Source organism: Gordonia sp. HS-NH1, assembly GCF_001418765.1.
In the GTDB taxonomy this organism is placed as follows: domain Bacteria; phylum Actinomycetota; class Actinomycetes; order Mycobacteriales; family Mycobacteriaceae; genus Gordonia.
The window spans coordinates 1-50,149 of record NZ_LIYC01000036.1; the positions used below are offsets into that span (position 1 = coordinate 1).

The window sequence follows — 50,149 nt, forward strand, 5'->3', positions numbered from 1 at the left end:
ACAGCCCGATATCGTCGCCGGTCGGTTCCTAGAGGGCGGATTTCAGGGGCGTTGTGCGTCAACCCCCGCAGCAACCGATGGAGCCGCGTACGTCGCGGGTGACCGTGTTGCGTGCGGCGAGTTCGTCGTCGGCGGGATAGTCGACGCCGACCAGGCACAGCCCGCGGGCCTCGGCGACGGGCACCTGACTGCTGCGTTCGCGCTCCTCGAGAAGCCCACGGCACCAGGCGATGTCGCGCCGGCCGTCGCCGACACTCGCGACCGCCCCCACCAGCGAACGCACCATCGACCAGCAGAACGCATCGGCGCTGACCTCACCGACGAGCACACCGTCGGCGTCGCGGGCCCAGGCGAACCGTTGCAGATCCCGGATGGTCGTCGCCCCCTCGCGCCGACGACAGAAGGCCGCGAAGTCGTTGAGTCCCAACAACTCCGACGACGCGGCGTTCAGTGCGTCGACATCGAGCGGCCGGCGCCAGGTGGCGGTCGTGCGTGCGACCACCGGCTCGGCACCCCACCGCGCATCGGTCAGCCGGTAGCGATAGTGCCGACGTAACGCCGAGAACCGGGCGTCGAAATCCGTCGGGACAACGCGCACCGCCCTCACCCGGACATCGTCGGGACACATCTTCGCGAGACGCCCGACGAGCGTCGCGGGGTCGCCGGCGATCGATCTCGTCTCCAGCGCCGACCGCGGGACGTCGGCGTGTGCGACCTGCCCCGACGCATGGACACCGGCGTCGGTGCGGCCCGCCACGGTCAACCGCACCGGTACCCGCAGCACCGTCGACAAACGGGTCTCGAGCTCCTCGCAGACGCTGCGCTGACCGATCTGCCGTGCCCACCCGGCGAAGTCGGTTCCGTCGTAGGAGATGTCGAAGCGGAGACGACAGAACCCGCCGGCACCGGGATCCGGGCCGACGGGTTCGGTCTGCGATTCTCGAGTCAGTCGACTACTTCTTGTCACCGTCGACGTCGGCTCCGGCTGCCTCGGCATCGGGAGCGGTAGCCGCGGTCGACTCGTCGTCGACAGCCTCGGCCACGGCCTCGGCATTGGCGACCTCGGCATCGGTGGCGTCGGCCTCGACGGCCTCCACCACGTTCTCCGAGCCGTCGGTGGCCGCTGCGGTGTCGTCGCCGACGACCTCTTCGGTGGCGTCGAGCTTGTCCTCGGCGGCCTTCTTGGAGGCGGCGACGCGGGTCGCGCGGCTTGCCTCGCTCGACGCGGTGGTCTCGCGCACCAGCTCGATCACGGCCATGGGGGCATTGTCGCCCTTGCGCGGCAGCGTCTTGATGATGCGGGTGTAGCCACCGGGACGATCGGCGAAGAACGGGCCGATCTCGTCGAACAGCGTGTGGACGACGTCCTTGTCACGGATGTCCTTCAGCACCTCACGACGGTTGGCCAGCTTGCCGGCCTTGGCGTGGGTGATGATCTTCTCCGCGTACGGACGCAGGCGCTTGGCCTTGGCTTCCGTGGTGGTGATGCGGCCGTGCTCGAAGAGCGAGGTGGCGAGATTCGCCAGCATCGCCTTCTGGTGGCTGGCCGACCCGCCGAGGCGGGCACCCTTGGTGGGCTTGGGCATTGTCTTCTCCTAGGAGGACCCCGCATCACTCGATGCGGAAGTCAGGGTTGGGCAGTGACAGCTACCGCCGCGTCGAAGCGACTACAGCTGCTCGGTCTCCGCGAAATCCTCACCGGAATCGGCGTCGAACGACGCGTCTTCCGACCACGTGCCGGTGGCCGGGTCGTAACCCGCGACCTGCGACGGATCGAAGCTGGCCGGGCTGTCCTTGAGGGACAGACCGAGCGCGTGCAGCTTGACCTTGACCTCGTCGATCGACTTCTGGCCGAAGTTGCGGATGTCGAGCAGATCCGACTCGGTCCGGGCAACCAGCTCGCCGACGGTGTGCACACCCTCGCGCTTGAGGCAGTTGTAGGAACGAACGGTCAGCTCGAGATCCTCGATCGGCAGGCTGAACGACGCGATGTGGTCGGCCTCCGCCGGCGACGGTCCGATCTCGATGCCCTCGGCCTCGACGTTGAGCTCCCGGGCGAGCCCGAACAGCTCCACCAGGGTCTTGCCCGCCGATGCCAGCGCGTCACGCGCACTGATCGAGTTCTTGGTCTCCACGTCGAGCACCAGACGATCGAAGTCGGTGCGCTGCTCGACACGGGTGGCCTCGACCTTGTAGGTCACCTTGAGCACCGGCGAGTAGATCGAGTCGACCGGGATGCGGCCGATCTCGGCACCCGACGCCTTGTTCTGCACGGCCGGCACGTAGCCGCGGCCCCGCTCGACGACGAGCTCGATCTCGAGCTTGCCCTTGTCGTTCAGGGTGGCGATGTGCAGATCGGGGTTGTGCACGGTGACACCGGCCGGGGGCACGATGTCGGCTCCGGTGACGGTGCCCGGACCCTGCTTGCGCACGTACATGGTGACCGGCTCGTCCTCATCCGAGCTGACCACGAGGCCCTTGAGGTTCAGGATGATGTCGGTGACGTCTTCCTTGACCCCGGCCACGGTGGTGAACTCGTGGAGCACACCGTCGATGCGGATGCTGGTGATGGCAGCACCCGGGATCGAGCTGAGCAGGGTACGACGCAGCGAGTTGCCGAGGGTGTAGCCGAAGCCCGGCTCGAGCGGCTCGATGACGAACTTCGAGCGGTTCTCGGCAAGGACGTCCTCGGTGAGGGTGGGTCGCTGTGAGATGAGCATTTCTTGGATATCTCCTTTGGCCGACCGCTATATGACGGCCTCGAGGGTGAACCGAACAGCTGTTGCTGTCGGGCGGTGTGTCTTACTTCGAGTAGAACTCGACGATGAGCTGCTCGGTCAGCGGGACATCGATCTGAGCACGCTCGGGCACGCTGTGCACGAGGATGCGCAGGGTCGACGGCACGACCTGGAGCCAACCCGGGACCGGACGATCGCCGACGAGCTCCTTGGCGATCTGGAACGGGACGGTCTGCAGCGACTTCGGGCGGACGTCGATGATGTCGTACTGGCTGACGCGGTAGCTGGGCACGTCGACCTTCACACCGTTGACGGTGAAGTGGCCGTGGCTGACCAGCTGGCGGGCCTGACGACGGGTCCGCGCGATGCCCGAGCGGTACACGACGTTGTCGAGACGGGTCTCGAGGATCTTCAGCAGTTCGTCACCGGTCTTGCCGTTGCGACGGTTCGCCTCTTCGTAGTAGCGGCGGAACTGCTTCTCCATGACGCCGTAGGTGAAGCGGGCCTTCTGCTTCTCCTGGAGCTGGAGCAGGTATTCGCTCTCCTTGATCCGCGAGCGGCCGTGCTGGCCGGGCGGGTAGGGGCGACGCTCGAATGCAGCGTCTCCACCGATCAGGTCGACGCGAAGACGACGAGACTTCTTGGTTGCGGGGCCGGTATAACGAGCCATGTTTCTCTGTTCCTCCCTTTCCCGCTAGACCCGACGCCGCTTGGGCGGACGGCAACCGTTGTGCGGCTGCGGGGTGACATCGGAAATGGTGCCGACCTCGAGGCCGGCTGCCTGCAGGGAGCGGATCGCGGTCTCACGACCCGAACCCGGTCCCTTGACGAACACGTCGACCTTCTTGACGCCGTGCTCCTGGGCCTTGCGCGCAGCGTTCTCGGCCGCGAGCTGAGCCGCGAACGGGGTGCTCTTGCGCGAGCCCTTGAAACCGACGTGGCCCGACGACGCCCAGCTGATGATGTTTCCGCTGGGGTCGCTGATCGACACGATGGTGTTGTTGAACGTCGACTTGATGTGCGCGTGGCCGTGCGGGACGTTCTTCTTATCGCGACGGCGGGTGCCCTTCTTCGGGCCTGCGCTACGTGACTTCGGAGGCATTACTTCTTCTTCCCGGCGATGGTCTTCTTCGGGCCCTTGCGAGTGCGGGCATTGGTCTTGGTGCGCTGTCCGCGGACAGGCAGGCCACGGCGGTGGCGCAGACCCTGGTAGCAGCCGATCTCGATCTTGCGACGGATGTCGGCCTGCACCTCGCGACGCAGGTCACCTTCGACCTTCACCGAGGCTTCGATGTATTCACGCAGCTTCGAGACGTCTGCGTCGGTGAGATCCTTGGCTCGCAGGTCCGGGCTGAGGCCGGTCCCCTCGAGGATCTCCTTGGAGGTGGTGCGCCCAACTCCGTAGATGTAGGTCAGTGCGATCTCCAGCCGCTTCTCGCGGGGGAGATCCACACCAGCAACACGTGCCATGTGGCGGATTTCCTTTTCGATTTCTCAGAGGTCTGCTCCCAGTCCGTCCCGCGAGCTGGTGCCGAACCGTATGTCCGGCCTCGTGGGCTCCGGCCTCTGATCCGGAGGTAGGCGGTGACGCGTCTGTCGCCGCTGGTGTTGGGAGGTCCTTGGTTATTCAGTTGTCGATCTTCAGTTGTTCTGACTCAAGCGACCCGGAGGGTGCGCGTGATCAGCCCTGACGCTGCTTGTGACGCAGGTTCTCGCAGATCACCATGACCCGACCGTTGCGGCGGATCACCTTGCACTTCTCGCAGATCGGCTTGACGCTCGGCTGAACCTTCACGTCAGTCTCTCCTGCTCGGCTCGCCCGCGCGCACGCCGAAACGGCCGTACACGTGGGTGTCGGTCTCCTCCCGAACGGATGTCCGGGAAGTCTGTCCCCGGCGGCGCCGGGAAAGTCCTACTTGTAGCGGTACACGATTCGCCCACGAGCCAGGTCGTAGGGCGAGAGTTCCACGACGACCCGGTCCTCGGGCAGGATGCGGATGTAGTGCTGCCGCATCTTGCCGCTGATGTGGGCGAGAACCTTGTGTCCGTTTTCCAGCTCAATACGAAACATCGCATTGGGCAGGGGTTCGATCACTCGACCCTCGACCTCGATGGCCCCGTCTTTCTTCGCCATGTCCTCCGCGATTCCTGGCCGCGTCCGCGACATCTGATGATGCTGCGGCGGTTGGCCGGATTGAATCAGTGTTTGTCCGTTAGGGTGTGGGCACCGGTCCGCGAGGACCTGCACCCGGTGTACGCCGGCCCGGACCCACGTGCTGACACGCTGAGGCCCGGCACGCGATGCGCACCGACGGTCCATGTTACGCGAACGAGCAGGCCAGGCCAAATGCGTGCTTCGCGCCACCGAGAGGGGCCGCCCCGGATGGGCACTGTCGACGATTATCTCGACGGCCTCGACCCCGCCGACCGTGACGTGATCGGCCGCATCTACGACGTGGCTCGCGGAACGGTCCCCGACACCGTTCAGGGCGAGGGATACGGGATGCCGGCCCTCACCTATCACGGGAGCCCGCTCCTGTCCGTGATGCGCACCAAGAAGCACATCGGGCTGTACCCGTTCAGCCCGGAGGCGGTGGACGCCGGACGGCCGCACCTCGCCGGGTTCGACGTGGAGAAGGGCACCGTGCGTTTTCAGCCCGGCACCCCGCCGCCCGACGACGCGATCCGCGCGATGATGGCGTTCCGTCGCGATCAGATCGACGGATGAACGGACGTTGCTGGCAGACTGTCCGCCATGCTTGCCTTCCTGGTGCGTACCGTGCTCACCGCGGTGGCCCTGTGGGTCGCGACGCTGATCGTTCCCGGTATCGACTTCGTGGGCGGTTCGACGACCGCCGAGAAGGTCGGAATCGCGCTGGTCGTCGCCGTGGTCTTCGGTGTCCTCAACGCGATCATCAAACCCATCGTGCAGATCATCGCCATCCCCTTCTACATTCTGACGCTCGGGTTGATCCACATCGTCATCAACGCGTTGATGCTCGAACTCACCGCATGGATCACCCGCAACACCACACACTGGGGGCTGGAGGTCGACGACTTCTTCTGGTCGGCGATCTTCGGCGCGATCGTCGTGTCGGTGGTCGGCTGGCTGCTGGCGCTGCTGATGCGGGATCCGGTCGACCGATGAACGGCGCATCTCGCGGCGCGGCACGACGCCCCGCTCTCCGGACGTTGTCGGCTCTCGCGGCCCTCGCCGCCGTGGTCTCGGTGGCTGCGGGGTGTGGCAGCGACACCGGCGGCGAACCACGATCGGTGACCGTCGTCGGGTCGGGACAGGTCAGTGGCGTACCGGACACCCTGCGTGCCGACATCGGTGTCGAGGCGAGCGCGTCCGACGTCACGACGGCGCTGAACGAGACGAGCGCCAAGGTCACCGCGGTCACCGACGCGGTCGTGGCTGCCGGGGTCGAGCGCAAGGACGTCGCCACCCAGCAGGTGTCGGTGAACCCGCAGTACTCGAGTCCCGCCCCCGGCGGCTCGAGCCAGATCAGCGGATACCTCGCCACCAACACGATCCGGGTGACCATCCGCGACATCTCGACGGCGTCGACCGTGCTGAGCGCCGCCGCGACGGCCGGCGGGGACAACACTCGCATCAACAACGTCGCCTTCGCCATCGACGACGACTCGGAGCTCCTCGAGAAGGCACGTGAGGCCGCGTTCACCGATGCGCGGGGCCGCGCCGAGCAGTACGCCGGTCTCGCCGGCGATTCCCTCGGCGATGTCCTCACGATCAAGGAGAGCACGAGCGGCCAGGAACAGCCCGTCGCGCCGGGCACGTTCGAGCGGGACGTGGCGGCGGCACCCGTTCCCGTCGAACCCGGCGAGCAGGAGCTCACCTTCACCGTCACGGTCACGTTCGCGCTCGACTGACACCGCGGCCCGTCCGGCGGTCGTGCCCTGACATCCTGGACCGATGCGTGCCGTTCTCCAGCGAGTCAGCCGAGCAAGTGTGAGCGTCGACGGCGAGATCGTGGGTGAGCTCGACATCCCGTCGGGCACGGCGGGCCTCGTCGCCCTCGTGGGTGTCACGCACGACGACACCGCCGACCACGCGCTCCGGCTCGCCGACAAGATCTGGCGGCTGCGGATCTTCGACGGCGGCGACGGGCCCGAACGAGCCGCCGCCGACCTCGACGCACCGATCCTCGTCATCAGCCAGTTCACGCTCTACGCCAACACCGCCAAGGGCCGTCGACCGTCGTGGAACGCAGCCGCGCCCGGCGCCGTCGCCGAACCGCTGGTCGAGGGGGTCGTCGAGGCATTGCGGGCTCTGGGCGCCACCGTGGCCACCGGACGCTTCGGCGCGCACATGGAGGTCGGTCTCGTCAACGACGGTCCGGTCACCCTCGTGCTCGACGTCTGAGACCGCCGGGACGGACGGTCTCACGACTATCGTCGGAGTCGTGGGACGAATCACCGCACGCCGCCGCGTCACCCGCATCCGTCGCGATGCGGATCCGACGCACCGTGCCGACACCCTGGCCGTCGAGGAACCGCTCGAGATCCGAGTCGGCGGGCGCTCACTCACGGTCACCATGCGCACGCCCGGCGACGACTTCGAACTCGTCGCCGGTTACCTCGTCTCCGAGGGCGTCGTGACCACCGGCGCGGACTTCTCCACGGCGCGCTACTGCGCAGGCACCGACGCCCAGGGCGCCAACACCTACAACGTCGTCGACGCCACGCTCGCCACCCACGTCCCGCCTCCCGGACCCGATCTGGTCCGCGTCAACACCGTCACGAGCGCATGCGGGATCTGCGGCAAGGACTCCATCGCCGCGGTGACCACCGCCTCCGTCCACGACCCCGCCGCGGACACCATGACCGTCGCCGCCGGCACCGTTCTCGACCTCCCCGACCGGTTGCGCGCCGAACAGAACGTCTTCGACAAGACCGGCGGCCTGCACGCCGCCGCGCTCTTCGGCAGCGACGGGCAGCTCCTCGCCGTGCGCGAGGACGTCGGCCGGCACAACGCGGTGGACAAGGTGATCGGCTGGGCTGTCCTCGCCGACCGGTTGCCGCTGTCGAACACGATTCTGCAGGTCTCCGGACGCGCGAGCTTCGAACTCGTCCAGAAGGCCGCGATGGCGGGAATCCCGATGCTCTGCGCGGTGTCGGCGCCCTCGTCACTCGCGGCCGACGCCGCCGACGATCTCGGCATCACCCTCGTCGGCTTCTCCCGCGGCGAGTCGATGGTGATCTACTCGCGACCCGACCGGATCTCCCACCAGACGGGCGCCGCGGTCACCGAAACGGTCGCGGTCCCCCACTGAGGTCGTCGTCGCGGCGCGGCGGCGTCAGCCTTCTCGCGACGCCGCCAATCGGACCAGTTGACCGGTCGTGGCGTCCGGCAGGTATGCCCGCGAGATGGCCACCCCGATACGTGGGAGGTCGGATTCGTCACGGAACGCCAGGTAGACCGGCTCGTACCGGGGGTTGAACTTCTTCTTGAAGGTGTGCAGCGACCGGAACCCGTAGTACGGCTCGAGTGCGGCCCCCAGCGTGTCGAGCAGTTTGTCCAACGGCTCGGCCTCGAAGTCGCCGGTCCGGGCCAGCGGGGCGCCCGACAGCGAGATGAACTGCGCACCTTCGTCTTTGAAAGCGACCGCCGACGATGCGATGAGATATTCGACGACCGGCCCGAACCCGTCGGTGCGGCGCCTCATGATGTCGAGTGTCCAGCCCGCGATGTCGCCGCCCGGAGCGAACACCGGCAACCACGAGAGCACGCCGTGTACGTTGCCCGTCGGGTCCACCGCGAGTGCAACCCTCACCGCGGGATCCATGGCCTCCTCGACACTGCCCAGGGTGAAACCCATCTCGGGTAGGCCCTTGTCCCCCACCCATTCCTCGGAGATGGCGCGCACCTGGGTCTTGACGGCGAACGACTCGTCGGCGAGCGAGACCATGCGCATCGAGATGTCCTGCTTGGCAGCCTTGTTCATCGCCGACCGCACGTGTTGCCACGGCTTGCCCTTGAACTCCAGGCCCGGCAGGTCGACGATCGTGTCCTCCGCGATCTGCACACTGAGCCACCCGCGCTCGGTGACGATCTCCGACGTCGCCGAACCGATCGAGAACCAGCAGGGTGTGGCGCCGGCACCTTCGGCGAGTTCGACGAAGGCGTCGACCGCGTCACGCAGCCGGTCGGGCGCACACACCGGGTCGGCGAGCGCCACCATCGTGCCGACATGCTTGCGGTAGGTCACCACGGACTGATCGTCGAGGTCGCGTGCGTCCCCGGTGAATTGGTAGCTGTTGCCCGGCCACGTCGTCATCCACGACATGGTGCCGCCGCCGTGCACGCGGAGCAGCTCCCCGACGCGGCCGACCGGGTCGTCGACCTCGCCGGAGGTACCGACCTGACGTACGCGCCACGGCACCGCGAAGGCGAACCGGCCGGGGATGAGGATCGCGAGGACCACCACCCACAGGAGCGTGGTCCCGAGCGTCACCGCGCCTTCCGACGACACGTCGGTGAAGACGACGAGGACCACCGCGAGCACGGTCGCGAGGACGTTGAGCGCACCGAGGACGACGGCCACCCACCATGCCCATCGCTTGCCGCGCCGCAGCTGATCGGCGATCAGCACGTTGACGACGAGGCCGATCAGCATCGTGAACAGCGAGTCGTCACCCGAGTCGGTGGGTCCCAGCGGCCCGCTGCCCGGAAACAGGAAGACCAAGAGGTTCGCGCCCGCGATGACCAACAGCGCGGCGCACCCCAGCATGCGGACCTCACGCCGCGTGCGGGGAACCCAGCCGCGCTCGTTGGTGGCGAAGAACTTCTCCCCGACGACCATCATGATGACCGTTGCGAGGACGTATTCGACCGAAGCGAGGGTCCCCTCGAACAGGAACGCGATCGAGACGATCGCCCCCAGCAGGACCCGGACGCGCAGCCGCCACGGCGAACGGACGGTCGCCGAGGCCACGGCCACCGCCGACACGACCAGCGCCCCCACGCCGGTGGCACGCGAGTCCGCCAGTTGTTCCGCCCAGCGCCAGGACGTGACCTCCGACGACAGCAACCACAACAGCAGGACCGTCAGCAGACACGAGACCAGGTGGCCGGCGACACCGACCAGAACGGCCCGCACGGTGCCCAATTGCCACTCGGCCCAACCCATTCCGACGATCACAGCCACCACAGCCAGCAGGTACAGCCAGGGCCCGGGCTCGACGAACGCGGACGTGACGGGCGTCCACCATCGCCCCTCCCGAACAGCGGGCAGCCCGAACGCGACATCCCGATACCAGGATTTGTCCGATGCCCGGCCCCACAGCGAGCCGGTCGTCGCACCGACGATCAGCAGGGCCGTCGCGAGGGCGATGGTGAACGGAAGCCGGCGCACGACGATGAGCCAGGACACGTCAGAATGCATGGTCAACGGTACGACGAGACGGCCGCGCCCACACGGTCATCGCCCATGATCAGTCACTCCGCAGGCGTCGCACACCAGCGTTCGTCATACCGGCGCCAGACGACGGGCTCGTCGTGGATGTGGAGGACACCCGGATCGAACCCCAGACCTCAACTCGACTCCCAGACCTCGATCGAAGTCTGTCGGTCGAGTTGACGTCTGCCGGTCGCGGGACCGATGGCCATCCTGCGCGTAGCGCTCAGACTCAGGCGGGGCGAGTGGTGAGGATCCGCGGGCCGTCGGCGGTGACCGCGACGGTGTGTTCCCAATGCGCGGAGCGCGATCCGTCATCGGTGACGACGGTCCAGTCGTCATCGAGGACGGTGGTCTCGGTGGTGCCGAGCGTCAGCATCGGCTCGATGGCGAGCGTGGACCCGATGACGAGCGTCGGCCCCTTACCCGGCTCACCCTCGTTGGCCAGGAACGGGTCCATGTGCATCTCGCGGCCGATCCCGTGTCCGCCATAGCCGTCCACGATGCCGAATGCCCGGCCGTACGTCTTCTCGGCGGCTCGAGTGCCGAGTTCGATGGCATGGGAGATGTCGGTGAGACGCGCACCGTCGACCATCGCCGCGATACCCGCCTCCATCGACAGGCGCGTCGCCTCGGACAGTTCCTCGTCCGCGACGGAGAGTGCCCCCACACCGAAGGTCCAGGCCGAGTCGCCGTGCCATCCGTCGAGGATCGCACCGCAGTCGATCGACACCAGATCGCCGTCGGCGAGAACGACCTCCGCAGACGGGATCCCGTGGACGACCACCTCGTTCACCGAGCTGCAGATGGAGCCGGGGAAGCCGTGGTAGCCCTTGAACGACGGCACCGCGCCGGCTCCCCGGATCACGGACTCGGCCACCTCGTCGAGATCGAGGGTGCTCACCCCCGGTTTCGCCGCATCGCGTACCGCGACCAGAGCGGCCCCGACGACCGCACCGGCGGCAGCCATGGCGTCGAGCTCGCCCGCGCTGCGGAACGGGACGACACGCTTGCGCTTACGAAACCCCATGCGTTACAGCGATTCCTCGGTTGTCAGGAAACGCGGGTCAGGAGACGCCGGCGCCGAGCGCGCTCAGGACGCGCTGGTGGACGCCCTGGATGTCGCCGACCGCGTCGATGGTCTTGACCTGGTCGCCGTAGTAGGCGAGCAGCGGCGCGGTCTCACGGGTGTAGACGTCCATCCGGTTGCGGATGACCTCTTCGGTGTCGTCGGCGCGACCACGCGCCAGCATGCGCTCCACGACGACGTCGGTGTCGACGACGAACGAGAGCACCGCGTCGAGCGAGGCGTCGAGGTTCGCCAGGATGTCGTTGAGGGCGTCGGCCTGCTCGGTCGAGCGCGGGAAGCCGTCGAGGATGAAGCCCTTCGCCGCGTCCGGCTCACCGACGCGGGCGCGGACCATGTCCACGGTGATCTCGGACGGGACGAGGTTGCCGGCGTCGAGGTACTTCTTGGCTTCCACACCCACGGCGGTGCCCTGGGAGATGTTGGCGCGGAAGAGATCGCCGGTCGAGATGTGGGGAATCCCGAGTGCTTCGCTCAAGAGTTCCGCCTGGGTGCCTTTACCTGCTCCGGGCGGGCCGAGGATGACAAGTCTCACTTCAGGAACCCTTCGTACTTGCGTTGCATCAACTGACTGTTGATCTGTTTCATCGTGTCCAGACCCACGCCGACCATGATCAACACGGCCGTACCACCGAACGGCAGGTTCTGGACGTTGCCGCTGTTGCCGATCTCGAGGAACAGGTTCGGGAGTACCGCGATGATACCGAGGTAGATCGAGCCCGGCAGAGTGATGCGACTGAGCACATACCCGAGATATTCGGCGGTCGGGGCGCCCGGTCGGATGCCCGGGATGAACCCACCGTACTTCTTCATCTCGTCGGCGCGCTCTTCTGGATTGAACGTCACAGCCACGTAGAAGTACGTGAAGAAGATGATCATCAGGAAGTACACGGCGATGTAGACGCCGTTACTGGGGTCGGTCAGATACCTGGTGACGTACTCCTGCCAGGTCGATTGCGTCCCATCGGGATTGCGCGTGAGTTCGACGATCAGCTGGGGCAGGTACAGCAGAGACGAGGCGAAGATCACCGGGATGACGCCGGCCTGGTTGACCTTCAGCGGCAGGTACGTCGACGACCCGCCGTACATCTTCCGGCCGACCATGCGCTTGGCGTACTGCACCGGGATGCGCCGCTGGCCCTGCTCGATGAAGACCACGCCGGCGATGATGATCAGCACGGCGACACACACCAGCGCGAAGACGAGTCCGCCGCGGCTGTTCAGAATGGAGCGACCCTCGGCCGGGATGCGGGCGGCGATACCGGCGAAGATCAGGAGCGACATGCCGTTGCCGATGCCGCGCTCGGTGATGAGCTCACCGAACCACATGACGACACAGGCGCCGGCGGTCATGACGAGCACGATGATCGACAGACCGAAGATGCTCGAGTCGTTGAGCACCTCGCCGCTGGTCGCACAGGACTGCGGAAGGAGCTGGCCGCGATCGGCGAGGGCCACGATGCCGGTCGACTGCAGCAATGCCAGGGCGACGGCGAGATAACGCGTGTACTGCGTCATCTTGGCCTGGCCGGCCTGGCCCTCCTTGCGGAGCTGCTCGAACCGCGGGATGACCACGGTGAGCAGCTGCACGATGATGGCCGCGGTGATGTACGGCATGATGCCGATCGCGAACACCGACAGCTGGAGCAGTGCGCCACCGGAGAACAGGTTGATCAGGGAGTAGACCGAGCTCGACTCACCCGAGGAGACCTCGTCGAGACACGCCCGCACGGCCTGGTAGTCCACGCCCGGGGACGGGACCGTCGCACCCAGCCGATACAGGACGATGATGCCGAGAACGAAGAGGATCTTCTTCCTCAGGTCCGGCGTCCGAATGGCCGCGAAGAGGGGGGAAAGCACTAACTCCTCCTAGGAACGACCACGCGAGGCGTACGTCCCGGGTCGATGCGACCCGGTCCCCGTGTGCTCGGCAATCGACGATGATCTTTCGGGATGCGGCGATCTTGCGGTGTCCGGCGGGACAACGTCTGAGACTCTAACAGTCACACCGAAACGCCCCGGTCGGGCGGCAGCGATGCTGCCGCCCGACCGCGGTGTGTGTCCGTCAGAGTTCGGTGACGCTGCCGCCGGCAGCGGCGATCTTCTCCTTGGCGGAAGCGGTGAACTTGTCGGCGGTGATGTCGACCTTGACCGAAAGGTCGCCGTCGCCGAGAACCTTCACCAGCTTGTTCTTGCGAACGGCGCCGGCCGCGACGAGCTCGTCGACGCCGATGGTGCCGCCCTGCGGGAACAGGCGCGCGATGTCGCCGACGTTGACGACCTGGTACTCGATCCGGTTGCGGTTGGTGAAGCCCTTGAGCTTCGGCAGCCGCATGTGGATCGGCATCTGGCCACCCTCGAACCCGGCGGGCACGTTCTTGCGTGCCTTGGTGCCCTTGGTGCCGCGACCGGCGGTCTTACCCTTGGACCCCTCACCGCGACCCACGCGGGTCTTGTCGGTCTTCGACCCCGGTGCGGGGCGAAGGTGATGGAGTTTGATGGTCATGCTTGAACCTCTTCGACTGTCACGAGGTGACGAACCGCGTTGATGAGGCCGCGGTTGATCGGCGTGTCCTCGCGGGTGACGGTCTGGCGGATGCCCCGGAGTCCGAGGGTCCGCAGGCTGTCACGCTGATTCTTCTTGGTACCGATGGTGCCCTTGACCTGGGTGATCTTCAGCTCTGCCATGATCAGACTCCCTGTCCTGCACGGGCGCGCAGCATACCGGCCGGAGCGACGTCCTCGATCGGCAGACCGCGGCGGGCCGCGACCTCTTCGGGACGCTGCAGCATCTTGAGTGCGGCAACGGTGGCGTGCACGACGTTGATGGCGTTGTCCGAGCCGAGGCTCTTGGCGAGGACGTCGTGGACGCCCGCGCACTCGAGCACGGCACGCACCGCGCCACCGGCGATGACACCGGTACCGGGGCTGGCCGGGCGCAGCATGACGACACCGGCGGCCGCCTCACCCTGGACCGGGTGGGTGACGGTCGCGCCGATCATCGGCACGCGGAAGAAGTTCTTGCGAGCTTCCTCGACGCCCTTCTGGATCGCCGCCGGGACTTCCTTGGCCTTGCCGTAGCCGACACCGACCATGCCCTGGCCGTCGCCGACGACCACGAGAGCGGTGAACGAGAAACGGCGTCCGCCCTTGACCACCTTCGAGACGCGGTTGATGGTCACCACGCGCTCGAGCTGGTTGCGGTCCTGGTCGCGGCCGCCGCGATCGCGACGGTCGCCGCGGCCACCGCCGCGACGGTCGTTGCCGCCGCCCTGGTTGTTCTGGTTGTTGTCGTTACCGGCGGGTCCGTTTCCGCCGTCACGCTGACGTCCGGGCATCAGAGGTTCCCTCCGGTCATGTGGGTGTAGCTGGTGAAGATGGTCATCAGAAGCTCAGGCCTCCCTCGCGGGCGGCATCGGCGAGCGCTGCGATCCGGCCGTGGTAGTCCTTGCCGCCACGGTCGAACACGACGGCGTCGACGCCGGCGGCCTTGGCGCGGGCGGCGATCAGCTCGCCGACCTTGCGGGCCTGCGCCGACTTGTCGCCGCCTGCGGCACGCACGTCGGCCTCGATCGACGATGCCGCGGCCAGCGTCTTGCCGGCCAGGTCGTCGATGAGCTGGACGTGGATGTGGCGCGAGCTGCGCTTGACCACGAGACGCGGACGGGCCGGGGTTCCGCTGACCTTCTTGCGGAGGCGGAAGTGGCGGTTGGCGGTCGCCTTGCGACGACGCGTCGACACGTCCTTGCCGACGGGCTTGCGAACTGTCTTGGTAGCTGTCTCACTCATGGCTTACTTACCCGTCTTTCCGACCTTGCGACGGATCTGCTCACCCTCGTAGCGAATGCCCTTGCCCTTGTAGGGGTCCGGACGACGCAGGCGGCGGATGACCGCCGAGATCTCGCCGACTTGCTGCTTGTCGATACCCGACACCGAGAACTTCGTCGGGGACTCCACGGCGAACGTGATGCCCGCCGGGGCCTCGATCGGCACGGGATGGCTGTAACCGAGCGCGAACTCGAGGTCGCTGCCCTTGGCCTGCACGCGGTAGCCGACACCGAAGATCTCCATCTTCTTGGTGTAGCCCTGCGTGACGCCCACGACGAGGTTGTTCACGAGTGAACGGCTCAAGCCGTGGAGCGCGCGGCTGCGACGCTCGTCGTTGGGGCGGGTCACGACGATGGAGTTGTCCTCCTTGGCGACCACGATGGGCTCGGAGACGGTGAGCGAGAGCTCACCCTTGGGGCCCTTCACGGTGACGTTCTGGCCGTCGATGGTGACGTCCACGCCCGCGGGGATCTCGATGGGGTTCTTTCCGATACGCGACATTGTGTTACCTCCCCTACCAGACGTAGGCGAGGACTTCGCCGCCCACGCCCTGGTTGGCTGCCTGGCGATCGGTGAGCAGGCCCGACGACGTGGAGATGATGGCCACGCCGAGGCCGCCCAGAACCTTGGGCAGGTTGGTGGACTTTGCATAGACCCGGAGGCCGGGCTTGGAGACGCGGCGCAGGCCGGCGATGGAGCGCTCACGACTCGGGCCGTACTTCAGGGAGACGACGAGGCTCTTGCCGACCTCCGCGTCTTCGGTGCGGTAGTCGGTGATGTAGCCCTCGCGCTTGAGGATCTCGGCGATGTTCACCTTGATCTTCGACGAGGGCAGTGTCACCTCGTCGTGGTACGCCGAGTTGGCGTTACGCAGACGCGTCAAGAAGTCTGCGATCGGGTCAGTCATGGTCATGGGTGACCGTCAACCTTTCTCGTAGCGGTTCCCATACAGCGCCGGACGCGGGGACATCCCCGTGACCTGCGGTGGGCCTTCCACGAAGTGGATAGTTGTTTCTGAAGGTTCTCGCCGCCGATGCCCTTGGCTTTTCGCCGGCACCGGAGACTATTCAGTTGTGTCCCGGACACCTGAGGTGCACAGGCAACCGGTCTAGTGTAGGGAACTCGCAGCGTAGACCCAAATCGGCGCCGGTCATCGGCCGCGGACCTCGGGCACCATCGAGGGTATGGACCGGCGTCAGCTACTCAGATCAGGACTCCTCGGGGCCGGGCTCCTCGGAGTCTCCGGCACCACGGTACTGGCCGGCTGCTCCGGCGACGAGGAGACGACCACCACACCACGCGGCGGACCGAACCGGTCCGCGGCGACGGTCCCACCGGGGGGCGTGTCGAACGTCGAGACCGTCGCGTCGGGACTGAACGTGCCCTGGGCGCTGGCCTTCCTGAACGGCGGCGACGCGCTGGTCACCCAGCGTGACGACGCGACCGTCGTGCGGGTGTCCCCTCGCGGCGAGGTGCGGACGGTCGGCGAGTTCGGCGACGCCGCGCCGCTCGGCGAGGGCGGGCTGCAGGGCATCGCGATGGCGCCGGGCGACGAGAGCGCGGTGTTCGTCTACTACACGACGGCCGCCGACAACCGGCTGGTGCGCCTGCAGTTCGACGGGACCCGGCTCACCGGCGCCCGCCCCCTGATCACCGGACTCGACGCGGCCTACAACCATCACGGCGGAGCCCTGGCCTTCGGTCCCGACGGCAGCTTGTTCGTCGCGGTCGGCGATGCCGCGGTGCCGGAGGTCGCCCAGGATCGCGCAGCGCTCAACGGCAAGATCCTGCGGGTCGACCGCGACGGCCGTCCGTGGCCGGGCAACCCGTTCGGCAACGAGGTCTATTCGTACGGGCACCGCAACGTGGAGGGTCTGGCCTTCGACGGTGCGGGGCGGCTGTGGGCGAGCGAGTTCGGACAGAACAGCCGCGACGAGCTCAATCTGATCCGCCCGGGCGGCAACTACGGGTGGCCGGAGGCCGAAGGCGACTCCGACGATCCGCGGTTCGTCGCGCCCGCCGCCACCTGGACCACGCGTGAGGCCTCCCCGGCCGGGCTCGCCATAGTCGGCGACCGCGCGTACATGGCGGCACTCCGCGGTCGGCGACTGTGGGAGATACCGCTGGCCGCCTCGCCCGAGGGCACCTCCGACGTGCCCGCGAGCCTCCTCGCCGGCGAGCCGGTCGGCCGCTTCGCCGACGAGTTCGGACGCCTGCGACTCGTGGCCGCGGCACCGGACGGCTCCCTGTGGTTCGGCACCAGCAACACCGACGGTCGGGGCAGGCCGACGGACGGCGACGATCGTCTGCTCCGCATGCGACTGGGTTGACACGACACCGCGCGGTTTCCGACGTCACGCGGAACGCATTCACGAGAACGTCTCATTCGGCATTTCGGAGAATGCCGCCCGCTGCGTTGTGGGCCTATTTCCGCAATGATTGCGTGATCTATTTCTGCCGGCCGTCCCAGGCGCGATCAAAATGGACAACGAACCGGACCCGATCCACCCGATTGCCGTATCGGCGTCGTGTCGCGATGCCATGGTGTACACGTGGATTCGACTCATCTGCCCGAACTCGTCGACCAGCTCCTCTCCTCCGCGCGTGAGGCGTCGAGCCGGCGAGCCTCTCATACGTTGCACGGCAACTCGTCTCGTCACCTGCGGCAGACGGTGATCGCACTGGTCGCGGGCGCCGCGCTGTCGGATCACGACAGTCCCACCGAGGCCACGGTGCAGGTCCTGCGCGGACGCGTCGTCCTGACCGAGGCGGATGGCGACCAGGGTGGCCGCTGGGAAGGTGCGCAGGGCGACCTGGTGACGATTCCCTCGAAACGCCATGGCCTGACCGCCGAAGAGGATTCCGCGATCCTGCTGACCGTCGCGACACGGTGACCGTGCCGATCACATTGGAGTTGTCCACATGCCACGAATGTATTCTGCGGAAACATTGTGCGCCGCATTTGATCGACTTTTCGATTCGCTAAGAAAGTTCGCCATACCGTCCGTAGGGTGACGCACATGGCCCGGTCTGACGACATCCAGGGCACCGCAGCCACAGCCCTGTTGGACATCGGAAAATTCTTCACCCGTTGGGACGAGACGGACGACCGTCGAGCGGTCTTCCGCGAGGGTGGCCGCGCAGGCGACGTGTTCTACCGCGATCGGTGGAGCCACGACAAGATCGTGCGCTCCACGCACGGGGTGAACTGCACGGGTTCCTGCTCCTGGAAGGTCTACGTCAAGGACGGCATCATCACCTGGGAGACCCAGGAGACCGACTATCCGTCGGTCGGCCCGGACCGTCCCGAGTACGAGCCGCGCGGGTGCCCGCGCGGGGCCGCCTTCTCGTGGTACACCTACTCCCCCACGCGCGTGCGGCATCCGTACGCGCGTGGTGTCCTCGTCGAGATGTACCGCGAGGCCAAGAAGCGCCTCCACGATCCCGTCGAGGCCTGGGCCGATGTGGTGGGCGATCCGCTTCGGCGGCGCTCGTATCAGCAGGCTCGCGGCAAGGGCGGACTGGTACGGGTGACCTGGGACGAGGCCATCGAGATGGCGGCCGCTGCACACGTGCACACGATCAAGACGTACGGCCCCGACCGCTGTGCGGGCTTCTCACCCATCCCGGCGATGTCGATGGTCAGCCACTGCGTCGGCACCCGGTTCATCCAGCTCATCGGCGGGGTGATGACGTCGTTCTACGACTGGTACGCCGACCTCCCGGTGGCGAGCCCGCAGGTCTTCGGCGACCAGACCGACGTTCCCGAATCCGGCGACTGGTGGGATGCGACCTACCTGATGATGTGGGGTTCCAACGTCCCCGTCACGCGGACCCCGGACGCCCACTGGATGGCCGAGGTGCGATACCGGGGCACCAAGGTGGTGACCGTCAGCCCCGACTACGCCGACAACACGAAGTTCGCCGACGAATGGCTGCCGGCCCAGGCCGGCACCGACGGCGCCCTCGCGATGGCGATGGGGCACGTCATCCTCACCGAGTTCTTCGTGCAGCGCTCGACCGGCTTCTTCGACGACTATGTGCGGCGTTACACCGACCTCCCGTTCCTGATCCATCTCGACGAGCAGGGCGACGAGCACCCGGGCCAGTTCGTCGCGGGAAAGTTCGTCACCGCCGACGAACTCGACGCGGGAGGCCGTGCACCCGCCGACGAGGACGTGTGGAAGACCGTCTTCTGGGACTCCGAGCAGGACGGACCGGTGATTCCCAACGGTTCGATGGGCTTCCGGTATGCCGAGTCGGGCAAGGGGCGGTGGAACCTCGATCTGGAGGGCGCGCGTCCGGCGCTGACCCTGCTCGGCGATGCCGCCGAGCCAGTCACCGTGGCCTTCCCCCTGTTCGACGCGCCCGACGGCAGCGGCTCGGTGGTCCGGCGCGGCGTTCCCGCGCGGCGCATCGGCGGTCGGCTCGTCACCACCGTCTACGACCTGATGCTCGCCCAGTACGGCGTCGCCCGCGACGGACTCCCCGGCGAGTGGCCCACCGGTTACGACGACGTCTCGGCGCCCTACACCCCGGCATGGCAGGCCGAGATCACCGGCGTCCCGGCGGCCGCCGCGATTCGCGTCGCGCGGGAGTTCGCCGCGAATGCCGAGGAGTCACAGGGCCGGTCGATGATCATCATGGGGGCCGGTATCTGCCAGTGGTTCCACGGCGACGCGACCTACCGCGCGATCCTGTCCCTGCTGATTCTCACCGGGTGCATGGGCCGCAACGGCGGAGGCTGGGCACACTACGTCGGACAGGAGAAATGCCGCCCGATCACCGGGTGGATCTCGCTGGCGAACGCCCTGGACTGGACGCGTCCGCCACGCACGATGACCGGTACGTCCTACTGGTACATGCACACCGGTCAGTGGCGGAACGACGGGTATTCGACGGCCTCACTCGCCTCTCCCCTCGCCCGCGGCACGATGGACCACGAACACACCGCCGACGCCATCGCACAGTCGGCACGACTCGGGTGGATGCCCTTCTATCCCCAGTTCTCCGCCAACCCGCTCGACGTCGGCGAGGCCGCGGCGGCTGCGATCGACGACGGTACGGCCACCGATGTCGCCGGCTACGTCGCCGAACGTCTGCAGAGCGGTGACCTGACCCCGGCGATCTCCGACGTCGACGCCCCGGAGAACTGGCCGCGGACGCTGGTGCTCTGGCGGTCGAACCTGCTCGGCTCGTCGGCCAAGGGCAACGAGTACTTCCTCCGCACGCTGCTCGGCACCCACCACAACGTCCTCGGCACGGAGAATCCCGACACACCGCGTCCCGCCGAGATCCGTTGGCGCGACGACATTCCCGAGGGCAAACTCGATCTGCTGCTGTCCGCGGACTTCCGGATGACCTCGACGACGCTGCTGTCCGACATCGTGCTCCCCGCGGCCACGTGGTACGAGAAGTACGACCTGTCGTCGACGGACATGCACCCGTTCGTCCACGCCTTCACCCCGGCGATCGACCCGCCGTGGGAGGCGAAGTCCGATTTCGAGTTGTTCCATCGGCTCGCACGCCGACTGTCCGAGATGGCCCGCACCCACCTGGGGACGCGCCACGACCTGGTGAGCGTGCCGCTGCAGCACGACACCCCCGGCGAGACGGCTCAACCGCACGGTCGGGTGGTCGACTGGCAGCGGGACGGAGCTCGCGGGCAGCCGGGCCGCAACATGCCCAATTTCAGTGTCGTCGAACGGGATTACACGACGATCGCGGACAAGCTGGCGACCGTCGGTCCACTGGCCGACTCGCTCGGTTTCACCGTCAAGAACGTCACCTACCCACTCGAGGAGCAGACGCGGCGACTCGCCGAATCCAACGGGGTGATGCTGGGCGGGGCCGGCGACGGCCGGCCGGCCATCGACACCGACGAGAAACTCGCCGAGGCCATCCTCACGCTGTCGGGTACCACGAACGGCGAACTCGCGGTTGCCGGTTTCGAGCAACTCCAGGAACGTGTCGGCGTGCGGCTCGACGATCTCGCACGCGGTTCCGAGGAGAAGCGGATCAGTTTCGCCGACACCCAGAAGGCACCGGTGCCGGTGATCACCTCCCCCGAGTGGTCGGGGTCGGAGACCGGCGGGCGCCGGTATGCGCCGTTCACCGTGAACATCGAACGCCTCAAGCCTTTTCACACCCTCACCGGACGGATGCACTTCTACCTCGATCACGACTGGATGATCGACATGGGCGAGTCGTTCCCCATCTACCTGCCGCCGCTGGACATGCACAGGCTGTTCGGCGAACCCAAACTCGGCCCCGACGGCTCCCGGGAGATCACGGTCCGCTACCTCACCCCGCACTCCAAATGGTCCATTCACAGTGAATACCAGGACAACCTGTTCATGCTGTCGCTGTCGCGGGGCGGCCCGACCGCGTGGCTCAGCCCCCAGGACGCGGCCTCGATCGAGGTGTCCGACAACGACTGGATCGAATGCGTCAACGCCAATGGGGTGTTCGTCTGCCGGGCGATCGTCAGTCACCGCATGCCGGCCGGGGTCTGCTACGTCCACCACGCGCAGGAACGCACCATCGACGTACCGAAGTCGGAGGCGACGGGACGCCGTGGCGGCATCCACAATTCACCGACGCGGTTGCTGGTGAAACCGACGCACCTCATCGGCGGGTACGCCCAGTTGTCCTACGCCTTCAACTATCTCGGTCCCACCGGCAATCAGCGCGACATGGTGTCGACGATCCGCAAACGCGCGCAGGAGGTGACGTACTGATGCGAGTGATGGCTCAGGTCGGGATGGTGATGAATCTCGACAAGTGCATCGGTTGCCACACCTGCTCGGTGACCTGCAAACAGGCGTGGACCAATCGATCGGGTACGGAGTACGTCTGGTTCAACAATGTCGAAACCCGCCCGGGACAGGGCTATCCGCGCCGTTACGAGGACCAGGACACGTGGCGTGGCGGTTGGCGGCTCAACCGCAACGGCAAGTTGCGACTCCGAGCCGGCGGACGACTGCAGAAACTGCTGACGCTCTTCGCGAGTCCGGTCCAACCCACCATCGACGACTATTACGAACCGTGGACGTATGACTACCAGACCCTGATCGACGCCCCGCTCGGCGACGACTTCCCCGTCGCCCGGCCCAAATCCTTGCTGACGGGCAAGGACACGAAGGTGACCTGGTCGGCGAACTGGGACGACAACCTCGGTGGCGGACCGGAACTCGCACCGCACGATCCCGTCGTCGAGAAGCTGCGACGCGAGTCCGAGGACGCCGTCAAGTTCGGCTTCGAGCAGACGTTCATGTTCTATCTGCCGCGGATCTGCGAGCACTGTCTCAATCCCAGCTGCATGGCGTCGTGCCCGTCCGGCGCGATCTACAAGCGCAGCGAGGACGGCATCGTGCTCGTCGACCAGGACCGCTGCCGCGGCTGGCGGCAGTGCATCACCGGATGTCCCTACAAGAAGATCTATTTCAACCACAAATCCGGCAAGGCCGAGAAGTGCACCCTCTGCTATCCGCGCATCGAGGTCGGTCAGCCGACGGTGTGTTCGGAGACATGCGTCGGTCGGCTGCGGTATCTCGGCATCTTCCTCTACGACGCCGACGCGGTGACCGCGGCGGCGTCGACCCCTGATGAACGAGATCTGTACGAGGCCCAGCTCGACCTGATGCTCGACCCCGAGGACCCGGAGGTCATCGCCGCGGCCACCGCCGACGGGATACCGGACGACTGGCTCGAGGCGGCACGTCGATCACCGGTCTACGCGCTGGCCAAGAAGTACAGGGTCGCACTCCCGCTGCACCCGGAATACCGCACCATGCCGATGGTCTGGTACGTACCGCCCTTGTCGCCGATCGTCGACCTGCTCACCGAACAGGGGCACGACGCCGAGAGTCCGGGAACACTGTTCGGCGCGATCGAGGCACTCCGGATCCCCGTCGAGTACCTGGCGGAGCTGTTCAGTGCGGGAGACACCGACGTCATCGACGGCGTGCTCCGGCGCCTGGCCGCGATGCGCGCCTACATGCGTGACGTCACCCTGGGCCGGGAGACCGACCCGGGCATCCCGGCCGCCGTGGGCATGGACGAGGAACAGGTCTACGAGATGTACCGCCTGATGGCGATCGCGAAATACGATGCTCGTTACGTGATTCCGACCGCCCACCTCGAGCAGGCCGAGAAGCTCGACGAGATGGCGTGCTCGCTGGACTACGAGGACGGACCGGGCATGTTCGACTCGTCGGCCTTCGGCGAGGCCAGTGGGCGGCCCGCACCGGTTTCGGTCGAAACCTTCCACGCGCTCAAACAGCGCCAGACCACCGACACCGCGGCGGGCGAGCACACGATGGCCGGCCGGACCAACCTGCTCAACTGGGACGGAAACGGCGTTCCCGCAGGCATGTTCCCCGAACGCGAACTCCGAGATGGCGGCGGTGCCCCGTGAAGGCCCTGCGCGCCCTCGACCGCCGTTCGGCCACCCGTCGACGGCAACCGGCCGACGCCCGCGTGATCCACCAGATCGCTTCGTGGTGCCTGAGTTATCCCGACGACGACGTCCTCGCACGAGTCGACCTGATGCGTGCCGCGCTCGACGAGCGCAACGAATACGCAGCGGCCCAACGGATGCGGATCACGGTCGATCACCTGGCGGCGGGCGATCCCGGGGACCTCCGACGCGAGTACATCGATCTGTTCGACCTGTCGAAGCGGCACACCCTCTACCTGTCGTACTGGACCGACGGCGACACCCGCCGGCGCGGCACCTCTCTCGGTGAGTTCAAGCAGGCCTACCGGGACAGCGGGTTCCTCGTCGATCTCCACGGGGAGCTGCCCGACCACCTGCCCATCGTGCTCGAGTTCAGCGCCCGCGCCGATCCGCAGCGCGGCGTCGAGATACTCGAGAAGCACCGTGCAGCACTCGAACTCATCAAGTTCTCACTGCTCGAACGCGAATCCCCGTATGCGGCGACGCTCGATGCCGTGTGCAGAACGCTGCCCAGTCCGTCTCCGCCGGACCGCGAATCGGCGATGGCGATGTCGCGGCCCGTCCCCACCGAGACGGTGGGACTCGAACCGTACGACCCGCGACTTCTGCCCCTGGACCCGACGTGACCCGCCACATGCCCGACCCGGCTTGACCGACCGACCGAACGAGAGGTGACGCGTGGACATCTTCCTGTGGGGCGTGGTGCCCTACGCGACGCTCGGACTGCTCATCGGCGGAACCATCTGGCGCTATCGCTACGACAAATTCGGATGGACGACGCGGTCGTCGGAGCTCTATGAGTCCCGGCTGTTGCGGATCGCCTCACCCCTGTTCCACTACGGCGTGCTCGTGGTGATCATCGGTCACGCGATCGGACTGCTGATCCCCGAGTCGTGGACCGAGGCCATCGGCGTCTCGGAGACCGTATACCACTGGGGCGCGGGCGGCTTCGGACTCTTCGCCGCGGTGGCGACACTCGTCGGGGTCGGCATGCTTGTGTACCGGCGACGCACGGTCGGGCCGGTGTTCATGGCGACCACACGCAACGACAAGGCGATGTACCTCGTCCTGGTCACGGCTCTGGTGGCGGGCACCTACATCACCCTGATCGGGACCTTCGATCCGCATGCCGAAGGAGTGGACTACCGCGAGACGGTGTCGCCGTGGTTCCGCTCACTGTTCGTCCTGCAGCCCGATGTCTCGGCGATGGCCGAGGCGCCGTTGCGCTTTCACGTGCACATCCTGATCGGGATGCTGCTCTTCGCGATGGTGCCGTTCACCAGGCTCGTGCACATCTTCACCGCTCCGGTGCACTACCTGTTCCGTCCCTACATCGTGTACCGCAGCCGCGACCAGAGGTCGATGCCGGGGAATCAGCCGTACCGCCCCGGATGGGCGCCCGTCGGAGTGAAGGACCGTGATCGATGACCACCGACACCACGACGACCGCCATCAGCTCGCGTGCGCAGACGACGAATCTCGCTCTGGCAACACTCGCGTTCACCATCAGCTTCTGGGCGTGGAATCTCATCGGCCCGCTGGGAGTCGTCTACACCGATCAGCTGGACCTCTCCGCGACGCAGAAGTCGGTGCTCGTCGCCATCCCCATCCTGGTCGGCTCGCTGGGCCGAATCCTCACCGGCGCACTCACCGACCGCTTCGGCGGTCGCCTCATGTTCACCGTGCTGCTGGTGGTCACCATCCCGTTCGTGCTGCTGGTCGCAGCCGCCGGGCATTTCGCGAGCTACCCGCTCCTGCTCGTCGCCGGATTCTTCCTCGGCGTCGGCGGTACCACGTTCGCCGTGGGCATCCCGTTCGTGAACGCGTGGTACGACAAGTCGCGGCGTGGCTTCGCCACCGGCGTCTTCGGGGCCGGGATGGGCGGGACCGCGCTGTCCGCCTTCTTCACCCCGCGATTCGTGTCGTGGTTCGGTTACATCGCCACACACCTGATCATCGCCGTGTCGCTGGCCGTGGTGGCGGTCATCTGCTGGCTGTTCATGCGGGACTCGCCCCGATGGACTCCTTCCCATGATTCGGTGGTGCCCAAGCTCATCGGCGCCGCGAAGCTTCCGGTCACCTGGCAGTTGGGCTTCCTCTACGCCGCCGCTTTCGGCGGGTTCGTCGCCTTCAGCACCTACCTGCCGACCTACCTCAAGGACGTGTACGACTTCGACCTACAGGCAGCCGGCACCCGTACGGCCGGGTTCGCGATCGCCGCCGTCATCGCGCGTCCGCTCGGCGGGATCCTGTCGGATCGGTTCGGGCCCCGCATCATCACCGTGATCTCGTGCGGCGGTGCCGCCGTGCTCGCCGTCTGGATGATCACGAAGCCACCACTGGAGATACCCGCCGGACTCGACTTCGTCCTGATGGCGGTCTGCATGGGGCTCGGTTCCGGGTCGGTCTTCAGCTGGGTCGCCCAGGCCGCCCCCGCCGAGCGGGTCGGCTCGGTCACCGGGATCGTGGGCGCGCTCGGTGGTCTCGGCGGATTCTTCCCACCCATGATCATGGGTGCCACCTACGACGCGACCACGCACAGTTACACGATCGGGCTCGCACTGCTCGTCGTGTTCGCCACGTGCGCGGCGTTGTTCACCGTGTTCGGTATCCGACGCACGGCGGACACCTGACCGCTCGCCTCCCGCCGCGGCGGCCCGAGGAGAATTGTCGGGGCCTCGTGTTCTGATGATCGCACCCGTCGAACAAAGGAGCGATCCATGTCAGACCACGCTGCCGCGATCCGAGGTCTGCCCCGGTGGCATCCCAATCCGCTCATCCGATCGACCATCGAGACCATCCGGCGCTGCGGCTGGCAGGTGACATCGGTCGGCGAGGTGGACGACGGGTTCGACATCCGGACCCGGTCCGGTGCCGAACAGTCTCTGCCGGAGTGCGGCTACTCCTATACCGCCGGACTGTCGCTGCACTCGATTCCCGAGCTCTCGATCTACGGTGTCGATCCGCTGACGGCAACCCACATCCTGAACGAGCTGGGCGCACTCCTGCACCGGGAAGACTGGCGGGATCTCGTCGCCGCGCAGACCGACATCCCGCTGCAGACGGTCGCCGTGACCGTTCGACTCATCGAGCAACTCGATCACGACGAGCTCCTCCTGGCCAATCTCCTGTTCCCGGACCATCCGAAACTCCAGGTCGTCTGGCCCGACGACCACGGCCACCTGCCGTGGGAAGACGGTTACACCCTGCTCCCGATGCATCAACCGGTGAAGGGGATGCCGCAGCTCCTCGATCCCCCGTTCGGGGAACCGCGCCTTCTCACAACCGAATACGGGCCGGACCGGGCCCGCCCACGAAAGGGTCGTCGTATCTCGGGTCACTGACCTGCGGCCGAGGGGGTCCGGCGGCGTCCGGGGCGAGGTGTGTCCGTGTTGCCCCGGACAAACGGACCTCCGAGGTGCCACCATGGATGGCCGGGGGCCAGAACAGACCACGGGGGCACGTGGAAAGGCAGGTCGGCGTGGCGTACCTCCCCGTCGTGGTCGCTGTCCTCGTCGCCCTGGTCCTCGCCGTCGCCTTCGTCGCCGTCATCTACCGGCGCCCGCAGCGCGGGCTCCTGGTGCTGGCCGCCCTCACACCCCTCGATGGCCTCCTCGACATCGCTCCGGTGCCCGGCATCGCCTCCGCGTGGAAAGAAGGCGTCCTCGCCCTCACCCTCATCTGCGCGGTCAACCGTCGCGTCCGGCCCACCGAGCGCACGGGCCCGCCGCTGCACATGCCGTGGTGGCCGGCCGCGGCCGTGCTGGTCGCGTTCGGGGTGGTCTCGGCGCTCTACGTCTACGGACCCATCGGGCTGTACGGCGTCAAGGTCACGTTCTTCTACCTGTTCGTGGTCCTCGCCCTCTGGCTGACCCCGTTCGACGCGCTCGATCGCGACCGGCTGGTCTCGATCATCATGGCGCTCGGTGTCCTCACCACCGTCGTGGGCATCGGGCAGCAGATCCTGGGTCCGGCGCGGCTGGTCGAACTCGGCTACACCTACGGCGAGCAGGTCCGGTCGAGCGGCCCGCTGTTCCGCACCTTCAGCACGTTCAATCAGCCCTTCGGCTTCGGACTCTTCGTCATGCTCGCCCTGCTGGTCGGCGGGGCGGTCGCCCTGTCCGACACCGGACGCCGGCGCAACCAGTTGTTCCTCGTCTGCTGGCCGGTCATGGCGATCACGATGGCCACGTCGGTGGTGCGGGCGGCGATCCTCGGCCTCGTCGTGGGGGTGGTCTGGCTCGCCGCACTGCGCTTTCGCCGCCTCATCGCCCCGCTCCTCGTACTCGGCGTCGTCGCCGTCATCTCGCTGCCGTTCCTGCCCTCGAGCATCACCAAGGTGTTCTTATCCTCGAGCAGCCTCAGTGAGCGTGGCTCCGGGTGGGGTGAGATCTTCGCGAGCATCGGGGTACACCCGCTCGGAACCGGTCTCGCGTCCAGCGGGTCGGCCGCCGACGCGCTGTCGGCAGCCCGGGGCGACACGTCCCAGACGATCACCGCGGGCGCCGGCGGTACCGTGCAGCAATTGTCGAAGAACTATCAGCCGGACAACTACTACGTGAAGCTCCTCCTCGAACTCGGGCCGATCGGATTGTGGTTGTTCCTGGCGCTGATCGTGACCGCGGTGATCTGGTGCGTGCAGTACTCGCGCCGGATGCCCGACCCGGATGGAGCCTTCGTCCTGGGTGTCAGTGCGTCAATGGTCGCGGCGATGGTGGCGTGCCTGGTGGCCACCTACTTCGAGATCTTCCCGCTCGACTTCTACTTCTGGTTACTGTTGGGAGCTGCTGGATGCGCGACGGCACAACACGAATCACGTACGGTGCGCTTGCACTTCGTCCCGGAGGGAGCGGAGTCCAGACCTACATCCGCGAACTCCTGAGGGCGCTGCCGAACCATCTGAACGGCACCCCCTTGTCCGCGGTAGTCCAGACGGACGCGGTCGGTGAACTGCCGGCGTCGATCGCACCGGTGGAGCGTCCGGTCGCCGACGGTGTCCGGCGCGCACTGTTCGGTGTACTGCCCACCCGGTCCGGCGGGGTGTTCCACGGCCTCGACGTCGACCTGCCGATCATCGGTCCGGACACGACGGTCGCGACCGTCCACGACCTGTCGGTGCTCGACATGCCGTCCGCGTCGAGCAGGTTCCGCGCCGCGGGCGAATCCGTACTCGTCCGCACGACACTTCGTCGTGCCGACGTCCTGATCGCCGTCTCCGAGTTCACCGCCGAACGGATCCGCGAGACGTGCGGGCGGGAGGCGTACGTCACCGAACTCGCGCCCGCCGAGTGGGCCCGGCCGCCGTCGGCCGCCGACGTCGAGCGCGTCCGGGCGAAATACGATCTGCCCGAACGCTTCGTGATGCAGATCGGCACCGTCGAACCCCGCAAGAACGTCGAGCTGGTGGCGGCGGTGGCGCGGCGCCTCGACATCCCGTGTGTGCTGGGCGGCGCCGGTTCGACGGGGCCCGATGCGCCCTCGTCGGCGGTGGGGCTCGGCTACGTCGACGTCGAGGACCTGCCGTCGCTCTACGCCGCGGCGACCGTGACCGCCTACGCCTCCTTCTACGAGGGCTACGGCCTGCCACCGGTCGAGGCGATGGCCTGTCGGGGCGCCGTCGTCGCGAGCGCGGTCGGCGCGCTTCCGCAGGTCGTGGGGAACGGCGCGACCCTGGTCGAGGGCCACGACGAGGACGACTGGGTCCGCGCCGTCGAACCCCTCGTCCGCGACGATGCCGCCCGCGCCGAGCTCGTCGCCGCCGGTACCGCGGTCGCGTCGGCGCTGAGCTGGGACACCACCGCCGGCCGGACGGTCGAGGCCTACCGCGCTGCGGGCATCGACCCACCCGCTCCGGGGGTGCCGTGAGCCCTGATGTCACCGGCCCACTGCCGTCCGACGTGGTGATCGAACAGCAGGCCGAAGCCGAATGGCAGACCCGGGCGACCGGCGCCGGGAGCGGGCCGAAGACCGCGCCAACCGACGACACCGGCCCGCACCCCGCCTCGGATGCGCGGGCCGCCACCCGGGCGACGATCGCGATGCTGGTGAGTCGCCTTGTGATCGCCGCGCTCGGCTGGGCCGGAAGCGTTCTCGTCGCGCGCACCCTGTCTCCGGAGGACTGGGGCACCTATTCGTTCGTGTTCGCCCTGCTCGGTCTGACCGCGATCTTCACCGATCTGGGGGTCGGCCGCGCGGTGATGGCCCGGCTCATCTCCGACGATCCCGACGACGTGGCGAAGACATCGTCGGCGTTCATCGCACTACGGGTGGTACTCGGCTTCCTCGGCTACCTGATCGCCGTCGCCTACGTGATCGTGCTGCAGTACCCCGGTGACGTCATCCGCGCGACCGCCGTCGCGGGTCTCGTCGTCGTGTTCGCCACGCCCGCACAGGCACTCACGGTCATCTTCCAGAGCAGGCACCGCCTCCTGCTCACCGCCATCGCCGAGAGCCTGGGGCAGGTGTTGCAGCTGGCCCTGACGATCGCCGCCGTATTGGTCGCGCCGGTGCTGCTGGTGTTCGTCCTCGCCCCGGTCGCGAACGAGATCCTCTCGCTGATCATCAAGGTCGTCGGCATCATGCGCCGGTCGTCGGGGCTGCGGCCGTCGCGGATCGTCGAATGGTCGCGCTGGAAACCGATGCTCTCCGACGCGCTTCCGCTGGCACTCGGTCTCGCGCTGACCATCGCACTGCAGAAGGTCGACGTCCTGCTGCTGAGCCTGCTCGACTCGCTCGACGCGGTCGGCATCTACAGCATCGGGTACAAGTTCTCCGACATCATGGACACCCTCATCCTCGCCGCGATCGGCCCCGTCAGCACTCTGCTGGTGGCCGCGTGGCCGAGCCAACCGGCGGTCCTGCGTCAGCGATGCCGAAGTGCGGCCGCCGTCTTCGCCGCGAGTGGCGCGGTCGCCGTGGCCGCCTTCTGGCCGAGCGCCGGGCCCATCATCGGACTCCTGTACGGCGACCGGTTCGTCGTCGGTGCGAACGCCGCCCGGTTCCTCGTCCTGGGCGCGGCGATCACCGCCTTCATCGTGCTCGGCATCTTCCTGCTGGCGTCGACCGGTCACGCGAACCGCTACCCGTGGATCGCGGTCGGCGGAGTGGCCCTCAACGTCGGACTCAACGTCGCCCTCATCCCGCGGTACTCCTACGACGGAGCGGCCGTCGCCACCGTGATCACCTTCGCCGTCGCGGCGGTGGCGCTCTGGGTGGTGATCGGCCGGACACTGCCGATCACCGGTCTGCTCCCGCTCGGCACGCTCATCGTGTTGATCGCGCTCACCGCGGCATCCTGCGCACTCGGGGTCCGGTTGACGGATTCGGTGCCGTGGCCGGTCGTCTCGGCCGGCGCGGCGCTGATCGTCGCCGGGCCCGCCGTCCTGCTGATCCGGGCGGCGACCGCGCCTCCCGGCCGACACACGAAGGTGGTCCGATGACCGGTTCCGCATCTGAGCGCACGATCGTCTTCGTCGCGCACACCGGCCAGGTCTCCGGGGCGGAGAAGGTGATGCTCGATCTGATCGACGTCGCAGTCGATCGTGGTCACCCCGTGCGGGTCGTCAGTCCCGACGGTCCGCTGCCCGGACGACTCCCGGCCGGGGTGGACCACGTGGCCATCCCCCCGCTCGGTCTGAGTGGGGAGCGCGGCCTGGCACGTCTCGCGGGTGCGGGCCGGCTCGTGCTCGATTGGATACGGGCCGGGCGCATCCTGCGCCGGGTATCACGGCCCGCCGGCACGTCGACCATCGTCAACTCGTTGTTCGCACTCCCCGCCGCACGCATCGCGCGACCCGCGGGAAGGATCTCCTGGCTCGTGCACGACACCCTTTCGTCGGGCCGGCAACACGCGGTCGTCCGCGCCGGCGCACCGGTGATCAGGCGCGCGGTGGCGGTGTCGGAGGCGACCGCGGCACCTCTCACCGAACTCGGCCTGCCGGTCGTCGTCGCCCACAACGGGGTGACCTGGCCGGTCCCCGCCCTCCCGACCGATCTGCACGACCCGCCGGTCGTCGGCATGCTGGCCCTGCTCACGCCCTGGAAGGGGCATGCCGTCGCGCTCGACGCCGTCGCCGCGCTACCGGATGTCGAACTCGAGTTCGCCGGCGGATCGTTCCCCGGTGACGCCGATCATGTTGCCGCGCTACGAGATCGGGCCGGAAAACCAGATCTCGCCGGCCGCGTCCGGTTCCTCGGCCACACCGACCTGCGGACCGCGCTGCAGCGGTGGGATGTGGTGCTCTCGGCGAGTGTGACGCCGGAGGCCGGGCCGCTGTCGGTACTCGAGGCGATGGCCTTCGGAAAACCCGTGATCGGGACCGACCACGGCGGCACCACCGAGTTCCTGCGCAACGGTGCCGGGGTCCTCGTCCCGCCGTCGGATCCCCCCGCGCTCACCGCGGCGATCGGACGCGTCCTCGACGACGCCGACCTCCGCCGCTCGTTGATCGCAGAGGCTCGGCGCCGTATCGCGGACGGACACGACAAATCGGCGACCTTACCGCGTATGCTCGACGAGTTGTTGTCCGGCCGAGAAGAAGTCCGCGGCCGGCACCTGTGACGCGCGATGCGCATCTCGTCAGATAGGCACCATCCATGACACGGTCCCTGCACGGTCGGGCCACCCGATCGGCACTCACGTACGTGTGCATCCTCGTTGCAACCCTCACCGCCATCGTATGGGTGCGCAGCGACGCCCATTCGGCACCGGCCGCGTGCTCACTCGCGGGTGGCGATCACAAGGTGGCGGCCTCCCCCGGAGCCGCTCTGCTCGCCGCGTCCGACGCCGATCTGAACCGAGAGCTGTCGGTGGCCAAGGATCTCGGCATGTGGGCGGTGCGCCTCGACGTCGACTGGTCGGTCGTCGAACCCCGCCGCGGCCAACGCAACTGGGCCCCCGTCGACCGGGTGGTCAACGCCGTCGTCGCCCACGGCATGTGCCCGCTGGGCCTGGTGACCTACACCCCGTTGTGGGCAGCGCGCGCGTCCGACTTCCCACGCAACAGTCACTACCGCCCGGCCGACCCCAACGTCTTCGCCTCCTTCGCCGCGGCGGCGGCGCAGCGGTACGCCGAATCGATAGCGGTCTGGGAGATCTGGAACGAGCCGAACCTGGCGAACTACTGGCTTCCGCGTGCGAACGCAGGAGAGTACGGCCGCCTGCTCGCCGCGTCGTACGCGGCCATCAAGAGCGCGGTCCCGGGCGCCGCAGTGGTCTCCGGTGGTCTCGCGCCGGGCGTCGACAACGGCCGCGACATCGCGCCGTTGACATTCGTGCGCACCATGTACCAGAGCGGGTTCAACCGGTCTCTGGATGCGCTGGGCGTGCATCCTTACACCTATCCGGCGCTGCCCAACGACCCGGCCGCGGCGTCGTGGAGCACCGCGGCGCGGATGTGGGACATGCGCGATGTGATGGTCGCGGCGGGTGACGGCGACAAGAAGATCTGGATGACCGAGTTCGGCGCGCCGACCGGTACCGGCACCAACGCGGTCTCCGAAGACGTTCAGGCGCAGAGCATCGCGATCGCCATCGGCGCCCAGACCGACGCGCCGTGGCTGGGGCCGTTGTTCGTGTACTCGCTGCGGGACGCCGGCACCGACCCGAACAATCTCGAACACAACTTCGGACTGGTACGACGCGACTGGTCTCCGAAGCAGGCGTACACGATGCTCGCGTCGCGATGACCGGCGAGATCGGCTGTCGCCCACACGCCACGCCCGTCCGCCTCGACCACCGTCATCCGGGTCGTTGGCTATGGTGAACTGACAGCTGATCGAGCACTGCACTGTCCGGGGATGGTCGGGGGGTATCCGACACCACAGGAGTTACGCGCGTGACCTCCAGCTTCGATGCCGCCGGGCGACGCGATGCGCCGCCCTCGGTCGACCTGTTCGGGCACTTCCGTGATCTCATCCGCGTAGCCGTCCCCGCGATCCTGATCGGCATCATCGTCGGCGCCTCGGTGTTCGCTTTGCGGACCGCACTTGTCCCGAAGGAGTATTCGGCCACGGTCGTCACCGAGATCACGCCCGCAGGCACGATCATCCCCGGCGACGCATTCGTCGAACAGTTACGTGCCCCGTTCGTGGCGCTGTCCACCGACGAGAACGTCCTGCAGCAGGTGCTGACCCAAGTCGACACCGGGTGGACCACAGGCGAGTTGAGCTCGCATGTCACCACGACTCCGGGCACGGCACCCACGCTGTTGGACTTCACCGCCACGGCGCCGACGAGCCAGCAGGCCGAAGACGTCGCCCGCGCGATGGTCACCGCGATCTCCGCCGCATCCCTCTCCACCCATGCGCGCGACATCACCCGGCAGATCGACCAGCTGCGCGCGCAGGTGACCGCCGAGCGCGTCCGCAACCGCGCGCTGCCCGACCGTAGTGACGCGAAGGTCGAATCGGATGCCACCCTCGCCGATCTGGACTCCCAGCTCACCCGCCTGCAGAACTCGTCGACGGACACGCTGACGATCCTCGCGGCACCGTCGGCGAGCGAGGTTCCCGTCAGCCCCAAGCCCGCACAGGAGGGCGCGGTCGCCGGGATCGCCGCGACGATCATCGCGGCCGAACTGCTGGTGCTGTTCCGTGGGCGGGTCGGCCGTAAACCGAATCCGATCTGGGCGCGCCGCGCCGCGCACCGGTACGGCGCGCAACTCACCTACGGACGGCGAGGTGAACCGGCGTTGCCGTCGACGCTGCTGCCCGCGTTCGCACAGCGTCACCGCCGAGCACAGATCGCACTGATCCTCACCGGTGAGCACGTCGACGCCGATCGCCTGGTCGGCGATCTCGTCCCGCCCGCGGACGACGCGGCGACCGGGCATCATCTGCGCGTCGCGCAGCACCCTCTCACCGACGCCTGGTGGCAGCGCGTCGACCCGGGAGACCTCACGCTCGCCGTCGTCGTCGTGTCGTCGTCCGGGCGCGATCGCAAGGCCGCCGACCAGGCCCTGTCCCAGCTCGCGACCATCGGGTCGACCCGACATCTGATCGTGCAGCGCACGGGGAAGCAACCTTCCGCGCCTGCCTTGTCCAGCCCCGCCGACGCGGTACCCGACGAGAGCGTCGGGGGCGAGACCGCCGGGGACAGCGCAGCACCCAGAACCGAGGCCGCCACACCCATGTCACCTGCCGCATCGCATGACGATCCCGGAACGACATCACACGATTCCGACCGGTTCCGAACCGCTTCGGGAGATGTGGGCAGCAATGCCCGGTGACCGCATCGCCGTCGTCCACGAACGACTCACCGAGATAGCCGGATCCGAGCACGTCGTCGAACAGCTGGCCGCGACGTGGCCACGCGTCGAGGTCCATGCGCCGATCGCCCGGCCCGCGGGTGTCCCGGCCGGGTTGACCGAGCCGCCCATCACCTCGTCGCTGAATCGTGCCTACCGCCTGCTCGGTGAACGCAGCTACGCGCCGCTGCTCCCGCTGATGCCGCTGGCGTTCCGGCGGATGCCGTTACGGGATGCCGACGCGGTCGTCACCAGCCATCACGCCTTCGCCACGCAGGCGGTGCACGCGACGCAGGCCCCCGTCATCGCCTACGTGCACAGTCCGGCCCGCTGGGCGTGGGACCCGTCGCTGCGGGCCGGCGAAGGTGGTGGCGCCGCCGGCGCCGCGATCCTGTCGGCGCTGTCGGTCGCCGCCCGGCGCTGTGAGGTAGGGGCCGCTCCCCGCCTGCACACCGTCGTCGCGAACTCCTCCGCGGTCGCCGAGCGCATCCGCGAGCACTGGGGACGCGAATCGGTCGTCGTGCACCCACCGGTCGACCTCGACGGCTTCACCCCCGATCCCGCCGTCCCCCGCGAGGACTTCTACCTCCTCGCCGGCCGGCTGGTCCCGTACAAGCGGCCCGACCTCGCGATCGCGGCCGCCGCCCGCGCCGACGTGCGGCTCGTGGTCGCCGGGGACGGCCGGGCCATGGAGCAGTGCCGAGAACTCGCCGGGCCGAAGACGACGTTCCTCGGCCGCGTCCCCCACGACACCCTGCTGAACCTGCACCGGAGCGCCCGAGCGGTCCTGATGCCGGGGATCGAGGATTTCGGGATCGTGCCCGTCGAGGCGATGGCCACCGGCACCCCCGTCATCGCGCTCGGGGAGGGCGGCGCGATCGACACCGTCGTGCCCGGCTCGACCGGTCTGCTCATCGAACCGGGCAGCGACGACGAGATCGTCGAGCGTCTGGCGGCCTCGTTGCGCGACTTCGACGTCGACGACTACGACCGTTCCGAGATCCGGGCCTGGGCCGAACGGTTCCGGCGCGAACGGTTCCGCGACGAGATGCGCGAGGTCGTCGATGCGGCGATCTAGGAACCCCGGGGCAGCCGGGCTCCAGCGCGCTTCCGTCCTGGACCGTGCGCTGGCCACGTCCCGCACGATCTCGGTGACCGGTCCGATGGCGCCGCTGGACCTCGATGTCATCCGCAGCCGCCTGGCACGGGCGTGGACGCCGAACTCGAGACTCAGCCTCGTCCCCGACCCGGCGTCGGCCACCTGGGCGCACGACGTCGAGACCCGGCCGCAGGTCTGCGAACGTCCCGACCTCGCCGACCTGCCGGTCGGCGACATCATGACGCACCTGCGCAATCGTCCTGAACCGCTGCCCCGGCTCGAGGTGCTGGTGTGCGGGCAGTGGCTGGTCATCGACCACACCCACGGGATGGGTGACGGCCGCCTCGGCGTCGAACAGATCGCCGGTGTGGCCAGCCGCCACGAGTTCCCGATGACCGAACGCTTCGAACGGTCGTTGCCGTCCGACGCGGCGTGGCAGGCACTGCGCCGGCACGTGCTGCGGCATCCGCGACGTCTTCGCGACATCGTGCGCCTGCGCGCAGCCAACGCCGCGCCGCCCACCGACGCACCTTTGCGCACGATCACCGACTGGCGCTCCACCCGCTGCGCCGTCACCGCCGCGATGCGTCCGGGTCAGACCGCCGAACTCAAGCGTGCGATCGCCGACACGGGCGTCCGGATGTCGTCGGCGGCGGTGACCGTCGGACTGTGGCGCGCCGCGCTGGCCGCGCAGGGCGTACCCCTCGACGACCGCACCCAGATCCTCTTCGACTGCCGCCGCTATCTCGACGCCGAGCACGCCGAGGACCACGGGAACTTCGCCGTGGGCATCCCGCTGCTCTTCCCGCCCGACGCGACGCCGATGGAGATCGGGGACCGTATCCGCGCGGTCGCCGAATCCGGCTGGCCCGCGGCCATCCTGGCCGCCGGTGAACTGCGGATGCGGCTGCGCCCGTCGACACCGGGCGAGGGCACGGTCCCATCCCGGGTCGAGGTGCCCGACCGGTTACGTCTGTCGGTCAGCGATCTGGGCCGGGTCGGGATCTTCGGCGACCTGCCGTGGGAGCCCGCATCGGCGTCGCACCACCTGTTCGCCTACGTCGAACCCGACGGGCCGGACGCGGCGAGCATGCTCGTCAGCGAGATCGACGGTTCACGGAGCTTCACGACGACGTTCTGCAGCGACTTCGTCGGGCGCCCGGTGATCGAAGCGGCCCTCGACCACCTCTGTGAGGATCCGGTGTCGCTGCTGGATCGACTGCTCACACGGTCATGACGGTGGCGGCGCGGCACGTCGGGCGCACGCCCGTGCTCGTGGCCCTCCTCGTCGTCACCGTGCTGGTCGCCGCCGCGTGCTCGTCGGCTCCCGGTCCTGCCTCCGACGGCGGGTCGCGAGAGTTCGCGGCACCGGTCGGGGCATCGGCGGGCGACCTCGTCGGCGCACCCGTACCGACCGACGCCTACATCGCGCTGCGGCGCCTCGTCGATCGCACCGTTCGCTTCCGCTATCTGTCGACCGATCCGGCCGGCGATCGACTGGTTCCGGTCTCGGCCGCGGCCTTCGTGCCGCGCGGCCGCGCACCGGCTGGTGGCCGGGAGATCCTGGCGGTCGGGCACCCGACGACCGGCACCGCGGGCAACTGCGCCCCCTCGCTCTACGGGAACCTGCTGGGCACCATCGATCTCATCGCGTCGCTGCTCGAGCAGGGTTTCGTCGTCGTGCAGACCGACTACCAGGGACTCGGAACCCCTGGACCCCACCGCTATCTCGACCCGGCGCCGGCCGCCGACAACATCATCGATTCGGTCCGGGCGACCCGCACGGTCGTCGACGGCACGAGCGACCGGTGGTGGGGTTTCGGGGTGTCGCAGGGCGGTCATGCGGTGTTCCACGCCAACGAGATCGCGGACACCTACGGTCGTGGGCTACGCCTGCGCGGCACGGTGAGCATGAGTCCCGCGCTCGACGTCGCGCCGCTGGCGGACTCGATGGCCGCCGGCACCCTCACGCCCGAGCAGATCGCGTTCCTCCCGCTCGTACTGACCGGGCTGAAGACGATCCACCCCGAACTGGTCATCGACGACTACGTCCACGGACCGCTGCAACAGGCCTTCGGGGTGTTCCTCGAGTGCAACGACGCCGCGCTCGTGCAGAAACAGGCCGTCGTCGAACGGACCCGACCCGAGGACTACCGGCCGGTCGACGACGCGGCCACCGAGGCCCTCCGGACGTGGCTGCGCGAGGTGAGTCTGCCCCGGGGGCGGGCATCGGCCCCGATGCTCGTGGCCTACAGCGACTCCGACGATGTCATCCCGGCCCCGTGGACCGCGGCGGCCATCGACCGGGCCTGCCGTCTGGGTGATGACATCACTGCGCTCAGGGTCCGCAACCAGCCGCACGGCATACTCGACATCGGTTCCGCGGCCACCGACTGGGTCGGCGCCGTGCGATCAGGACAGCGACCGCCGAACACGTGCGCGTGAGCTGGATGTTCTGCCCGGTCGAACCGGGCTGCGAGAGGAGTGACGATGAGCGCGAACACCGAGGACGGTGACAACACGGTGAACCCCGTCGACGACCCCACTCCCGACCCCACTCCCGACTCCGAGACGACCGCGGACGCCGACCAGCTGGCCGCGCTCTTCGACACCTCACCCGAGGCCGGCCTTCTCGCCGTGCTCGAGGCGGTCCGCGGGCGCAATCCCGACATGGCCAGGTCGCTCCACGCGGTCCTGTCCGATCCCGAGCGCATGCGCGCCCTGAAGGACAGCGGGCTCCTCGACGACCCGCCGACCCACGGCCTCGACGAGACCATCCGACTCACGATCGACGCCGTGGGCGTTCCCCATGTCGCCGTCAATCTCATCACCCCCGAGGAACAGGCAACTGCGGCGATCGCGTTCCGGTCCGGGACACCCGACGGCCCCAGCACCCGGACGCTGGTCAACTCGCTCTGCGTCCTTCCGGTGGTCAGCGGCTCACCCCTCATCATCGACGACATCGCCGACCACGCCCTCCTCGCCGACCACCCGACCGCCGTCAGCGGCGAGGTGACCGCCTACCTCGGCATCCCGCTCGCCGACGACGACGGACATGTCATCGGCACGTTCTGCGCCTGGGATTCCGAACCGCACCACTGGTCCTCCGCGGAGGTACAACTCATGTCCGATCTCTCGATCCTGGTTCAGGAGCTCATCTTCGGGAAGTGAGCGCCCCCCCGATGCCTGCTGACCTGCCGGTGAGCATCCGATGCCCAACACGTGGCCGGTAGGCGCACGCGAGACGGTCCGGTGCACCTACAATCGTCGGCACGGGGGCTGTTCGGATGGAGTGGACTTGTCGACCCGTGTTTCGCAGGCCGAGATCCCGCAGACGACGACGCGCGCCCCGGTGCCCGCGACCGCGGGAACGAGACGCACTTTCCATGAGCTGATCCGCGACGATCCCCTGAGCACGATCGTCACCGTGTCGATCGACGTGGTCTCCGCGTCGATCGCAGTGGCCATGGGGATCTGGTGGGTCAACAGCGGCGCCGGCGCGAGCCCGCCGCTCTGGACGCTCGTCCTCTTCGTGCCGATCCTCGTCGTCATCTTCACGTTGCGCGGGGTGTACCGGCGAGGACTCAACCGCCGCTTCCTCGACGAGGTCGGCGGGGTGATGACCGGGTGCACGATCGCCGCGATAATCCTGCTCTGCTCGCTGCTCCTCTCCTTCTCCGACGACCGGCCCGGCGCCGCGGTCACCAAGGTGTGGGTGTCGGCGCTGTTCTGGGTTCCGTTCGGCCGTCTCATCCGCGACACCATCCAGCGGAGTCTGCGCAGGAGCGGCCACCTGCTGTCCCCCACCTTGATCATCGGCGACGGGCCGATCACCGCACAGGTCGTGGGCCGCATGGTGTCGGCACCCGAGCACGGCCTCCGACCGGTGGGGATCCTGGCGGCCGGCGCGCCGCCCCGCGCCGATCGGGACGAGGGCCCGACCAACGAGATCGCGCAGCTCGGTGGAGTGGACGAACTCGACCAGGCGATCCGTGCCACGAAGGCCGAGGTACTGGTGGTGGCCTTCGCGGTCACCAATGTCGAAAGACTCACCGCCGCTGTCCGTATCGCCCATCGGCACGGCGTCAAGGTGTGGATCGTGCCGCGGATGTTCGACGTCGTCGGTCGACGCAGCAGGGTGGACCACATCGGCGGCCTGCCCTTGATGTCGGTCCCACACACCAACCCGCGCGGGTGGCAGTACCGGACCAAACACATCGGCGACCGGGTGGCCGGGGCCCTGATCCTGGCAGCGATCTCACCGCTGTTCCTCACCCTCATGCTGCTGGTCCGGTTGAGCTCACCCGGGCCGATCTTCTTCGCGCAACCGCGAGTGGGTCGCAACGCGCGGGTGTTCGACTGCCTGAAGTTCCGTTCGATGCGGCCCGAGGACCCCGACGCGGAGAAGTTCCGCCCCACCGAGGGCAGCGCTCCCGGTGGCGTCGAGGGGGTCGACCGGCGCACCAAGATCGGCAAGATCATGCGTTCGACGTCGATGGACGAACTGCCCCAGTTGCTCAACGTGATCCGCGGGGACATGAGTCTCGTCGGTCCACGACCCGAGCGTCCCGAGTACGTCTCGTTGTTCGAGGTGCAGATCCGGCGGTACGGCGAACGCCACCGGGTGAAAGCCGGGGTCACCGGGTGGGCGCAGGTGCACGGCCTTCGCGGCCAGACCTCGATCGCCGACCGCGCCGAGTGGGACAACTACTACATCGAGAACTGGTCGCTGTGGCTCGACATCAAGATCCTGCTCCTGACCGTGCTGGCGGTGCTGAAGAAGGCGGAGTGAGGCTGGGCCACACCCAGATCAGACGACGCGCACTCAAGGCGAGGGACGCCGGGTGTCATAACCCGCGCGATAAGGCATGCGCCCCCGATCATCCCGGACGGTGACGATCAGGGTGCGGGTGACGACGGCGAGCAGGATGATCCCGCTGACGATGGCAAGGACCAGTGCGGTCATGGCGACCTCCTGACGCTCGAACACGGTGTGCCGGCGATTCATTCGCCGATCACGTGATGGTGGAGGATGCCGGCGGGCATCCGTGGACTCGATTGCCCGCTCATGGTGTCGCGACGGCGCCTGCCGGCGCCACTGGTTTTTCTCGGCGGTCACCCCGCACCTGTCGGGTTCGGGCGATATGGTCGGCAGCGATGAACATCCGCCCGTCCGCACTCGACGCGGCTGTGCGTCCCGGACACGTGCTGAGGGTCGACGACGTCGACGGCGTCGCGCTGGCCGACCTCGTCGACTCGGTCTCTGTCGAGCTCCCGGTGTTCCTGGACCACCGCGGGCCAGGGGATCGCACCGCCAAGGACGTCGTCCGCGAGATCCTCGACGCACTGGAGGAGATCGTCGGCGCTCTCTTTCCCGACTGGCTCCCTGGCCACGAGTCGGACCTGCCGATCGACGCCGACGACGCCGAGCAACTGGCGCGCGCACTGTGCCGGCAGAACGGCTTCCCCTCGCCTGCTGTCATTCACCTGGCCCGTGCGGCCGCCGGCGCGCGTCGCCCGGGTTCGGATCCCGCCGACGACGCCAGGGCGGGCGCGCTGACGTTCCTCTTGCGGCAGGGGTACGGTCGCGATTCCGTCGTCCTGGCTGTGCGCGCCGACGCGGCACTGCCCGACCGCGCCCAGCGAGCCGCAGCTGCCGCCTATGAGTGGCTGGCGGACCACGCGAACCTCACCGTCTGGCTGACCGCCGACGCTTTACCCGCCGTCACCCGGGTGCCCTCCATGCGGATCGGGATCATCCCCGGCGGCGAGCGCATCGACCCGACCCGGCCCGCGGACGTGCCCGTTGACCCGTCACCGGCGTCGGCGCTGCCCGTGCTCATCGTGTCCCGCCCATCGGGAAGACCGGCACCGCACAGCGCGGCCGAGCAGACCCTCGAGCGTGCTCTCGCGAATGCGCCGTGGGCGCGCGACCGCCAGTGGAACCGGAGTCCACGGGACCTCGACCCGCTGGACCCCGCGGTGATCGTCGACCTGCTGTGGTCGAGGGAACGGGTCGTCGTGGAGGTCGACGGCGCAGATCACCGCGGCCCGGTAAAGTACGCGCGAGATCGACGTCGCGACAACATGCTTCAGCGTGCCGGGTACCTCGTTCTGCGGTACACGAACGACCACGTTCTCGATGACACGGCCCTCGTCGTCGCAGAATTGGCCGCCGTGATCAGCGGACGCTCCCGTCCTACGGCACCATCGCGACCGACGTCTACCCATCCCCCTACGACCCACGAGGAGAATCCGTGGACCACGCCCAGCTGACGCCGATCCAGAGTGCGGCGCTGTTCGTCCTGCTGGCCGAGTCCCGTGAGCTCTCCAACCCCGAGCTCAAAGAGTTCGGTCCCGCGCTCGACAAACAAGCCCGGGACCATCTCAACGCGCTCGGGCTCGTCGACTCGCGGATCGGCGCGCGCCGCGCCTGGTTCCACACACTGACCGACCGCGGCTGGGCCTGGTGTGCGGCAGAACTGGTCTCTGAGCCACCCAAGCGATCGACCGCGCCGACGAAAGCGATGTACTCGGTTCTCGCCGGCCTCGCCCGATACCTCGACGACGAGGACCTTCGCCTGCACGAAGTATTCGGACGTCCCCGGCGGGCGAACCACGAGGACACCGTCACTCGGATCGCGTCCGAGCCCGTGTCCCTCACCGTTGATCCCCGCGATCAGATCGCGGCCGCCTACCACGCTCGGGCTGCCGCTGCGGGGGACTTCGTCCTCGTCACCGATCTCCGCGCCGATCTCCCCGGCATCAGCGACGAGATCTTCGACACCACGATGGTCGAGTTCCAGCGCGAGCCCGGCGTCAGCCTCATCCCCCAGGAAGATCAGGCGCTGCTGACCCCCGCCGACCGGGCGGCTGCCGTGGTGGTGGGCACGCAGCCGTGCCACCTCTTCGCGATCGAGGAGATCTGATCCGATGGAAGCCGACGCCCGTCAGGCACTCGAGTCCATCCGGCTCAACTGGGCCGACACCCCCGACGATGTGTGGGGCACCGCCGACCCCTTCCACGTCGGCGGTCTGCACGAGGACACCATCGTCGACATCACCCGCTCCTTCGACGACGCCCGGCGCTCGCCGTCGGGGAGTCCGATCGGCGTCACCGTGCGCGGGCCGGCGGGATCGGGAAAGACTCATCTCCTGGGTCGGGTCCGGCATCGCGTCCAGGAGGCGGGCGGTTACTTCTTCCTCGTCAAGTTGCTCGACGCCACCGACTTCTGGCGTTCGGTGCTCGTCGCGATCATCGACGACCTCGCCCGTCCGACCCCTCGGCACCGCTCGCAACTGAATCAACTCCTCCACCGCCTGGCTATCGACGCCGAGGTCTCGGACGAGACGCGTGCCGCGGTGACCGGCGGCCTGCTCACACCCGCGGCCCTGGACGACTTCGTCCACGGGGTCTACACCCGCCACTCCAGGCACCGTCGCCGTTCCCAGCACATCCTGCGCGCACTGGTCCTGCTCGAGTCCGATGACTTCGCGGCCAAAGACCTCGGCGAGGCGTTCCTCCACCTGGACATCGACGACGCCGAGGAACTCGCCTCCTGGGGGATCCGCAACGCGCGCCTCGGCTATCAGGAGATAGTCGAGAACATCTCTCGCATCATCGCTTTCGACGACGCCGCGGTGCTCGCGATCGATCAGATCGACACCCTGATCGAGGCCGGCAAGACCGCCGAGCCGGGCGAGGACTCGCAGGTCGAGAAGCTGGCGCACGGCCTGATGTCGGTGCGCGACACCATGAGCCGGACGACATGCGTGGTCTCGTCCATCTCCGCGGCCTGGGAGTACCTCGCGGGTCATGTGATGCGTTCCGCGGTCGACAGATTCCGGTTGCCGCCCACGCTGCAACGGCCGGCCAGCGCAGATTTCGGCCGTCTCCTTCTCGCCCGGCGGTTCGCCCCGGGTTTCGCCGCAGTGGAATTCACACCGCCCCACGCCACGTGGCCGGTCACAGACGCTGCTCTGAGGACGGCGACCGACTACACGCCACGAGAGTTGATGGTGACCGTGGATCGCCAGATCGCGGCTATGCTCCGCAGCGACACCTTCGTCGAGATCACCGACCTCTCGGGAGCCGCACCGACGGCTACGGCGCGCGGCGCGTCGAGTGCCGCGGCCGGCGATGGCCAGCAGACACTCCCTGGGACCGACGAGATCGTCTCCGGCACGGGTTCTTCCGTCTCGGAGACGACATCTTCCCAGACAGCCTCGGCGTCGTCCGCCTTGTCGGGCAATCCCGCGTTCGAGAAGCTCGATCAGCGGTACGCCGAACTGATATCGCGTGCCGATCCACTACCGGCGCTGGTACCCGACACCGAAGACAAGATCGTCCCATCACTTCTGCATGCAGGGTTGGCGACCTGGATTCAAGCCCTGTCGCGCGACGCCGACCGGTGGCAGCTCGATGCCCGCCCAGGTCCGAAAAGCCCTCTGCACGGACGTATCCGTCAACTCGTCGACGCGAACCGGGACGTCGAACAGTCGTGGAGCTTCCGTGCGATAGCCGCATCGAACGCGCGCGCCGTCCAGACCAGGCTGTCGAGCGCGACGACGACATCCGGATTCACGCTGGGTGACATCGAACGCACCCTGGTGATCCTCCGGCGGGATCCGTGGCCCACCGGCCCCAAGACCCGGCAGATGGTCGAGGAACTGCACGATCGTGGCGGGCGGGTTGTTGCCTGGACCGAGCACGACATCAAACGGTTGTGCGCCTTGGCCGCATTACGGGCCGAACGGCCGACTCACCTCCGCGAGTGGGTCTCGGCACGCAACCCGGCGGCCGAGATCGCCTTCATCACCGACATCCTGGGTCCCGCCGTGGAGACCCCTGCCGTGCCCGGAAATGAGCCTGAGACGCGGATTCCCCAGCCATCCCCGACGACCCCAGGCCGTCCAGAGTTCGACACCGCGGGCACTCCGGTGCCACGCCGGGCAGAGCCGACCGTTCCGCGAAATCCTGAACCACAGCCTGCGACCGCACGTCCGATCGCCGGCGAATCACACTCCCCAACAGCGGAACCCGACACTACCGAGCAGACAATCACCCTCGGTCGCAGTGTCGCAACGGGCGAGGCGGTTGCGGTCTCACTGCCGGCCCTCCGCAAGCACGTCGCGCTGTTCGCCGGATCAGGCTCAGGTAAGACCGTGCTGATCCGTCGCATCGTCGAAGAGGCTGCGCTGCAGGGGGTCTCATCGATCGTTCTCGACGTGAACAACGACCTCGCCCGTCTGGGCACGCCATGGCCGGACAACGATCCGCGCCCGTGGACTCTCGAAGACCGCGGGCGCGCCAAGACCTATCTACAGGACACCGAAGTCGCGGTCTTCACTCCGGGACGCGCGTCGGGGCGGCCACTGAGCTTTCAGCCGCTGCCCGATTTCACCACGGTGGTGGGCAACCCTGACGAGTTCCGCGCGGCGGTCGACTCCGCGGTCGGTGCACTCATCCCGCATGCGCGGGCCACCGGAACCAGCGCAAAGGCCTACCGGCAGCAAGCGGTCCTCCAGCAGTCTATGGAGGCCTTCGGACGCCGCGGCGGCGGCAGCCTGCGGGCGTACGTCGGACTGCTGACCGAACTGCCCCAGGACGCAAGCACCCTGGCCGACGCACCCAGGCTCGGCGCCGAACTCGCCGAGAACCTCAAGGCCTCGATGGCCATCGATCCCGTGTTCGGCGGCGAGGCCGCACCCGCCGACCCCGGGTTCCTCCTCACTCCCACACCGGGCTTCCGTGCTCGGGTGTCGGTCGTCAACCTCGCCGGCCTCGGCACCGACGACCGGCGCGCGAGCTTCGTCAACCAGCTCCAGATGGCGCTCTTCGCCTGGATCAAGAAGAATCCGGCGGTCGACCGACCACTCGGCGGGTTGCTCGTCATGGACGAGGCGCAGAACTTCGCCCCGTCGGTGCGGACGACCGCGGCATCGAAGAGCACCAGTGCCCTCGCCTCCCAGGCTCGAAAGTACGGTCTCGGCCTCATCTTCGCGACCCAGTCGCCGACCGGCATCGACAACAAGATCTCGGCCAATTCCTCGACTCAGATATTCGGACTCCTCAACCATCCGACACAGATCGACCGTGCCAAAGAACTCGCCGCCAACAAGGGCAGTCGAATTCCGGACATCGGCAAGCTGCCAGCGGGCACGTTCTACATCGCGAGCGAGGGTGGACGTTTCACCAAGGCCGAGACCCCCCTCTGCCTCACCTACCATCCCTCGAGTCCCCCTACCGAGGATGAGGTCGTCGATCTCGCGCGGTCGACTGCACTTCGCGCGCAGTGACGTGCGAGCCTGACTTCGCAGACGGCCAGCGGCGTGGATTGGCACAATGGACACCGTGCTCACGCTGACCGCCGGAGAGAACCGTCCACTGCCCTCGCCGGCGGTGACCGTCTCGGTGCGCTCGGCATCGCCGGTCAACACCTCGGCGATCCTGCTGACCGACGCCGGGCGGGTCCGCTCCGATGCCGACCTCATCTTCTACAACCAGCCCGCCGGACCCGGAGTCGGCTATCGCTCCGACGGCTCCGCCGACATCGTCTCCATCGACACCGCTGCCCTGCCCCGCGAGATCGCGCGGGTGGTCGTGGCCGCGAGCCTCGACGGCACGGGACCCACCAGTTTCGCCACCGCCGGTGCGCTCACCGCAACGGTGACCGGCGGCGGCACCGACCTCACCTTCAGCCCCGCCGGCCTCACGAGCGAAGCGGCGGTCGTGTGTCTGGAGATCTATCGTCGCAACGACGTCTGGAAGGTGCGAGCCGTCGGACAGGGTTACGACTCCGGTCTCGCCGGACTGGCGACAGCCTTCGGCATAACCGTCGACGACGAGCCCGCTCCACCACCTCCGCCCGGCCAACCCCCGCGCGTGACCGATCCGCAACCCTGGCCGCCCTCGACGGCACCACCTCCGACCGCACCACCCTCGACGCCCGGACCGCAGGCGTCGCAATGGAATACACCGTCCACACCGCCACCTCCGGTCACCGCCCAACCACAGGGAGTCCCCATGCACAGCGATCTGTTCGCGCCGTCCCACGCCGAGGTCACCGGGCAGGGGATCCAGAAGCAGGGCAGCAAGATGTGTCGGGTCGGACTCTCCGGTGAGGTGATGGCCCGGACCGGCTCGATGGTGGCCTATCAGGGAAACCTGAAGTTCGAGGCGCTCGGCTCCGGCGGGCTCGGCCGGATGATGCGTCAGGCGGTGACCGGTGAGGGCGTCCCGCTGATGAAGGTCACCGGGCAGGGCGACCTGTTCCTCGCCGACGCCGCGTCGGACGTGCACCTCATCGACCTCGACGGGTCCGACGGCCTCACCATCAACGGCGCCAACGTGCTCGCCTTCGACTCGTCGCTCTCCTACGACATCGCCCGCGTGCAGGGGGCCGGGGCGATGAGCAACGCCGGCCTGTTCAACTGCGTGTTCACCGGCCGCGGCCGGATCGCCATCACCACCGACGGCACCCCGGTCGTCCTGAACGTCGACGCCGCGACCTACGCCGACCCGCAGGCCGCGGTCGCGTGGTCGTCGAGCCTGCGCACGTCGGTGAAGTCCAACGACTCGTTCAACCTCGGCACCCTCATGGGTCGGAGCACCGGCGAGCGGTTCACCCTCGAGTTCTCCGGGCGCGGTTTCGTCGTCGTCCAGCCGTCCGAACTGCCGCCCGGCGGATTCGTCGGCGGCACCGGTGGCGGAGGCTCTGCGGGGTCTGGCGCCGGCGGCATGCTGGGCGGCATCCTCGGCCGCTGACGAGGCGGAACTCGGTGCGCCTCCCGAGTTCGTCGGTGCCGCCTGCTCTACTACGCTCCACCTCCGAACATCAGGAGCGAGCATGGCCCACCTTTACGATCTGCGGGGTCTGCCCCGCTGGCACCCCGACCCGCTGGTACGCGAGACGCTCGACCGCATCCGGCGCTGCGGTTGGGCGGTGACGGCAGTCAGTGACGAGTGCACGTTCCACTCTCACGAATGCGAAGCACCGGACTACTCCTTCGCGTACACCACCGGCCTGCGCTTGCACGACCTCCCAGAGTTGGCGGTATACGGGCTGGGTGCCCGAACGAGTGCATTGGTTCTCAACGAGTTGGCCAGCGTGTTTCACACCTATGACTGGCACGCGATCGTGTCGAATTCGATTCCCGTGCACTGAAATCACTTGATGTTCCGGTCACCGTGATCGAAGTGATGGACAAATCCGATCTAACCGTCACCAACGTCCTCTACCCGGACGCTCCGGCCTTGCAGGCGGTGTGGCCCGACGACCTGGGCAGCTATCCGTGGGAAGAGAGTTACACCCTTGCACCGGAACACCAGTTCGTGAAGGGCGTGCATGACCCGCGATCGACCAGAGTCGATAGTCCGCGCGTAATCTACCCGCACCCCGGAATGAACCGGGCGCACCGCGCAAGGCGTCCCGAAGCCGACGTCGACGCTGAGCAGGCGCGCGGCGAGGCGCTCAGCCTGAGTTGAGGGGGCCATCAGCCGTTCGGTTCTTGTCGGTGCCCCCGGATACAGTTATTTCCTACAGGCCACAGATGAAAGACGCATATCGGCAGACGGTTACGCCGGTGTCGAACCAACGATGACGAGAAGCCCTGCCTCCAGTTCCGTCCTGTGATGTGGAAGGTCCGTCATGACAACAACACTCGCCACCATGCTGTGCCCAGAGACCGAAAGTGTCGACCACTCCGGCGGTGAGCGTTATCTCGCCGTGTTGGCTGCGATTCGCGAGGCGCTGTGGGATCTGCCCCCTGGCGGCGCGGAGCCGACCGGCCGCCAAGCGAGCACCGCGATGTCTCTGCTGATCGAACTGCGCTCCATCCTGGACCATCACGCCGCCGTCGGAGCTGCCACCCTCGACCGTCTCGGTGTGGCCCGACAGTCGACCGGCAAGACGTCCACCCTGCTGATCACGATGGGTGCAGCACCCGCAATCGCGCACCGCTGGTTGCGGATCGGCAACGCACACGCGTGGCTCTGTCGGTTACCGGGCTACACCGCCGACGGCGCGATCCCCGGCGAACACGCCGGTGCCGTCGTGAGCGGCATAGCTCATGTCGGGCGTCGAGCACCCGAGGGTGTCTGCGCCGAGGAGCGAGCAGAGGTCGAGCAGACCCTCATCGCGCACGCGATGTCCGGCGCCACCCCTGCCGAAATTGCCCAGAGGGCGCGCGAACTGGGCAACGAGTATGCGGTCGGGACTGGCGGCCTGCCTGCTGGCGAGGACCGCACCATCAACGAGTTCACCCTCACCCCGACCGGGGAAGGCCGAGTCAGCGTGCGCGGCGATCTCGACACAGTCATCGGCGAAAAGCTCACCGCGGCAATCGAATCTCTGAACACACCGAGGCCTGAGCCCGACGGCTCCGACGACTCTCGGACCACCGGGGCCCGCAACGCGGATGCTCTGGAACTCATCCTCGATGCCGCCGCGGTGGCCGACACCACCCTTGCAACCCCACCGAAGACTCACGTCAGCGTGCTCCTGCCGGCGGCTGCTCCGGACAAGGCCAGCCTGTTGTGGCTGGGTTCGATCAGCCCCACCACCGCATCCTTGCTGGCGTGCGACTCCTCTGTCAGCGACGTGGTAATCGACGGCGACACCGTCCCCCTGCAGATGGGCACTTCCAGACGACTGTTCCCGGCGCATCTGCGTAGAGCGATCATCATCCGCGACCGGTGCTGCATCAAATGCGGTGCGCCGGCGGGCCGCACCCACGTCCACCACATCCAGTTCTGGAGCCACGGCGGTTCCACCGATATCGACAACGGGTGCTTGCTCTGTCCGTCCTGCCACGCCCACATCCACGCCGGCCAGTGGGAGATCGTCATGGGGCGCGACCGCCACCCGTGGCTGGTCCCACCCGCATCGATCGATCCGAGCCGAACGCCGTTGCCGGCATACAACCGCCGCACCATGACTCTCGATGATCGGGCCGCCGCCTGATCCATCACGCTGGTCGATGACCGACTCGCATCGGCGAACGGCCGGAGAACTTGAGCGCCCAATTTCTGAAGGCGAATCCCGACAAGGGACGACGCCCCGCGTAGCACCTTTCGCACCGATCCGTCGGAGCGCGCATGCCCTTTGAGAACTTCACAGTGTTGACGCCCGACCTGTGGTGCGGCTGAAATGCGTAAGGCCCCACCTCTCTGTTGGGAGGTGGGGCCTTACAGCGCGACCATCAGGTCGGTGCGAAGTCACCAGCTGGACTTCTGCACACCCGGCAGGTCGACGCCGCGACCTACGCC

At 67.9% G+C, this 50,149-nt stretch carries 50 protein-coding genes; 31 read left to right on the forward strand and 19 right to left on the reverse strand.

The features are described from left to right. Nucleotides 1–58 precede the first annotated feature (58 nt). The 8 genes from truA to infA form a co-directional block, all read right to left on the reverse strand. On the reverse strand, nucleotides 59–997 hold the full coding sequence (gene truA, locus AMD30_RS19255; protein WP_055476736.1) for a tRNA pseudouridine(38-40) synthase TruA: 939 nt from the start codon (nucleotides 995–997) through the stop codon (nucleotides 59–61). Then, on the reverse strand, nucleotides 954–1,586 hold the full coding sequence (gene rplQ / locus AMD30_RS19260; RefSeq protein WP_010842197.1) for a 50S ribosomal protein L17: 633 nt from the start codon (nucleotides 1,584–1,586) through the stop codon (nucleotides 954–956). The genes truA and rplQ overlap by 44 nt, the downstream gene beginning before the upstream one ends. Before the next feature lie 81 nt (nucleotides 1,587–1,667). Then, the gene (locus AMD30_RS19265) at nucleotides 1,668–2,720 is read right to left on the reverse strand and encodes a DNA-directed RNA polymerase subunit alpha (protein WP_010842198.1); all 1,053 of its coding nucleotides are present in this window, start codon (nucleotides 2,718–2,720) and stop codon (nucleotides 1,668–1,670) included. 82 nt (nucleotides 2,721–2,802) lie between these two features. Next, a complete protein-coding gene (gene rpsD / locus AMD30_RS19270; protein WP_010842199.1) occupies nucleotides 2,803–3,408 on the reverse strand; it encodes a 30S ribosomal protein S4 in 606 nt (201 codons plus the stop codon). A 24-nt stretch (nucleotides 3,409–3,432) separates the two neighbouring features. Further along, complete coding sequence (gene rpsK / locus AMD30_RS19275; RefSeq protein WP_004023536.1) at nucleotides 3,433–3,840, reverse strand: 30S ribosomal protein S11; 408 nt, start codon at nucleotides 3,838–3,840, stop codon at nucleotides 3,433–3,435. Further along, a complete protein-coding gene (rpsM, locus tag AMD30_RS19280) occupies nucleotides 3,840–4,208 on the reverse strand; it encodes a 30S ribosomal protein S13 (RefSeq protein ID WP_004023537.1) in 369 nt (122 codons plus the stop codon). The genes rpsK and rpsM overlap by 1 nt, the downstream gene beginning before the upstream one ends. A 211-nt stretch (nucleotides 4,209–4,419) precedes the next feature. Further along, on the reverse strand, nucleotides 4,420–4,533 hold the full coding sequence (rpmJ, locus tag AMD30_RS19285; RefSeq protein ID WP_005207978.1) for a 50S ribosomal protein L36: 114 nt from the start codon (nucleotides 4,531–4,533) through the stop codon (nucleotides 4,420–4,422). 117 nt (nucleotides 4,534–4,650) lie between these two features. Further along, a complete protein-coding gene (infA, locus tag AMD30_RS19290; RefSeq protein ID WP_004023539.1) occupies nucleotides 4,651–4,872 on the reverse strand; it encodes a translation initiation factor IF-1 in 222 nt (73 codons plus the stop codon). Nucleotides 4,873–5,121: 249 nt separating this feature from the next. Here infA and AMD30_RS19295 point away from each other — a divergent pair, with 249 nt between their 5' ends. Genes AMD30_RS19295 through fdhD form a run of 5 tightly spaced genes read left to right on the forward strand, consistent with a single transcriptional unit; the run spans nucleotide 5,122 to nucleotide 8,035 of the window. After that, complete coding sequence (locus tag AMD30_RS19295) at nucleotides 5,122–5,466, forward strand: iron chaperone (RefSeq protein WP_055476737.1); 345 nt, start codon at nucleotides 5,122–5,124, stop codon at nucleotides 5,464–5,466. Nucleotides 5,467–5,493: 27 nt separating this feature from the next. After that, on the forward strand, nucleotides 5,494–5,886 hold the full coding sequence (locus AMD30_RS19300; protein WP_014927807.1) for a phage holin family protein: 393 nt from the start codon (nucleotides 5,494–5,496) through the stop codon (nucleotides 5,884–5,886). Further along, the gene (locus AMD30_RS19305) at nucleotides 5,883–6,632 is read left to right on the forward strand and encodes an SIMPL domain-containing protein (RefSeq protein ID WP_055476738.1); all 750 of its coding nucleotides are present in this window, start codon (nucleotides 5,883–5,885) and stop codon (nucleotides 6,630–6,632) included. Before AMD30_RS19300 ends, AMD30_RS19305 begins: the two co-directional genes overlap by 4 nt. A gap of 43 nt (nucleotides 6,633–6,675) precedes the next feature. Next, a complete protein-coding gene (gene dtd / locus AMD30_RS19310; RefSeq protein ID WP_014927808.1) occupies nucleotides 6,676–7,125 on the forward strand; it encodes a D-aminoacyl-tRNA deacylase in 450 nt (149 codons plus the stop codon). Nucleotides 7,126–7,165: 40 nt separating this feature from the next. Next, nucleotides 7,166–8,035, forward strand: a complete 870-nt coding sequence (gene fdhD, locus AMD30_RS19315) for a formate dehydrogenase accessory sulfurtransferase FdhD (RefSeq protein ID WP_055476739.1) — start codon at nucleotides 7,166–7,168, stop codon at nucleotides 8,033–8,035. A 24-nt stretch (nucleotides 8,036–8,059) separates the two neighbouring features. Here the strand turns inward: fdhD and AMD30_RS19320 are convergent, their stop codons facing one another. The 10 genes from AMD30_RS19320 to rpsH form a co-directional block, all read right to left on the reverse strand. After that, nucleotides 8,060–10,147, reverse strand: coding sequence for a bifunctional lysylphosphatidylglycerol flippase/synthetase MprF (locus AMD30_RS19320; RefSeq protein WP_055476740.1), 2,088 nt, complete (start codon nucleotides 10,145–10,147; stop codon nucleotides 8,060–8,062). 244 nt (nucleotides 10,148–10,391) lie between these two features. Further along, complete coding sequence (gene map / locus AMD30_RS19325) at nucleotides 10,392–11,189, reverse strand: type I methionyl aminopeptidase (RefSeq protein WP_055476741.1); 798 nt, start codon at nucleotides 11,187–11,189, stop codon at nucleotides 10,392–10,394. Between the two features lie 37 nt (nucleotides 11,190–11,226). Next, nucleotides 11,227–11,781 (reverse strand): adenylate kinase, encoded by a 555-nt coding sequence (locus AMD30_RS19330; protein WP_014927812.1) that lies wholly within the window; start codon nucleotides 11,779–11,781, stop codon nucleotides 11,227–11,229. After that, the gene (gene secY, locus AMD30_RS19335; protein WP_014927813.1) at nucleotides 11,778–13,106 is read right to left on the reverse strand and encodes a preprotein translocase subunit SecY; all 1,329 of its coding nucleotides are present in this window, start codon (nucleotides 13,104–13,106) and stop codon (nucleotides 11,778–11,780) included. Before secY ends, AMD30_RS19330 begins: the two co-directional genes overlap by 4 nt. Before the next feature lie 205 nt (nucleotides 13,107–13,311). After that, complete coding sequence (gene rplO / locus AMD30_RS19340) at nucleotides 13,312–13,752, reverse strand: 50S ribosomal protein L15 (protein ID WP_004023566.1); 441 nt, start codon at nucleotides 13,750–13,752, stop codon at nucleotides 13,312–13,314. Then, nucleotides 13,749–13,934 carry a 50S ribosomal protein L30 gene (rpmD, locus tag AMD30_RS19345; protein WP_010842209.1) on the reverse strand — a complete coding sequence of 62 codons (186 nt, stop codon included), beginning with the start codon at nucleotides 13,932–13,934 and terminating at the stop codon, nucleotides 13,749–13,751. The genes rplO and rpmD overlap by 4 nt, the downstream gene beginning before the upstream one ends. A gap of 2 nt (nucleotides 13,935–13,936) precedes the next feature. Beyond that, a complete protein-coding gene (gene rpsE / locus AMD30_RS19350) occupies nucleotides 13,937–14,584 on the reverse strand; it encodes a 30S ribosomal protein S5 (protein ID WP_010842210.1) in 648 nt (215 codons plus the stop codon). Between the two features lie 46 nt (nucleotides 14,585–14,630). Continuing rightward, nucleotides 14,631–15,035, reverse strand: a complete 405-nt coding sequence (rplR, locus tag AMD30_RS19355; RefSeq protein ID WP_010842211.1) for a 50S ribosomal protein L18 — start codon at nucleotides 15,033–15,035, stop codon at nucleotides 14,631–14,633. 3 nt (nucleotides 15,036–15,038) lie between these two features. Beyond that, entirely contained in the window at nucleotides 15,039–15,575 is a 537-nt protein-coding gene (rplF, locus tag AMD30_RS19360) for a 50S ribosomal protein L6 (RefSeq protein ID WP_010842212.1), read from the reverse strand. A 13-nt stretch (nucleotides 15,576–15,588) separates the two neighbouring features. Beyond that, nucleotides 15,589–15,987: a 30S ribosomal protein S8 gene (rpsH, locus tag AMD30_RS19365; protein ID WP_010842213.1), complete on the reverse strand. Its 399-nt coding sequence runs from the start codon at nucleotides 15,985–15,987 to the stop codon at nucleotides 15,589–15,591. 271 nt (nucleotides 15,988–16,258) lie between these two features. On the opposite strand from rpsH, the gene AMD30_RS19370 reads away from it, so the two are divergent. The 19 genes from AMD30_RS19370 (at nucleotide 16,259) to AMD30_RS19460 (ending at nucleotide 40,672) form a co-directional block, all read left to right on the forward strand. Continuing rightward, a complete protein-coding gene (locus AMD30_RS19370; protein ID WP_055476742.1) occupies nucleotides 16,259–17,404 on the forward strand; it encodes a PQQ-dependent sugar dehydrogenase in 1,146 nt (381 codons plus the stop codon). A gap of 222 nt (nucleotides 17,405–17,626) precedes the next feature. Beyond that, a complete protein-coding gene (locus AMD30_RS19375; RefSeq protein WP_055476743.1) occupies nucleotides 17,627–17,968 on the forward strand; it encodes a cupin domain-containing protein in 342 nt (113 codons plus the stop codon). 126 nt (nucleotides 17,969–18,094) lie between these two features. Next, a complete protein-coding gene (locus tag AMD30_RS19380; protein ID WP_055476761.1) occupies nucleotides 18,095–21,814 on the forward strand; it encodes a nitrate reductase subunit alpha in 3,720 nt (1,239 codons plus the stop codon). After that, on the forward strand, nucleotides 21,814–23,493 hold the full coding sequence (narH, locus tag AMD30_RS19385) for a nitrate reductase subunit beta (RefSeq protein ID WP_055476744.1): 1,680 nt from the start codon (nucleotides 21,814–21,816) through the stop codon (nucleotides 23,491–23,493). The genes AMD30_RS19380 and narH overlap by 1 nt, the downstream gene beginning before the upstream one ends. After that, nucleotides 23,490–24,161, forward strand: a complete 672-nt coding sequence (gene narJ / locus AMD30_RS19390) for a nitrate reductase molybdenum cofactor assembly chaperone (protein ID WP_055476745.1) — start codon at nucleotides 23,490–23,492, stop codon at nucleotides 24,159–24,161. The genes narH and narJ overlap by 4 nt, the downstream gene beginning before the upstream one ends. A 52-nt stretch (nucleotides 24,162–24,213) precedes the next feature. After that, entirely contained in the window at nucleotides 24,214–24,963 is a 750-nt protein-coding gene (narI, locus tag AMD30_RS19395) for a respiratory nitrate reductase subunit gamma (RefSeq protein WP_055476746.1), read from the forward strand. Beyond that, nucleotides 24,960–26,168, forward strand: coding sequence for a nitrate/nitrite transporter (locus tag AMD30_RS19400; protein ID WP_055476747.1), 1,209 nt, complete (start codon nucleotides 24,960–24,962; stop codon nucleotides 26,166–26,168). The genes narI and AMD30_RS19400 overlap by 4 nt, the downstream gene beginning before the upstream one ends. 87 nt (nucleotides 26,169–26,255) lie before the next feature. After that, on the forward strand, nucleotides 26,256–26,879 hold the full coding sequence (locus tag AMD30_RS19405; protein ID WP_014927817.1) for a DUF4262 domain-containing protein: 624 nt from the start codon (nucleotides 26,256–26,258) through the stop codon (nucleotides 26,877–26,879). Between the two features lie 137 nt (nucleotides 26,880–27,016). Continuing rightward, on the forward strand, nucleotides 27,017–28,417 hold the full coding sequence (locus AMD30_RS19410) for an O-antigen ligase family protein (RefSeq protein ID WP_197282811.1): 1,401 nt from the start codon (nucleotides 27,017–27,019) through the stop codon (nucleotides 28,415–28,417). A gap of 32 nt (nucleotides 28,418–28,449) precedes the next feature. Continuing rightward, nucleotides 28,450–29,400, forward strand: coding sequence for a glycosyltransferase family 4 protein (locus tag AMD30_RS19415; RefSeq protein WP_084817321.1), 951 nt, complete (start codon nucleotides 28,450–28,452; stop codon nucleotides 29,398–29,400). Continuing rightward, nucleotides 29,397–30,974 carry an oligosaccharide flippase family protein gene (locus AMD30_RS19420; RefSeq protein ID WP_055476750.1) on the forward strand — a complete coding sequence of 526 codons (1,578 nt, stop codon included), beginning with the start codon at nucleotides 29,397–29,399 and terminating at the stop codon, nucleotides 30,972–30,974. The genes AMD30_RS19415 and AMD30_RS19420 overlap by 4 nt, the downstream gene beginning before the upstream one ends. Next, nucleotides 30,971–32,095 (forward strand): glycosyltransferase family 4 protein, encoded by a 1,125-nt coding sequence (locus AMD30_RS19425; RefSeq protein WP_055476751.1) that lies wholly within the window; start codon nucleotides 30,971–30,973, stop codon nucleotides 32,093–32,095. The genes AMD30_RS19420 and AMD30_RS19425 overlap by 4 nt, the downstream gene beginning before the upstream one ends. Before the next feature lie 35 nt (nucleotides 32,096–32,130). Beyond that, on the forward strand, nucleotides 32,131–33,222 hold the full coding sequence (locus tag AMD30_RS19430; RefSeq protein WP_055476752.1) for a cellulase family glycosylhydrolase: 1,092 nt from the start codon (nucleotides 32,131–32,133) through the stop codon (nucleotides 33,220–33,222). Between the two features lie 149 nt (nucleotides 33,223–33,371). Next, nucleotides 33,372–34,763 carry a hypothetical protein gene (locus AMD30_RS19435; RefSeq protein WP_055476753.1) on the forward strand — a complete coding sequence of 464 codons (1,392 nt, stop codon included), beginning with the start codon at nucleotides 33,372–33,374 and terminating at the stop codon, nucleotides 34,761–34,763. Further along, nucleotides 34,753–35,859 (forward strand): glycosyltransferase, encoded by a 1,107-nt coding sequence (locus AMD30_RS19440; protein WP_055476754.1) that lies wholly within the window; start codon nucleotides 34,753–34,755, stop codon nucleotides 35,857–35,859. The genes AMD30_RS19435 and AMD30_RS19440 overlap by 11 nt, the downstream gene beginning before the upstream one ends. Continuing rightward, the gene (locus AMD30_RS19445) at nucleotides 35,846–37,117 is read left to right on the forward strand and encodes a hypothetical protein (protein WP_035717178.1); all 1,272 of its coding nucleotides are present in this window, start codon (nucleotides 35,846–35,848) and stop codon (nucleotides 37,115–37,117) included. The genes AMD30_RS19440 and AMD30_RS19445 overlap by 14 nt, the downstream gene beginning before the upstream one ends. Continuing rightward, nucleotides 37,114–38,325 (forward strand): lipase family protein, encoded by a 1,212-nt coding sequence (locus AMD30_RS19450; RefSeq protein ID WP_055476755.1) that lies wholly within the window; start codon nucleotides 37,114–37,116, stop codon nucleotides 38,323–38,325. Before AMD30_RS19445 ends, AMD30_RS19450 begins: the two co-directional genes overlap by 4 nt. Nucleotides 38,326–38,370: 45 nt before the next feature. Continuing rightward, nucleotides 38,371–39,051 carry a GAF domain-containing protein gene (locus AMD30_RS19455; protein WP_055476762.1) on the forward strand — a complete coding sequence of 227 codons (681 nt, stop codon included), beginning with the start codon at nucleotides 38,371–38,373 and terminating at the stop codon, nucleotides 39,049–39,051. 127 nt (nucleotides 39,052–39,178) lie between these two features. Continuing rightward, nucleotides 39,179–40,672, forward strand: a complete 1,494-nt coding sequence (locus AMD30_RS19460) for a sugar transferase (RefSeq protein ID WP_055476763.1) — start codon at nucleotides 39,179–39,181, stop codon at nucleotides 40,670–40,672. A 33-nt stretch (nucleotides 40,673–40,705) separates the two neighbouring features. Here the strand turns inward: AMD30_RS19460 and AMD30_RS19465 are convergent, their stop codons facing one another. After that, nucleotides 40,706–40,846 carry a hypothetical protein gene (locus AMD30_RS19465; protein WP_014927829.1) on the reverse strand — a complete coding sequence of 47 codons (141 nt, stop codon included), beginning with the start codon at nucleotides 40,844–40,846 and terminating at the stop codon, nucleotides 40,706–40,708. Nucleotides 40,847–41,037: 191 nt separating this feature from the next. Here AMD30_RS19465 and AMD30_RS19470 point away from each other — a divergent pair, with 191 nt between their 5' ends. The 7 genes from AMD30_RS19470 (at nucleotide 41,038) to AMD30_RS19495 (ending at nucleotide 49,844) form a co-directional block, all read left to right on the forward strand. Beyond that, nucleotides 41,038–42,156 carry an endonuclease domain-containing protein gene (locus tag AMD30_RS19470; protein WP_055476757.1) on the forward strand — a complete coding sequence of 373 codons (1,119 nt, stop codon included), beginning with the start codon at nucleotides 41,038–41,040 and terminating at the stop codon, nucleotides 42,154–42,156. Next, nucleotides 42,138–42,809 (forward strand): hypothetical protein, encoded by a 672-nt coding sequence (locus AMD30_RS19475; protein WP_055476758.1) that lies wholly within the window; start codon nucleotides 42,138–42,140, stop codon nucleotides 42,807–42,809. Before AMD30_RS19470 ends, AMD30_RS19475 begins: the two co-directional genes overlap by 19 nt. Before the next feature lie 4 nt (nucleotides 42,810–42,813). Further along, nucleotides 42,814–46,179 carry a helicase HerA domain-containing protein gene (locus AMD30_RS19480; protein ID WP_055476759.1) on the forward strand — a complete coding sequence of 1,122 codons (3,366 nt, stop codon included), beginning with the start codon at nucleotides 42,814–42,816 and terminating at the stop codon, nucleotides 46,177–46,179. Between the two features lie 46 nt (nucleotides 46,180–46,225). Continuing rightward, a complete protein-coding gene (locus AMD30_RS19485) occupies nucleotides 46,226–47,647 on the forward strand; it encodes an AIM24 family protein (RefSeq protein ID WP_055476760.1) in 1,422 nt (473 codons plus the stop codon). Between the two features lie 82 nt (nucleotides 47,648–47,729). Continuing rightward, nucleotides 47,730–48,047: a DUF4262 domain-containing protein gene (locus tag AMD30_RS25720; protein ID WP_269432847.1), complete on the forward strand. Its 318-nt coding sequence runs from the start codon at nucleotides 47,730–47,732 to the stop codon at nucleotides 48,045–48,047. Nucleotides 48,048–48,070: 23 nt separating this feature from the next. Further along, entirely contained in the window at nucleotides 48,071–48,367 is a 297-nt protein-coding gene (locus tag AMD30_RS25725) for a DUF4262 domain-containing protein (protein ID WP_269432848.1), read from the forward strand. A 163-nt stretch (nucleotides 48,368–48,530) separates the two neighbouring features. Then, nucleotides 48,531–49,844 carry an HNH endonuclease gene (locus AMD30_RS19495; protein WP_231632795.1) on the forward strand — a complete coding sequence of 438 codons (1,314 nt, stop codon included), beginning with the start codon at nucleotides 48,531–48,533 and terminating at the stop codon, nucleotides 49,842–49,844. The last annotated feature ends 305 nt before the right edge of the window (nucleotides 49,845–50,149 follow it).

Excerpts from the sequence above, each read along its gene's own strand:
- AMD30_RS19480 (WP_055476759.1), top strand. The coding sequence starts at position 42,814 with ATGGAAGCCGACGCCCGTCAGGCACTCGAGTCCATCCGGCTCAACTGG.
- AMD30_RS19470 (WP_055476757.1), top strand. The coding sequence starts at position 41,038 with ATGAACATCCGCCCGTCCGCACTCGACGCGGCTGTGCGTCCCGGACAC.
- AMD30_RS19495 (WP_231632795.1), top strand. The coding sequence starts at position 48,531 with ATGACAACAACACTCGCCACCATGCTGTGCCCAGAGACCGAAAGTGTC.
- map (WP_055476741.1), bottom strand. The coding sequence starts at position 11,189 with ATGGGGTTTCGTAAGCGCAAGCGTGTCGTCCCGTTCCGCAGCGCGGGC.
- AMD30_RS19465 (WP_014927829.1), bottom strand. The coding sequence starts at position 40,846 with ATGACCGCACTGGTCCTTGCCATCGTCAGCGGGATCATCCTGCTCGCC.
- AMD30_RS25720 (WP_269432847.1), top strand. The coding sequence starts at position 47,730 with ATGGCCCACCTTTACGATCTGCGGGGTCTGCCCCGCTGGCACCCCGAC.
- AMD30_RS19400 (WP_055476747.1), top strand. The coding sequence starts at position 24,960 with ATGACCACCGACACCACGACGACCGCCATCAGCTCGCGTGCGCAGACG.
- AMD30_RS19380 (WP_055476761.1), top strand. The coding sequence starts at position 18,095 with ATGGCCCGGTCTGACGACATCCAGGGCACCGCAGCCACAGCCCTGTTG.
- AMD30_RS19445 (WP_035717178.1), top strand. The coding sequence starts at position 35,846 with ATGCGGCGATCTAGGAACCCCGGGGCAGCCGGGCTCCAGCGCGCTTCC.
- rpsM (WP_004023537.1), bottom strand. The coding sequence starts at position 4,208 with ATGGCACGTGTTGCTGGTGTGGATCTCCCCCGCGAGAAGCGGCTGGAG.
- AMD30_RS19425 (WP_055476751.1), top strand. The coding sequence starts at position 30,971 with ATGACCGGTTCCGCATCTGAGCGCACGATCGTCTTCGTCGCGCACACC.
- rplF (WP_010842212.1), bottom strand. The coding sequence starts at position 15,575 with ATGTCGCGTATCGGAAAGAACCCCATCGAGATCCCCGCGGGCGTGGAC.
- rpmD (WP_010842209.1), bottom strand. The coding sequence starts at position 13,934 with ATGGCAGAGCTGAAGATCACCCAGGTCAAGGGCACCATCGGTACCAAG.
- AMD30_RS19265 (WP_010842198.1), bottom strand. The coding sequence starts at position 2,720 with ATGCTCATCTCACAGCGACCCACCCTCACCGAGGACGTCCTTGCCGAG.
- AMD30_RS19485 (WP_055476760.1), top strand. The coding sequence starts at position 46,226 with ATGGACACCGTGCTCACGCTGACCGCCGGAGAGAACCGTCCACTGCCC.
- rpsD (WP_010842199.1), bottom strand. The coding sequence starts at position 3,408 with ATGGCTCGTTATACCGGCCCCGCAACCAAGAAGTCTCGTCGTCTTCGC.
- AMD30_RS19430 (WP_055476752.1), top strand. The coding sequence starts at position 32,131 with ATGACACGGTCCCTGCACGGTCGGGCCACCCGATCGGCACTCACGTAC.
- rplO (WP_004023566.1), bottom strand. The coding sequence starts at position 13,752 with ATGACCATCAAACTCCATCACCTTCGCCCCGCACCGGGGTCGAAGACC.
- AMD30_RS19455 (WP_055476762.1), top strand. The coding sequence starts at position 38,371 with ATGAGCGCGAACACCGAGGACGGTGACAACACGGTGAACCCCGTCGAC.
- AMD30_RS19440 (WP_055476754.1), top strand. The coding sequence starts at position 34,753 with ATGCCCGGTGACCGCATCGCCGTCGTCCACGAACGACTCACCGAGATA.
- rplQ (WP_010842197.1), bottom strand. The coding sequence starts at position 1,586 with ATGCCCAAGCCCACCAAGGGTGCCCGCCTCGGCGGGTCGGCCAGCCAC.
- AMD30_RS19305 (WP_055476738.1), top strand. The coding sequence starts at position 5,883 with ATGAACGGCGCATCTCGCGGCGCGGCACGACGCCCCGCTCTCCGGACG.
- infA (WP_004023539.1), bottom strand. The coding sequence starts at position 4,872 with ATGGCGAAGAAAGACGGGGCCATCGAGGTCGAGGGTCGAGTGATCGAA.
- AMD30_RS19295 (WP_055476737.1), top strand. The coding sequence starts at position 5,122 with ATGGGCACTGTCGACGATTATCTCGACGGCCTCGACCCCGCCGACCGT.
- AMD30_RS19320 (WP_055476740.1), bottom strand. The coding sequence starts at position 10,147 with ATGCATTCTGACGTGTCCTGGCTCATCGTCGTGCGCCGGCTTCCGTTC.
- truA (WP_055476736.1), bottom strand. The coding sequence starts at position 997 with ATGCCGAGGCAGCCGGAGCCGACGTCGACGGTGACAAGAAGTAGTCGA.
- AMD30_RS19300 (WP_014927807.1), top strand. The coding sequence starts at position 5,494 with ATGCTTGCCTTCCTGGTGCGTACCGTGCTCACCGCGGTGGCCCTGTGG.
- AMD30_RS19405 (WP_014927817.1), top strand. The coding sequence starts at position 26,256 with ATGTCAGACCACGCTGCCGCGATCCGAGGTCTGCCCCGGTGGCATCCC.
- rpsH (WP_010842213.1), bottom strand. The coding sequence starts at position 15,987 with ATGACCATGACTGACCCGATCGCAGACTTCTTGACGCGTCTGCGTAAC.
- rpsK (WP_004023536.1), bottom strand. The coding sequence starts at position 3,840 with ATGCCTCCGAAGTCACGTAGCGCAGGCCCGAAGAAGGGCACCCGCCGT.
- narH (WP_055476744.1), top strand. The coding sequence starts at position 21,814 with ATGCGAGTGATGGCTCAGGTCGGGATGGTGATGAATCTCGACAAGTGC.
- rpsE (WP_010842210.1), bottom strand. The coding sequence starts at position 14,584 with ATGCCCGGACGTCAGCGTGACGGCGGAAACGGACCCGCCGGTAACGAC.
- rplR (WP_010842211.1), bottom strand. The coding sequence starts at position 15,035 with ATGAGTGAGACAGCTACCAAGACAGTTCGCAAGCCCGTCGGCAAGGAC.
- dtd (WP_014927808.1), top strand. The coding sequence starts at position 6,676 with ATGCGTGCCGTTCTCCAGCGAGTCAGCCGAGCAAGTGTGAGCGTCGAC.
- AMD30_RS19450 (WP_055476755.1), top strand. The coding sequence starts at position 37,114 with ATGACGGTGGCGGCGCGGCACGTCGGGCGCACGCCCGTGCTCGTGGCC.
- AMD30_RS19370 (WP_055476742.1), top strand. The coding sequence starts at position 16,259 with ATGGACCGGCGTCAGCTACTCAGATCAGGACTCCTCGGGGCCGGGCTC.